The organism is Gottfriedia acidiceleris (assembly GCF_002128425.1).
Lineage (GTDB): Bacteria > Bacillota > Bacilli > Bacillales > Bacillaceae_G > Gottfriedia > Gottfriedia acidiceleris.
The window spans coordinates 115,343-173,013 of record NZ_NESS01000005.1 but is presented as its reverse complement, the minus strand read 5'-3'; the positions used below and the strand labels follow the sequence as shown (position 1 = coordinate 173,013).

Here is a 57,671-nt window from a genome sequence, read left to right as displayed (position 1 = left end):
AATTTTTATTATTGCCTCTGTTACTGATTTTATAGACGGTTATTACGCAAGAAAATATAATTTAGTCACTAACTTTGGTAAGTTTTTAGATCCACTTGCTGATAAATTGCTTGTTTCTTCAGCATTAATTATATTAACTGATTTTCATTATGTTCCTGCGTGGATTACGATTGTCATAATAAGTAGAGAGTTTGCTGTAACCGGTTTACGAATGATTTTAGCTGGCTCAGGAGAAGTACATGCTGCAGCAATGCTAGGTAAAATTAAGACTTGGGCTCAAATAGTTGCGATTTCAGCTTATTTCTTACATGACTTCCCATTAAATTTCTTACCTTTTTCGATTGCTGATGTAGCACTTTGGGTCGCATTATTCTTTACAGTATATTCTGGTTGGGATTATTTTTATAAAAATAGAGATGTTCTTCTTAAATCAATGTAATTAATAATATAGGGGGAAATGATATGAAACGAGCTGAAATTATCGCAGTAGGAACTGAGCTACTTTTAGGCCAAATTGCAAATACGAATGCACAATTTTTAGCTAAACATTTATCTGCTTTAGGATATCACCATCATTTCCAAACAGTTGTAGGAGACAATTCCGAACGACTTAAAAGTGCATTAGAAATTGCTTCATCAAGAAGCGATTTAATCATCTTAACTGGTGGACTTGGACCAACAAAGGATGATTTAACGAAAGAAGTTGTCTCTGAATATGTTCAAGAGTCTCTTGTTTACCATGATCAATCACTACAGTATATTGAACAATATTTTATTAAAGTTAATCGACAAATGACTGAGAATAACAAAAAACAAGCATTAGTCATTAATAACTCACATGTTTTATTGAATAAAAACGGTATGGCACCTGGAATGGTTTATGAAGCGAAAGATAAACAATATGTATTATTACCAGGGCCACCTAAAGAAATGATTCCAATGGTTGAGAATGAACTAATTCCTTATTTTTTAAAAGGGAAACAAGCAAGTACTATTATTTCGAAAGAGCTTAAGTTTTTTGGCATCGGTGAATCTATTTTAGAAACTGAAATTCTTGATTTACTTGAAAATCAATCAAATCCAACAATTGCGCCCTTAGCTAGTGAGGGAGAAGTAATGCTTCGAGTTACTGCTAGTGCCAGTAATGAACAAGAGGCAGAAAAACTAATTGGACAAGCTGAAGATAAAATACGTGAGCGTGTTGGACAGTTTATATATGGTACAAATAACGATAACTTGTTTACAGTTTTATCAAGAAAATTAAAAGATTATAAACTGACTATATCTGCTGCTGAAAGTTTAACTGGGGGTCTGTTCAGTAAAAGAGTGACAGATATTCCTGGTAACTCGTCCGTTTTTAAAGGTAGTGTTGTTTGTTATTCTAATGAAATGAAACAAAAACTTTTAAATGTGCCATCAGATATTCTTAATAAAAATGGCGCAGTAAGTTCAGAATGTGCAAAATCACTAGTTGAAAATATTCAAAGAATAACAGAAAGCAATATTTCAATTAGTTTTACTGGTGAAGCAGGACCTTCTACATTAGAAGATGTGCCGGTAGGAAAAGTATTTATCGGTATTAAAATTGGTGATTCTGATTCGATTGTAAAAGAGTTTCAATTCAGTGGCACTAGAGAACAAATAAGGTTATCAAGTGTCAAAAATGGTGCAAACTTATTGATAAAATTAATTAATTCAAGTTTTGAAAGTCAAGACTTATAAAATGAAATAGAATATTTTATAATAAAAAAGCTCGGTTAATTTAGCCGAGTTTTTTAATTTTATAGTTTCGATATTAATAAAAATCTAGTTTTATAGGTCAAAAAATACGAAACAAGCGTTTCTATTCTTTAAAAAATAAGTTTAAATACGAAAAATATCGAATAAATGTTCTATTTTTTTGTTGGCAAACGAACAAAAAACAGTTATTATATAGTTAAGAGAAAATGAATCCTAGAGGAGGAATCTTAATGAGTGATCGTCAAGCTGCATTAGATATGGCTTTAAAACAAATCGAAAAACAATTCGGTAAAGGTTCAATTATGAAACTCGGAGAACAATCAGAACGCCAAATTTCAACTATTTCTAGTGGGTCGTTAGCACTAGATGTAGCATTAGGTGTAGGTGGATATCCAAGAGGACGAATTATTGAAGTATATGGTCCTGAAAGTTCAGGTAAAACAACTGTAGCATTACATGCAATCGCTGAAGTTCAAGCAAATGGAGGACAAGCAGCGTTTATAGATGCTGAGCATGCATTAGATCCGGTTTATGCTCAAAAATTAGGTGTAAACATTGATGAGTTATTATTATCTCAACCAGATACAGGGGAACAAGCACTTGAAATCGCAGAAGCATTAGTACGTAGTGGTGCAATTGATATTATCGTAATTGACTCAGTAGCTGCATTAGTACCAAAAGCTGAAATTGAAGGTGAGATGGGTGATGCTCACGTAGGTCTACAAGCTCGATTAATGTCCCAAGCACTACGTAAACTTTCAGGTGCAATTAACAAGTCAAAAACGATTGCAATCTTCATTAACCAAATTCGTGAAAAAGTTGGGGTTATGTTCGGTAATCCTGAAACGACCCCAGGTGGACGTGCGTTAAAATTCTATTCTACAATTCGTCTAGAAGTACGTCGTGCTGAACAATTAAAACAAGGTAATGATATTGTAGGTAATAAAACGAAGATTAAAGTAGTTAAAAATAAAGTAGCACCACCATTTAGACAAGCAGATGTAGACATTATGTATGGAGAAGGTATTTCTAAAGAAGGAGAAATTCTTGATATTGGATCTGATTTAGATATCGTTCTTAAGAGTGGAGCATGGTATTCTTACAATGAAGAACGTCTTGGTCAAGGCCGTGAGAATGCTAAGCAATTCTTAAAAGAAAATAAAGAAATACGTGATACGATTAAACAATCGATCCGTCTTCACCATGGTTTAGACAACCCTGTTACTGTAACAGAAACAGATGACGAAGAACAATTCTCTTTATTAGAAGAGTAAGCATAACTTAGTTTGAAACAAACAAAAAATGTGGGCGCTTATTAAAAGTGCCTGCATTTTTTTATTTTTATATTTCATTGATTTTTCTAAAAGCAGTATTTATTGATATTCAAATTGTTATTAAATAAATAGAGAATAATTTTACTAACGTGCAAAGGCTGATAAAGCGGAAGGATTGCACGACTCCTTGGGGAAATGATAAACAGGACCCTTTAGGAACCGGACTTTAAGAGGAAAAATCAAGTCACTCATGGTAAGTAGCCAAATCAAAAAACACACGATATCAAATATATTTTTATATTTATAAGTAGTACTTTATAAATGAAAAATTCTATCAATTAACTTACTAATCACATCTTAATAAATAAATTAATGAATAAAATTTAGATTCTCATGTATGAAATCTAGTAAAAATGTAATAAATATTGATAAATCAAGTAAGTAAGCGATTTACAAGGCTTGACATCATTTGGTAAGAGATTTAATATTTAAGTGTATATTCTAAAAAAATATTACTATTTTGTGAAAAATTGAATTGAAGTGTGCTGTATGTTGATGCAATTATTTATACAATATAACAGCCGACAAAAATGAAACTAACTAAATAGCAAGAGGAGGTGAAATCATGGGTGCAAATACTATAATTTTGATCATCTTCGCATTGCTTGCCACATTCGGAGTCGGTTATGCTGTCGGATTTTTTGTCCGTAAGTCCATTGCAGAAGCTAAAATAAATGGCGCAACTAATCATGCAAATCAAATTATTGAAGATGCAAAACGTGATTCAGAAACAATTAAAAAAGAAGCTTTATTGGAAGCAAAGGACGAAATTTTCAAAATTCGTACAGATGCAGAAAACGAAATTCGAGACCGTCGTAGTGAACTACAAAAGTCAGAAAATCGTTTAATGCAAAAAGAAGAGAACTTAGATCGTAAAGATGAAGGACTTTCAAAACGTGAGTCTGTTCTTGAAAGAAAAGAGGAATCTCTTGTTTTAAAACAACAGCAGATAGAAGAAATGGAAAGCAAGATAGAAGCATTAATTGCTGCTCAACAAGAAGAGTTAGAGAGAATTTCTAGCTTAAATCGTGAAGAAGCAAGACAATTAATACTTACTAAAGTCGAAAATGAATTATCCCATGAAACAGCAATACTAGTAAAAGAAACAGAAGCTCGAGCAAAAGAAGAAGCAGATAAGAAAGCAAAAGATATTTTATCATTAGCAATCCAGCGATGTGCTGCAGATCATGTTGCTGAAACAACTGTTTCAGTTGTAAATCTTCCAAATGATGAAATGAAAGGTCGTATTATTGGCCGTGAAGGACGAAATATACGTACTTTAGAAACGTTAACTGGTATAGATTTAATTATTGATGATACGCCTGAAGCTGTAATATTATCAGGTTTTGATCCAATTCGTCGTGAAACTGCACGAATTGCACTAGATAAATTAGTACAAGATGGTCGAATCCATCCTGCACGAATTGAAGAAATGGTTGAAAAATCAAGAAGAGAAGTAGATGAGTACATACGTGAAGTCGGTGAACAAACTACTTTTGAAGTTGGTGTTCATGGAATTCACCCTGACTTAATTAAAATATTAGGTCGTCTGAAATTTAGAACTAGTTATGGTCAAAATGTGTTAAAGCATTCGATGGAAGTAGCGAACCTAGCTGGACTTATGGCTGCTGAACTTGGTGAGGATACGAAACTTGCAAAACGTGCAGGTTTACTTCACGATATTGGTAAAGCAATTGACCATGAGGTAGAAGGAAGTCACGTTGAAATCGGTGTTGAATTAGCAACGAAATATAAAGAACACCCAGTAGTTATCAATAGTATTGCATCTCATCATGGAGATGCTGCGCCAACTTCAATTATTGCTGTTCTTGTAGCTGCTGCAGATGCATTATCTGCTGCTAGACCAGGAGCACGTAGCGAAACATTAGAAAACTATATCCGTCGTTTAGAAAAACTTGAAGAGATTTCTGAATCATACGAAGGTGTAGAAAAATCATTCGCTATTCAAGCAGGTCGTGAAGTACGAATTATGGTAAAACCAGATACAATTGATGATTTACAAGCTCATAGATTAGCGAGAGATATTAGAAAACGTATTGAAGATGAACTGGATTATCCAGGTCATATAAAAGTTACGGTTATTCGTGAAACTCGAGCTGTTGAGTATGCAAAATAAAGTGGTATATGCCACTTTATTTTCTTTTTTGTAACAAAATAAAGTATTTTTTTAAATAGCTCCAACTAATACATATCTGAATTGAATCTTAGTTGAATGGCAATACATGAAAGATTCAGATTGTGCTAGTAATGGGGCTTTTCGTATTTTTGGGTAATCTAAAAGTAAAATCAATGCTGTACATATACAGTGGCAAGTTGGAAGGATGTAACGAAATGAGAATAATGTTTATAGGCGATGTAGTTGGTTCAAATGGTAGGGCAATGGTAAAGGCTAATATTCAAGCTTTAAAAAGGAAATATAATCCTTCAGTAACAATCATTAATGGTGAAAATGCAGCGCACGGTAAAGGAATAACAGAAAAAATTTACCGAGAATTTTTAGAATTAGGTGCTCAAGCAGTAACGCTTGGTAACCATGCTTGGGATAAAAAAGATATTTTTGAATTTATTGATCAAGCAAAGTACTTAGTTAGACCAGCTAATTTCCCTGAAGGTACACCTGGTAATGGATTAGTATTTTTAAATTTTAATGATGTTGAAATAGCCGTTATTAATTTGCAAGGTAGAACATTTTTACCACCACTTGATTGTCCTTTTAAAAAAGCTGATGACCTAATAAAAATCGCTAAAAAAAGAACAAACATCATTTTTGTTGATTTTCATGCTGAAGCAACAAGTGAAAAAATTGCTATGGGCTGGTATTTAGATGGAAAAGTAACAGCGGTTGTTGGTACACATACACATGTCCAAACAGCTGATGAGCGAGTTTTACCTGCTGGTACGGCGTTTATTACGGATGTTGGAATGACTGGTCCATATGATGGGATTCTAGGTGTTACGAAAGAAGCTGTCATTAAAAAATTCTTAACGAACTTACCAGTGAGATTCGAAGTAGATGAAGGTAGAGGTCAGCTAAGTGGTGTAATCATCGAATTAGACAAACAAACTGGGCTAGCAAAATCCATTAAGAGAATACAAATAAATGATGATCATCAAGAGCTTTAATATTAATTAAATGAATTGTGAAAATTTTTAAAAAACTTTTAAATATTTGCAGGAATAACTTCTTGTTATCGAGAATAGTTTTTATTGTACACAATAATAGCTTTGTTAGTACAAGGAGGATCAGGAATGGAAATATTAAAAGTTTCAGCAAAGTCAAACCCTAATTCTGTAGCAGGAGCACTTGCAGGTGTATTGAGAGAGCGTGGTTCAGCAGAAATCCAAGCAATTGGTGCTGGCGCGTTAAACCAAGCTGTAAAAGCAGTTGCAATTGCAAGAGGATTTGTTGCACCAAGTGGTGTAGACCTTATTTGTATCCCTGCATTTACAGATATTCAAATCGATGGGGAAGAGCGTACAGCGATTAAATTAATCGTAGAACCTCGTTAATAATAACAACCTGTAGCCTAAAGCGACAGGTTGTTTTATTTTTACTTTAAGAAACACGATTAAGATTACCTAAGTTTGTCATTAAAAAAGTGGAACTATGACTTTAGCTTCGACTAAAGGCTCGTCGGAAGACGAGTTTTTTTGTGTATATTTATTACGTTTATTCATGGAATTTATTAATATGTTACACTAGTTTCAATAGTCAAAAAAAAGGAAGGGTGTTAATTTATGAAAGTGTTTGATGCTCATTGTGATGTACTGATGAAATTACTAGAAAAGCCTTCGATCAATTTTGAAAATGATGATTCACTACAAGTTTCAGTTAATCGATTAAGACAAGGGAATAGTAAAATACAATGTTATGCCATTTATATTCCCGAAAATGTACATAAACTAATCAAATTTGATGCAGCTCTTCAATGTGTCACTCTTTTTTATGAAAAAATAGTTACAGAAAATAATAATATTAAAGTTATTCGAACAAAAGAAGATGAAGTTGGATTAAAAAGACATGAAATGGGTGCTATTTTGACGCTAGAGGGCTGTGACGCACTTTTAGGTGATATTAATCGCCTAAAGATATTACATCGTCTAGGGGTACGTAGTGTCGGTTTAGTATGGAATTATGCAAATGAAGCTGCAGATGGAATTCTTGAAGAAAGAAATGGGGGATTAACTAATTTTGGAAGAAGTGTAGTTCATTACTTAAATGAGCATAATATGTGGTGTGATCTTTCTCATTGTACTGAAGCCGCGTTTTGGGATGCATTTGAACATGCAAAATATCCAACTGCGACTCATTCAAATGCTAAAGCGATTTGTAAAAATCCAAGAAACTTAAATGATGAACAACTAAAGGCTATGTTTAATAGAGGTGCAATTGTAGGGATTAATTTCTATCCTACATTTTTAGTCGATGAAGGTGTTGCAACGATTTCAGATATTATTAAACATATCGATTATATGTGCTCACTCGGTGGAGAAAAATTTATCGCGATGGGATCAGATTTTGATGGAATAGATACTCATCCAACAAATTTACATCACGTAGGACTTTATCAAAATTTAACAAATGAATTGCTTAAACACTATACAGAACAGCAGGTTAAAGGCTTTATGTATGAGAATTATTCATCATATATCCATTACAAATAACATGTTACTAGTTCAGAATAATAAAAATATAAAAATTAAAGGAATAATTTCTTTCAAAATCATTGATTTTTTTGGTTAATAGGTCTAGAATTGAAAGCGAATTAACTCATATCAAAAGATATGTCTTAAATCGCTTTCATTCTTTTATCATGAAATGAATGATATGCAAAAAAATTATCCATTTATAATTTAATTTATTACGAATGAGGGCATTCAAAGGGGTGTAGGAAATGATTGAACAACTTTCGTGGAAAGTTGGAGGACAACAGGGTGAAGGTATCGAAAGTACAGGTGAGATTTTTGCAATTGCGTTAAACCGTTTAGGTTACTACTTATACGGATATCGTCATTTCTCTTCTCGTATTAAAGGTGGTCACACTAATAACAAAATTCGTGTAAGTACAACTGAAGTTCGTGCTATTTCAGATGACTTAGATATTTTAGTAGCATTTGACCAAGAAACAATCGATGTAAACTTTTATGAATTGCGCAAAGGCGGTATTGTAATCGCTGATGCTAAATTTAATCCGACAATTCCAGATTCAACTGACGTAACACTTTATTCAATTCCATTTACAGAATTAGCTACTGAACTAGGTACTTCATTAATGAAAAACATGGTTGCAGTTGGAGCTTCAAGTGCAATTTTAGGTCTTTCAATTGAAGTGTTCAGAGAAGTTGTAGATGAAATTTTTGGTAAAAAAGGTCAACAAATTGTTGAGAAAAACATAGAAGCAATCGCACGTGGAGCAGAAGAAATGAGAGAGATGCTTGGCGTGAATGTAAATAAAATGCAATTATCAGAAGCTGATGGTAAAAAACGTATGTTCTTAATCGGTAATGATGCAATCGCAATGGGTGCATTAGCTGGTGGTTCTCGTTTTATGGCAGCGTATCCAATTACGCCAGCATCTGAAATTATGGAATACTTAATTAAAAAATTACCTCAGTATGGTGGAGCAGTTATTCAAACTGAAGACGAAATTGCTGCATGTACAATGGCAATCGGTGCTAACTATGCTGGTGTTCGTACATTAACATCTTCTGCAGGTCCTGGTCTTTCATTAATGATGGAAGCAATCGGTCTTTCTGGTATGACTGAAGTTCCTTTAGTAATCGTTGATACTCAACGTGGTGGTCCAAGTACTGGTCTTCCAACTAAACAAGAGCAATCAGACTTAATGGCTATGATCTACGGAACTCACGGTGAGATTCCAAAAGTAGTAATCGCTCCAAGTACAGTAGAAGAAGGATTCTACGATATGGTGGAAGCGTTTAACGTAGCTGAAGAATTCCAAGTACCAGTTATCGTAATTACTGACTTACAACTTTCTTTAGGTAAACAAACTGTTGAACCACTTCAATTTGAAAAAGTACAAATTCGCCGTGGTAAGTTTGATTATAAACAAGAATTACCTGTATCTGAAAACAAAGAATACTTCAAACGTTATCAAGTGACTGAAGATGGAGTTTCTCCTCGTGTAGTACCAGGTATGAAAGGTGGAATTCACCACGTAACTGGTGTTGAGCATGATGAAATGGGTAAACCATCTGAATCACCAATCAACCGTAACCAACAAATGGATAAACGTATGCGTAAGTTAAACAACCTAAAATTCCCTAACCCAGTGTTAGTGAACTCTAAACACGACGATGCTGATGTATTACTAGTTGGTTTCAACTCAACTCGTGGTGCGATTGAAGAAGCAATGGTTCGCTTAGAGCAAGATGGTATCAAAGTTAACCACGCTCATATACGTCTAATTCACCCATTCCCAACAAACGAATTAATGCCTGAGCTTAAAAAAGCTAAACGCGTAATCGTTGTTGAAAATAATGCTACTGGACAATTAGCAAGCATTATTAAAATGAATTGTGGTCATGCAGAAAAGATTTCAAGCTTACTAAAATATGATGGAAATCCTTTCTTACCAAAAGAAATTTACAATACTTGCAAGGAAGGAGTTGTTCTAAATGGCAACATTTAAAGAATTTCGTAATAATATCAAACCAAACTGGTGCCCAGGATGTGGAGACTTCTCTGTACAAGCATCTATTCAACGTGCAGCGGCAAATGTTGGTTTAGAACCTGATAACCTTGCAGTAATTTCTGGTATTGGATGTTCTGGTCGTATTTCTGGATATATTAACTCTTACGGTTTACATGGTATCCATGGTCGTTCACTTCCAATTGCACAAGGTGTAAAAATGGCTAACCGTGATCTAACTGTTATCGCTTCAGGTGGTGACGGAGATGGATTCGCAATCGGTTTAGGTCACACAATCCATGCAATTCGTCGTAACATCGACATTACGTATATCGTAATGGATAACCAAATCTATGGTCTTACAAAAGGTCAAACATCACCTCGTAGTGATGTAGGTTTCAAAACTAAGAGTACGCCACAAGGTTCTGTTGAATCTGCACTTTCAGTAATGGAAATGGCATTAACAGCTGGTGGAACATTCGTAGCTCAAAGTTTCTCAAGTGATTTAAAAGAGTTAACTTCATTAATTGAGCAAGGTATTAACCATAAAGGTTTCTCTTTAATTAACGTATTCAGCCCATGTGTAACTTACAATAAAGTAAACACATATGACTGGTTTAAAGAAAATCTTGTTAAACTTTCTGATGTTGAGGGATATGATCCATCAAACAAAGAAATGGCTATGCAAACATTAATGCAAAATAAAGGTTTAGTAACTGGTCTTATTTACCAAAATAAAGAGCAAAAATCTTACCAACAATTAATTTCTGGTTACAGTGAACAACCATTAGTAGAATCAGAACTTCAATTAGAAAAAGCACAATTCGAAAAATTAGTTGCTGAATTCATGTAATAAAAAGAAAAACTCCTCATTTTTTGAGGAGTTTTTTTATTTTGCATGACAATTTATTGTGAAGGATACTTCAATTTAATGTTGAAGTAGTTTGTAGTTAGGAGTGTTTTGATGATGAATATTAAAATAAGAAGACCAAGAATAGAGGACATGAAAGAGTTAAATCAATTTTTTAAAATAGTAATTACAGACACTTTTGCAAAAGAAGGTATTAGCAATCAGGTGGAAAGTATGAATGAAGAAATCGAAACAAAAGGAATTTATTTAGAAAATTATTTTGAAAGTAATGGTGAAAAACGATTTTTTTTGATTGCTCTAGAAAACGAAAAAATTATTGGGTCGATTGAATATGGTCCAACTAGTGATCTTATTTTAAATTGTACAAACCATGCATTAAAAGGCATACCTGAGGTCGGTACTGTATTTGTACATCCGCACTATCAAAAAAATGGAATAGGAAATTTATTATTAAAGAATATGTACGTTACGCTACAGAATAAAGGGATAGAAGAATTTTGTTTAGATAGTGGCTATTGTAATGCCCAAAAAATCTGGAAAAAGAAATTTGGGGAACCTGATTATTTATTAAAGGACTATTGGGGAAAGGGGTATGATCATATGATTTGGAAAATTAAAGTCAGCGATATATTAATATAGCAAAGCCTAGTCTTTTGTTTATCACTAACCTTCTTTGATCTAAGTTTATCCTACATATTCACAAAATTAAATGGAGGGTTCTAATTTTGGACAGACATCCTCCATTCTTTAATTACAAAATAACACTTAAATAAATTCTTAAATTAAAAAATAGGCAAATAAAGGATATAGCTTCATATTATCGAATTTCTTAATTAAAAATAATTGAAAGGAGAAAAGTCTTGATATTCTCACTCGTACCTGCTTTAATAACTTTTGTTTTGGTAAGTATTCTTTCACCCTTTTTAATTGCTACATTAAGAAGATTGAAGTTGACTCAACCTATAAGAGTGGAATTACCAGCTGAACACCAAAATAAAAAGGGAACGCCTTTAATGCTTGGAAGTATATTTTTGGTTGGTATTTTAGTAGCGTTCGTTAATTATTCAAGTCCACTTATGCTTTTTTTAGTTGGAACTTTTATTTTATTCAGTGTTGTTGGTTTTTTTGATGACTTTTGGAAAGCATCAAAACAGGATCCAGGAGGAATATCGGCTAAGACAAAACTAGTTTTTCAATTTTCTTTTACTATTTTTTTACTTATCGTATTAATTAATTTTTTTGATATAGACACAACCTTTCGTATTACGGATTCTATAAGTATATTTTTACCATTATGGATTTATTTGGCCCTAATCACTTTGTTTATTGTAGGATCAGCTAATGCAATTAATTTTACTGACGGAATGGACGGACTGCTTGGTATGGTATCAATCCCTACCTTCTTTTTCTTTTTTCTGATTTCTGATCATATTGAAGTGAAAATTTTTAGTCTAATCATGATCGCTAGTTTAGCTGGTTTTTTAATATATAACTTATATCCAGCTAAGGCATTTATGGGCGATACAGGATCAATGGCAATTGGTGGTTCTTTATCTTTTTTAGCGATAATTGAAAAAGTCGAAATCTTGATTCCATTGTTGTTTTTCATTTATTTAGCTGAACAGTTTTCCGTTATTTTTCAAGTTTTCTACTTTAAAAAACGAAAAAACGACTATTTCTTATGGCCCCTATACATTTTCACTATGGAATTAAATATGGTTGGTCAGAAAATATCATTGTCATGAATTTTACGATTGTTTCTTGGACAGGTTGTTTCTTAAGCTATTTATATTTTTATTTTTTTATGTAATTTAAGTACCAACAGTTATCATAATGAATATTTTTGTGAGGATCCTATGATGGATTCTCTTTTTATGTTGCAATTATATGTCTAAGTTTAGACTTGTTCTATTAAAGTGATTTGCCATTTAGACATTTCATTATTAAAGACAGTTGGATGGAATAAAAGGTGCTTTTAACACTCTTAGCGAACCTCAGGTCACATTTCACGAGTGAGTAACCTATTTTGGAAATCAACATTCTTCTATTATTAATTAAAGCGCTTTATTATTTAAAGAATTGTTTTTTCAATAATGAATAAAATTATTCAAATATACTACTATTATCGGCTTTCTTTTTTGCGTAACGCACATTGTATATTGTAGAATAACGTTATATACTTAAGTAATGTGTGGACGCTCGAGATGAAAGGAGATTGTTTCATGAATGAACAACAACGCCTTCAAGGCACTAATATAAATAATTCAAAAGATAAAAACGATAAAGATTATAGTAAATACTTTGAAAAAGTTTACCAAGCTCCGTCTTTAGCTGATGCAAAGCGTCGAGGTAAAGAAGAAGTTACGTATGATCGTGGTTTCGAAATTCCTGAAGAAATGAGAAATTCAGGTGTAGGTAAGAAATTCTTAATCCGTACTTATGGCTGCCAAATGAATGAGCATGACACAGAAGTAATGGCAGGTATTTTAACGACGATGGGTTATGAAGTAGCTACATCTGCTGAAGATGCTGATATTATTCTATTAAATACATGTGCAATTCGAGAAAATGCTGAAAATAAAGTGTTTGGTGAAATTGGTCACTTAAAACCGTTAAAACTTCAAAGACCGGATCTATTAATTGGAATTTGCGGTTGTATGTCTCAAGAAGAAGCAGTCGTTAATCGAATCTTACAAAAACATTCATTTATAGATATGGTATTTGGTACACATAATATTCATAGATTACCATTTATTATACAAGAAGCGATGTTTAGTAAAGAAATGGTTATTGAAGTATGGTCAAAAGAAGGGGATGTAATCGAGAACCTTCCAAAAGTGCGTCGTGGAGAAATTAAAGCTTGGGTTAATATTATGTATGGCTGTGATAAATTCTGTACGTACTGTATTGTTCCTTACACACGTGGTAAAGAACGTAGTCGTCAACCTGAAGATATCATCAATGAAGTACGTGAATTAGCTAGACTGGGCTATAAAGAAGTTACTTTATTAGGTCAAAATGTAAATGCTTATGGTAAAGACTTAGATGATGGTAAATATGGATTAGGTCATTTAATGGATGAAATCCGTAAAATTGGTATCCCACGTGTTCGCTTTACTACAAGCCATCCACGTGATTTTGATGATCATTTAATAGAAGTTTTAGCAAAAGGTGGCAACTTAATGCCACATATTCATTTACCAGTTCAATCTGGTAGCTCTGAAGTTCTAAAACTAATGTCACGTAAATATGATCGTGAACAATACCTAGAACTTGTAAGAAAATTAAAAACAGCAATGCCACATATTTCATTTACAACAGATATCATTGTTGGATTCCCAAATGAAACTGATGAGCAATTCGAAGAAACGATGACATTATATGAAGAAGTTGGTTTTGATTTAGCATTTACATTCATTTATTCACCACGTGAAGGTACACCGGCTGCAAAAATGGTAGATAATGTACCAGAGAGTGTGAAAAAGGAAAGATTACAACGTCTTAACAATCTTGTAAATGAAAAATCTAATGAATTTAATAAACGTTTTGAAGGTCAAATACTTGATGTATTGGTAGAAGGAGAAAGTAAGAAAAACCCTGATGTACTTGCTGGGTATACTCCTTATAATAAACTTGTTAACTTTAGAGGTCCTAAATCAATCGTTGGTCAAATTGTAAAAGTAAAAGTTACAAAAGCAAAAACTTGGTCATTAGATGGAGAATTAGTAGAAGAAACAGTAGAGGTGCTATAATGGGAAAATATACAAAAACTGATATCGTTGAACGTGCAAAAGAATTAGCAGTAATGATTTCTGAAACAGAAGAAGTAGACTTTTTTAAACGTGCTGAAGCACAAATTAACGAGAGTGAAACTGTAAGAGCTTATATTGAAGAAATTAAGTCATTACAAAAACAAGCAGTTAATTTAGAGCACTGGGGTAAAAAAGAAGCACTTAAAAAGGTTGAACAAGAGCTTGATGAATTAAATGAAAAATTAGAAACAATTCCAGTTGTACAAGAATTTCAATCTTCTCAAGTAGAAGTTAACGATTTACTTCAATTAATCGCTCACACGATCTCTAATGGTGTGACAGACGAAATCATTAAATCAACAGGTGGCAACTTATTAAGTGGTGAGACAGGTTCAAAAGTAGCACATGGCCCTGATGCTTGCAAAACAGATAGCTGCAGCCATTAATTATTTAAGACTCAGACATGCAATTAATTTTGCTGCCTGAGTCTTTTTTTTATGTAAAGCTAATAAAGTAATTACTAAATAGCCTAAATATCATAATTTTTATGTTTATTTTTTAAATTCTTCAATTTAGAGTCAACTTTATTAGGCTGTCGTCATACAATTTATCATCACATGTTTTTTTAACTTGTATAAAAGAATTTTCATGTCATTAACACATTCCGCATATGTCACGCATAGAATGAAATGAAAATGGAACGAGGAGGGTCACACCTATGTCTGAACGCGAACATAGAGAGATTATAACGAAGGCAGTCGTAGGAAGAGGCAAGAAATATAACAAAGTCACACATACAATCACACCAAATCATACTCCATCAAGTATTTTAGGCTGCTGGGTTATAAACCATGTATATGATGCAAAAAAATGTAAAGATGGAGTAGAAGTATCTGGTAAATATGATATTAATATTTGGTACTCCTATGGTGATAATACGAAAACAGAAGTAGTTCCAGAGGCTGTTAAGTATCATGAAGTAGTAAAATTAAGACACAGAGATGAAAATTTTACTGGCGAAGATTGTGAAGTTATTGCTAGATCATTAAAACATCCAAATTGTTTAGATGCAATTATTTCTCCAAATGGTAATCGATTTATTGTAACAGTAGAGAAAGAAGTATTAGTTGAAGTTGTAGGTGAAACGAAAGTAGTCGTACTTGTTGCACCACATGGTGTACACGACGATGACGATTTCTTTGATGTAGATGATGAGTTTGAAGATTTAGATCCAGATTTTGTTTTAGAGGGCGAAGAAGAGTAAGTTAGGCTAGGGAGGTGATACTTCCTAGCTTTTTTATTTTGCCATTCATCAATCAATCGAAAGTTTTCTTTGTCTTAACTTTCGAACTTTCTAGAGGCTTCGTCAAAATGTGATATAATATGCGAAGAATGTTTTTTGATGGAGAGGATACAAATGGCAACTTATACGCCAATGATTGAGCAATATTTAAATATAAAGAAAAATTACCAAGATGCATTTTTGTTTTTTAGACTTGGTGATTTTTATGAAATGTTTTTTGAAGATGCAATAAAGGCATCTCAAGTTTTAGAAATTACTTTAACCGGACGAGCAGGAGGAACTGATGAACGAATTCCTATGTGTGGTGTACCATTCCATTCTGCTGCTGGATATATAGAACAATTGGTTGAAAAAGGATATAAAGTAGCGATTTGTGAACAGGTCGAGGATCCAACGGTCGCAAAAGGAGTAGTAAAAAGAGAGGTTGTTCAGTTGATTACTCCAGGGACGCAAATGGAAGGTAGATCGATTGATGAAAAGCAAAATCATTATATCTCAACATTATCAGAAGTAACGCCAAGTTCATATGCTTTAGCTTGGATTGATTTGACGACTGGTGAAGGCAATGCTTTATTACTTAGTGGATCAATTGAAGAAGCAGTTTTAAAAATTGCAGCTACAGGTACAAAAGAAGTTGTTGTAAATGAAGATTTTTCATCTAAAGCGATTCAAACACTTGAAAAAAGCTTTTCAATTACTGTTTCATTCGAGGAGAATGATCGTTTAACAGAGGAATTTACAAATGTTGTAAGATCAATTGAACAAACTAGTTTAAAAACAACTGCAGCAAGATTATTAAACTATTTATCGAGAACGCAAAAACGAACACTATCTCATCTTCAAGAAATCGTTGTTATTAATCAGCATGATTTTTTAAATATGGACATGTATTCGATGAGAAACCTAGAGTTAGTTGAAACTCAACGTTCAAAAAATAAGCAAGGATCGTTGAATTGGTTATTAGATGAAACGAAAACAGCGATGGGTGGAAGATTACTAAAAAAATGGATTCAACGTCCACTAGTAAGTACTAAACAAATCGAGCACCGTTTGACCATTGTGGAATTGCTTATGGAAAACTATTTTATACGTGAAGATCTGAAGGAATTATTAAAAGATGTATATGATTTAGAGCGCTTAGCTGGTAAAGTCTCATTTGGTAATGTAAATGCAAGAGATTTATTACAATTAAAACGTTCACTTCAAACAGTACCTTCAATTGTTCATGCTTTAAAATCAATTAATCATGAAAATATTGATGAACTAATTAATCAAATAGATCCATGCGAAGAGCTTCAAATGCTTTTAGAAAATGCAATTATTGAAGATGCTCCTTTATCAATTAAAGAAGGAAACATTATTAAAGATGGCTTTCATAAAACATTAGATGAATATCGATTCGTTAGTAAGAACGGTAAAAATTGGCTAATGGAATTAGAGCAAAGAGAAAGAGAAATTACGGGGATTAAGTCCTTAAAAATTGGATATAATCGAATTTTCGGCTACTTTATCGAGGTAACTAGATCAAATATTAATCAAATACCAGAAGGACGTTACGAGCGTAAACAAACGTTAGCGAATGCAGAACGCTTTATTACGGAAGAGCTAAAAGAAAAAGAAACGATGATTCTAGAAGCCGAAGAAAAAATGATTGGGTTGGAATATGAGTTATTTATTTCAATACGAGAACAAGTAAAACAATATTTATCTAGACTTCAAACATTAGGACAAGTAATTAGCCAAATTGACGTATTACAAAGTTTTTCTGTAGTAAGTGAAAAAAATGGATATGTAAGACCAACATTTACCGCAGATAGAGAATATATCGTGAAGAATGGAAGACATCCAGTAGTCGAAAAGGTATTACTAGGTTCAGAATATATTCCGAACGATACAAATTTCGATGTTGATACCCATCAATTTTTAATTACTGGACCTAATATGGCTGGTAAAAGTACGTATATGAAACAAGTTGCATTAATAAGTATATTGGCTCAAATTGGATGCTATGTACCTGCTGAATATGCAAAACTACCTATTTTTGATCAAATATTTACTCGTATTGGAGCTGCAGATGATTTAATCTCTGGACAGAGTACATTCATGGTCGAAATGCTAGAAGCTAATTATGCAATCACGAATGCTACAGAAAAAAGTTTAATCTTATTTGATGAAATTGGTAGGGGAACATCAACGTATGATGGAATGGCTTTAGCACAAGCAATGATTGAATATATACATGATCATATCGGAGCAAAAACACTTTTTTCTACCCATTACCATGAATTAACGGTATTAGCAAATCAACTTAAGTTTTTAAAGAACATTCATGTAGCGGCAAAAGAGCAAGAAGGAAAAGTATTATTTCTTCATAAAATCTTTGAAGGTGCAGCGGATCAAAGTTACGGAATCCATGTTGCTGAATTAGCAAATCTTCCGAAAGATGTCATCATTCGAGCAAAAGAACTATTAAGTGATCTAGAATCAAATAATCATTCTTATGTTAAAGAGGAAATTGAAAATAAAGAAAAAGAGATTGTAAATAATCAAGAACTGATAAAAGAAATTGATCAAACAACCGATAAAGAAGATGCTGGATCCCAGTTAAGCTTATTTGACGATCCTCAACCGATGGTTAAAGAAGTTGTTAAAAACCATCCTGTAATCGATCAATTAAAGGGAATTAATATATTAGAATTAAATCCAATGGAAGCATTTAATTTATTATATGAACTTCAAAAGCAAGTTAAAAAATGAAAAGAGGGCCAATTGGCCTTTCTTTTTATTAATAGTTAAAATTATGTTAATAGCGTAATGAACTATACCTTATTAATTGTATAGTTCATTTATTTGAGAGAGGAGGTTCACTTATGTCAAAGATACAGAAGTTAGATGAAATTTTAGCCAATCAAATAGCAGCTGGTGAAGTTGTAGAACGTCCTGCATCAGTTGTTAAGGAATTACTTGAGAATGCAATTGATGCGATTAGTACACGTATTACAGTTGAAATTAATGACGGTGGACTCTCACGAATTTTTGTAAGTGATAATGGCGAAGGGATGACAAAGCAAGATAGTATACTTGCATTTGAGCGTCATGCAACTAGTAAAATAAAAGATGAAAATGACTTATTTCGAATACGGACATTAGGCTTCCGCGGTGAAGCATTGCCGAGTATTGCATCTGTAAGTTATGTAACGGTAAAAACTTCAACAGAAGTTGGCCCGGGAATTGAAACAATTTTAAAAGGTGGAGTTTTGCAATCTCAAAAAGAAATTGCTAAATCCAAAGGGACAAGTATTGAAGTTTCAAATTTATTTTTTAATACACCAGCTAGATTAAAATATATGAGAACAGTCCAAACAGAATTAAGTAATGTGACAGACGTTGTCTATCGTCTAGCCTTAGCAAATCCACAAATCGCTTTTGATTTAAAACATAATGATAAATTAATGTTCCGAAGTAATGGAAATGGAGACGCAAGACAAATTCTTGCTTCATTATACGGCCTACAAATTGCTAAAAATATGGTTCATTTTAAAGGCGAGTCATTAGACTTTCAAATTGAAGGCTATTTATCAATGCCTGAATATACAAGAGCAACTAGAAACTATATTTCACTATATGTAAATGGAAGATATGTAAAACACTATGGCGTAAATAAATCGATTAGCGAAGGCTATCATACTTTGCTACCAATTGGCCGTTTTCCAATCGTTTCGTTATTTATTAAAATGGACCCTCAATTAGTCGATGTAAATGTTCATCCAACAAAACAAGAAGTTCGTTTTAGTAAAGAGGATCAATTATTTACATTAATTACTGAAAGTATAAAAAAAGTTTTTAGGGGTCGTTCTCTTATTCCTGAAATTACCCGAACAGCTCCAAAGGAAAAAGTATTTAGTGAACAATCTACATTTTCGTTTGAACATTCTTCTATAAAAGAAGACGTAGAAAAGAAATTACCTTTTTCGCTTCAAGAACGTTATAATACTAATTCGAATTATTCGGATGAAACTAATGAAACAGTAAGTAAAGAAAATTCAATTGAATTCAATGAATCTATTCAAAATGACTTTTCAATTCCAACCGATTATGAGAGTCTTTATTTTGAAACACATGGATCTAATAAAGACGTAGGTTATTCAAATTTTGTAAATGAGGACGACCAATCAAATATAGAAGAAACGGTCATTGTTAACGAAGAAGTATATGATGAGCAAAATATAGACCAACTACCTCCTTTATATCCAATCGGTCAAATGCACGGAACATATATTATTGCTCAAAATGAAAAAGGATTATATTTAATTGATCAACATGCTGCCCAGGAACGTGTTTACTATGAATATTTTAAGGAAAAGATAGGGGAAATTGCATCAGAACTACAAACTTTATTAATTCCAATTACATTTGATGTTTCACCAGAGCAAGCTATTTTATTAGACCAATATCATGATGAACTTCAAGAAGTTGGACTATTTATCGAGAAGTTCGGATCAAATAGTTATGTCATTCGTGAACATCCAAATTGGTTTCCAGAAGGGCAAGAAGATACATTAATCGATGAAATGATTCAAGAACTATTAAAACGCGGTACAATAAATATAAAAAAACTGCGTGAAGAAAAAGCCATCATGATGAGCTGTAAAGCATCAATAAAAGCAAATCAATATATAACAAACGATGAAATTTTTAATCTATTAGAATCGTTGAGAAAATCAAGCAATCCATTTACTTGTCCTCATGGCCGACCAATCGTAATCCATTTTAGTTCGTACGAGCTTGAAAAAATGTTTAAGCGTGTAATGTAATAAAATAATTTTAAATTTTTAAGGAGCTTTCTCATAGATCAGGTTAACTGATATATGGTTGCTCCTTTTTTTATCCACTTTTGTTAAAACGAGTGTTCCAGTAAAAAGTTAGACTTTTAGGGCACCCTCGTTTTAATGTTATTTAACAACTCCAATCACAAAACCATCATATCCTTTTAATCCAACAGTCTGAATTGCGGTAGTGTCAATACGAGAATCTGTAGCTATTAGATCCATTAATTGACGGACACCTTTGACACTTTCATCGTGACTCGTTTCATAAATTACTTCTCCGTTTCGAACAACATTATCCACAATAATTAATGCGCCAGAGTTTGCTAATTGTAATGCCCATTTTAAATAGTGAGGATTATTTGGTTTATCGGCATCAATAAATATGAAATCAAATAAAGGCTTTGAGTCTTTTAAAGTTGGCAATGTATCTAACGCTTTTCCTATAATAATTTCCACTTTATCTTGCAATTTTGCTTCCTTAATATTTTGTTCAGCAACTTTTGCATGGTCTTGGCTAATTTCTAAAGTTGTTAATTTCCCATCTTCGGGAAGAGCACGAGCTAACCAAATACTACTATATCCACCTAAAGTACCGATTTCTAATATATTTTTAGCGCCTTTAATTTTTGCTAAAAGATAAAGTAATTTACCTTGAGTAGGAGATACATCTATACTAGGTAGACCAGCATGATGATTTGCAAGTAATACATTTTCTAAGATTGGATCATTCGGAATTAGCTTTTCTATGAAATATGCATCAACATCGTTCCAAATTACGTTATTAGGCAAGAATTCTTCCCCCTTACTTTTTAATGTTTCAAAAAAGTATATGGTAATGTTTTATAAAAATGCTTCTACATGAAAAAAGTCATACGTATGAAGTTAAAATTAAGTAGTACTTAATCAGTTTGTTTTATGGAATTGTGTTTGCTAAAATAAATTGGTAGTAAAATTAACCAGTAGAGGAGATCTTTCTATGATTAATAAAATCGGTAAAGTTACTGTTTATGTACAAGATCAAGAGCAGGCAAAAGATTTTTGGATTAATAAAATGGGGTTTGTTCTTAAATTAGAAATGCCAATGGGACCTGATGCAAAATGGATTGAAGTAGCTCCAAGCGAAAGTGAATTTACTACTTTAGTTCTTTACTCTAAATCTTCAATGGAACAACATAAACCAGAAAAAATAGCTCATCCATCTGTACTTTTTAGTACAACAGATATTGAAGCTGCTTATGAAAAAATGAAACAAAACGGTGTAAAAGTTGATGACTTGATGAAAATGCCATACGGTTCAATGTTTAATTTCTACGACCAAGATGGTAATGACTATTTATTAAGAGAAGACAAATAATACATAAAAAAAAAAGAGTTGTTTCCATTTAGGAAATAACTCTTTTTAATTAAATAAGATGTTCGAATTTTACTCGTTTATTTAAATAGTACATAATTGGTATACCAATAACCATCACTACAAATTCACCAATGGCTGTTGTTAAATAAGTCATTGGGAAAGGTAAATGAAATGCTAGTTTTAATTCGATTGCGATTAAGAACATAGTAATCGTAAAAACAATCGTGTTAACAATCATTCTCGGTATAATCCCTTTTATGAATTTTGACGTTGCAATTGTAATGAATAAAGAAATAATTGATTGCCCAACACCAAAGACTAAATCATATGCCATAATTGGAGAAAAGAAAAAATTAGCTAATATAACTCCTAAAACTACTCCATATATGTACTTTTTATTAAAAACGACTAAATGGTTAAATATTTCGGATACACGAAATTGTACATTCGTAAATCCGAATGGCTGAATAAAGTACGTTACTGCAATATATAGTGCAGCAAATACTCCATTAACAGTAATTGTCTTTAACTTCATTTTGTTTCTCCTTAGTTTTTTTTCGTGGGAGGTTCTCGAACCACGTAAAATATATTTTTTAAACGTAAGATTAAATATTATACTTAAAAATATTTTTAGTCAATAATAATAAAGAAATTAATTGTGAAAATAAGTTCAAAAAAATACTTTATAAAAATTATACTATACTGATATAATTAACTAAACAGAACAAAAGATTTTTCTTTCAGTTTAAAATGAAAGGACTGACAAAATGACAATTCCTTCTAATCCATATATTTTAGTATTTGGTGTTTCTATATGTGATATTATCGGTTTTACGAAAAAAAATTATCGTCCATATGATTCAAATCCAGGCAGTGTAAAAGTATCATTTGGTGGTGTTTGCCGGAATATTGCAGAAAATATGGCAAAGGTAAACTTAAATACAAAGTTTATTTCTGTCATAGGTGACGATATCAATGGAATCAACATGTTAAATCATGCAAAAAATATAAACATCGATATGGAAGATACATTAATTATTAAAGGTGAATCTACTCCAACATACGTAGCCATTTTAAATGAAAGTGGAGAAATGGTCTCAGCAGTAGTGGATTTAAATATTACAAACAATTTTACAAAAGAGTTTATAGACTCTAAAGCAGATGTTATTCGATATGCTGAATATATGGTAGTTGACGCGGATAATCCTAGTATTTTAGCTTATTTATTAACAAATTTCCATAAAGACACTAAATTTATTTTAGATCCTGTATCTGCATCAAAAGCTTCAAAAATTAGAGATTATATTAAATATTTTCATACGATTAAACCAAATCGACATGAAGCCGAAGTATTATGCGGATTTAATATTACTTCAGTTGAAGATGTACGAAAAGCAGGAAGATATTTTAGAGAATTAGGCGTAACGAATGTTTTCATTAGTTTAGACGCTGAAGGAATTTATTATAATGATGGAATAGAAGAGGGAATTATCCAAGCAGATGGTGTTTCTGTTGTTAATGTAACGGGAGCGGGAGATGCTTTAGTTGCCGGTATCGGATATGGCTATATGAATAATATGAGCATTGTTGATACAGTTAAATTTTCCGTGTCAATGTCTTCTATTACAATTTCACATGTCGATACGATAAACCCGAATATGTGTTGTAACGTTGTTGATCACCATATTAATGAACTTAATTGGGTAGAAATGCAATTTTAGCCTGAGAACCTTTTAAAGGGTTCTTTTTTTTGTAAGGTAATTAATAATATTGAGAAAGTAAAAACTGCTTCTACAAAAAAGAACCTCACTTATGGCAAGGTTCTTTTGATCATTAAAGAGAGAAAACTAAAATATCTCTCACACTTTCCTTATCTAAAATTTTGTAACCACCAACTATTGGTTTTACGAAGGATTTTCCAACTAATTCGTCTAAACGAGAGTCATCAATTTGATAATCTGCTAAACGGTTTGGTGCACCGATTGAATTCCAAAAACTTCTTAGTGCTTGGATTCCTTCTTCTGCAACTTGTTTTGTTGTTTTACCTTCTTCAGAAATTCCAAAAACATTCGTTGCAAGCATTTTAATTCTGTTAGGATCATATTCTAAGCAGTGACTTAACCAGTTAGGGAAGATGATTGCTAATCCACCGCCGTGTGGAATATCGTAAATGGCAGATACTGCATGTTCAATTTGATGTGATGCCCAGTCGCCGCCATCCGTACCATTTAATAACGTATCATTAAAGGCTGTCGTTCCAGCGTACATAATTGTTTCACGTAAATCATAGTTTTCTAAGTCTTTAACAAGCTTTCCACCAGCTTCGATTACTGTAATTAATAAACTTTCGATAAAGCGATCAATCATAGGTGTGTTGCTAACACGGTGGAAATATTGCTCTAATGCATGTGACATAATGTCAACAATACCATAGATTGTTTGATCTAAAGGTACCGAGAATGTATAAGAAGGGTCTAATATTGAAAATTTAGGAAAAACGAGCGGATTACTCCATCCTCTTTTTTCATTCACATCCATATTTGATATGACTGATGTGCAGTTCATTTCTGAACCAGTTGCAGCTAAAGTTAAAACAGTACCAAAAGGAGTTGCACTAGTAGGTTGGGATTTTCTAGTAATAAGATCCCACACATCTCCTTCGAATGGAACGCCAATTGCTATAGCTTTAACACAATCGATTACACTTCCGCCACCTACAGCTAAAATAAAATCTATTTTTTCATCTCTACAAATATGAATACCTTTTTGAACCGTTGTAAGTCTCGGGTTTGGTTCAACACCAGAAAGTTCAAAAATCGTTTTACTACTGAGTTGGTTCATTACATCATCATATACGCCATTTTTTTTAATACTGCCACCACCAAAAACGACAAGTATACGATTATAATTTTGTACTTCATTTGCTAATTGTTCAATTTGATTTTTCCCAAACCATAATTTAGTTGGGTTATGTTGTAAAAATGGAATCAAGGTCTTGCTCCTTCTAGTTGTACTTACTTATTTTTTAATGTTGTATTTAACAGTTCGGCTTGTTGAATTGCTAATTGATCTTCCAAAATTGCTCCAGGTGTACTTCCTTGGCCAATAATATATCCTTCAAATGTTGCTCCAACAAATTCAAATATATGTTTAAATTGTAAAATTAATGGTAGTGCTTTAATTTTTGGCTGATCGCCACCAACAATTACGACATACATTTTTTTGTTTTTTATTTTTTCAGTGAATTGAAGATCTTTATCACGAAGACTTTGAGACCAACGATCAATAAAGTTTTTCATATATCCACTCATACCATACCAATATAAAGGCGTTGAAAAAATAATCGTCTCATGTTCTAGCATTTCTTTAATAATTTCCCCGTAATCATCATCAATTGGTTGGAAGCCCGTTGGCTCGTGTCTTTGGTCGTTAATCGCCTTAATATTTTTATGTCGTAATTGTACTTCCGTCTTTGCAACATCTTTTGTAATGAGATTTGTTAGTTGCTCTGTATTCCCGTTTTCCCTTGAACTACCATGAATGATAAACATACTGTTCCCACTCCTTTTTAAATAAATTATGATTGTAATTATGAATGATAACGATCTTAAAATAAAGTACGTACTAAAAAGTGCCTATAAAACGTATTGTTAATCGGGTAAATAGAACTAAGTTTGAATTTTTTATAACTGTTATTTATTTGAACTATAAAATATTTGTATGCTATATTTTATGAACCATTTACTATAATCTGTAAAATCATTGATAGGACAATGGATAGAATATCTAAAAATTGGGTAGTTTTGAAGTTTTCATTTGAACTAAAAAAGTTGAGTAAATTAACCGTTAATTTAATTAAATAGTTAAGAAGCAATGTTGGAGGATATATGAAAGAATATAATATGCCAATCGAAGCAGCGATTGAGGTAATTGGTGGTAAGTGGAAATGTATCATACTATGCCATTTAGAAACTGGTAAAAAGAGAACGAATGAGCTTAGAAAATTGATGCCTAAAATAACTCAAAAAATGTTAACACAACAATTAAGAGAGTTAGAAGCGGATGGACTTATTAATCGTATTGCTTATGATCAAATCCCACCAAAAGTGGAATACGAATTAAATGAATACGGTAAATCAATGAAACCAATTTTGGATCTCTTATGTGCATGGGGCGGAAATCATCTCAAGAAAAGCAAGACGAATTAAAAAATTTAGAAACGACAAAAAATTTATTTAATTTAAAATTTTATGAAGGAATTTAAAAAGAAGTGTAGAAATATTTATTTTAGAGACTACTATATAAATGTAAAATCGATTCATAAAACGATGATTACATTTATATAGTAGTAAAGGTTGTGTATTCGTTTTGGGAAATTACCATATATTTCCAAATGGTATTCTTGGCGAATTGTCACCTTGTTAAGAATTTTTTTTATGCGGTTTATTTGTTTTGTAAGCGTTTACTTAACGCTCTTACATAGTTTTTTCTTTTCTTTACAAAATTCGTATTTTATAGGGGGAAATTAAAATGAAACAAGATGAATTAAAACAAACAAATACTAGCTATGATGTTTTTCCAGTACAAGATGTACATCATTTAGAATTATATGTAGGTAACGCGAAACAAACAGCTTATTTCTTTGCAAACACTTTTGGATTTACACCAGTAGCATACTCTGGTTTAGAAACAAAAGTACGTGATAAAGTTTCTTACGTATTAAAAAATGGTACGATTCGTCTAGTTATTACTGGAACTTTAAAAGAAGATTCTAAAATTGCTGACTTTATTAAAAAACATGGCGATGGTGTTAAAGATATCGCTTTATTAGTAGATGATATTGAAACAGCTTATCAAGGTGCAGTAAGCCGTGGAGCTATTAAAATTTTACCTCCAACTGAAGTTAGTGATGAATATGGTACAGTTAAAAAAGCTGTAATCGGAACTTATGGTGATACAATTCACACATTAATCGAAAAAGGCGACTACAACGGTCCTTTCTTACCAGGATATAAAGATCGTGCGTTCACAATTCCAGTAAATGAAACAGGATTAATCGCATTAGACCATGTAGTTGGTAACGTTGAAAGAATGGAAGAATGGGTTTCTTACTATGAAAATGTAATGGGATTCCAATCAATGATCCATTTCGACGATGACGATATTAGTACTGAGTATTCTGCATTAATGTCAAAAGTTATGACAAATGGAAGCAGAATTAAATTCCCAATTAATGAGCCAGCTGAAGGTAAAAAGAAATCACAAATTCAAGAGTACCTAGACTATAACAATGGACCAGGCGTACAACATATTGCTTTATTAACTGAGGATATTGTTGATACAGTTACTAAACTTAGAGCTCTAGGTGTGGAATTCTTAAAAACACCAGATACGTATTATGATATGTTAACAGAACGCGTTGGAAAAATTGATGAAGATATTGAGAAATTAAGAGAATTAAAGATTTTAGTTGACCGTGATGATGAAGGGTATTTATTACAAATCTTCACTCGTCCAATCGTTGACCGTCCAACTTTATTTATTGAAATTATTCAACGTAAAGGTGCTAGAGGATTCGGTGATGGTAACTTCAAAGCATTATTCGAATCAATCGAGCGTGAGCAAGAACTTCGAGGAAATCTATAAGGAGTTGTAACAATGGAAATTAGACCGGATACTTTACCATGGCAAGATGCTTATAAGCTGTTAATTGGTTCAGTGTTGCCTCGTCCGATTGCATTTGTTTCAACTGTAAACTCAGAAGGTGTAGCGAATGTTGCACCTTTTAGTTTCTTTACAGCGATTTGTGCTGACCCGATGCTAGTGTGCTTTGCACCAATGATTAGAGGTACAGACGGCGAGAAAAAGGACACATTAAAAAATATTGAACTGACAAAACGATTTATTATTAATATTGTAAGTGAAGAAATTTGCGAACAAGTTAATAATGCTGCCACAGATTTTCCATATGGAGTAGATGAATTTGAACAAGTGGGTCTTACAAAAATCGATGGGACAATGGTAAAAGTTCCTCGAGTTAAAGAAAGTCTAGTAGGACTAGAATGTGAGCTTCATGACCTACTACATTTTGGCGAGAACAAAGGTGCTGGAAGTTTAGTAATTGGTAAAGTTGTTAATGTTCATATAAATGATGAATTATATGCAGATGGCAAAATCAATACTGAAAAACTAAAACCAGTTGGCCGCCTTGCTGGACATTCATACACACGTGCTATTTCTGATACTTTTGCAATTGAAAGAAAAAGGTGAAGGCATGAAATTTATAACTTTTCAATATGATGGTAATGAGCGAGCAGGTTTATTAGTTGAAGATCAAGTAATTGATCTAAATAAAGCTAGTAATGGCAAAATCCCAGCAGATTTAATAACGATTCTAGAAAACTATGATAAATATAAAAATGAAATAGCAGAATTAACAGGAGAAGGTATTCCGCTTTCTTCCGTTCAATTGCGAGCACCATTACCTAAACCACAAAGTATCCGTGATTTTTATGCCTTTGAGGAGCATGTGAAAACTGCTCGTGGCAGAAGAGGTCTAGAGATGATACCTGAGTGGTATGACGTACCGGTTTTCTATTTTACGAATCATCGAGCGGTTGTTGGACCTGAAGATCACGTAAGCATTCCAGCTAATTGCAAAAAGATGGATTTTGAATTAGAAATCGCTTGTATTATCGGTAAAGAAGGAAAAGATATCTCAGTTGAAGAAGCTGATGATTATATTCTTGGCTATACAATATTGAATGACTGGAGTGCTAGAGATATTCAAGCACATGAAGTAAAGGTTGGTTTAGGTCCTTCTAAAGGTAAGGATTTTGCTACTTCTTTAGGACCTTGCATTGTAACAAAAGATGAAATTGAACAATTTAGAACGAATAAAAGCTATGATTTGAAGATGACAGCTGCAGTTAATGGAAAAGTCATTTCTACTGGCAATTTTTCTTCAATTTATTATTCCGTTCCAGAATTAATTTCTCATGCTTCAAAAAATGTAACACTATATCCAGGTGATGTAATTGGCTCCGGAACTGTTGGAACAGGTTGTATCTTAGAACTTGGCGAAGAAAAACATCGCTGGTTAGAAGATGGAGACGTCGTAGAGTTAAGCATTACAGGTTTAGGTACATTACGAAATACTGTTAGAAAGTGAGGGGAAGCGTATGTATTATCGTAGTCTTGGTAAAATTCCAAAGAAAAGACATATTCAATTTCGTAAAGAAGATGGGACATTATATAGAGAGCAGGTAATGGGTACAAAAGGATTTTCAGGTACTCAATCCATTTTATATCATAACAATATGCCTACATCAGTTAGTGAAACATCATTTTATAAATCACTTCAAATCGAATTTGAAGAACAAACATCCCTGCAACACCGACATATTCGTACAAACAATTTAGAGCGTACAGGTGATGCTTTAGAAGGAAGGGTATATGTTTTAGGTAACTCTGATCTTTTAATTGCAGTTGCAAACGTGACAGAAGAAAGCAAGCATTTTTATCGAAATGGTGAAGGAGATGAAATGTTCTTCGTCCATTACGGTTCAGGTGAAGTCCAAACAATGTTTGGAACAATTACTTACCATAAAGGGGATTATATTATGATCCCGATTGGAACAATTTACAAAGTAGTTCCGAATGCTGATACGAAGTTTTTAATTGTTGAGTCTAATAGCCAATTAACAACGCCAAGACGTTATCGAAATGAATATGGCCAAATGCTTGAGCATAGTCCATTTTGCGAACGTGATTTTAGAGGACCAGAAACACTAGAGACATACGATGAAAAAGGTGAATTTACTGTTTTAACTAGAGCAAGAGGAAACCTTTATAAACATATCTTAACACATCATCCTTTTGATGTAGTAGGATGGGATGGGTATTTATATCCATGGGCATTTAATATTGAAGATTTCGAACCAATTACAGGAAGAATTCATCAGCCACCTCCAGTACATCAAACATTCGAAGGTCATAATTTTGTAGTGTGCTCATTTGTTCCAAGGATGTATGATTACCATCCAGAAGCAATTCCGGCACCTTATGTACACAGTAATGTAAACAGTGATGAGGTACTTTACTATGTAGAAGGAAACTTTATGAGTAGAAAAGGAATTGAACAAGAATCGATTACATTACATCCATCAGGTATTCCACATGGACCACATCCAGGTAAAACTGAAGGTAGTATTGGAAAGAAAGAAACATTAGAACTAGCAGTTATGATTGATACATTTAGACCACTATATGTAGTAAAAGAAGCACATCAATATGAAGATCCGGCTTATATGGGTAGTTGGATTGAAAAGTAGAGTCTTTTGATTCTACTTTTTATTTGAATTTGAAATAAGCTATTTTCAACATACCTCAGGCAATATGGAACTAGATAATTTGCAATATTCTTGAAAATAGTACTAGATTAACAGCTTAATAATATGATAAACTGACAACATTATACAAAACTTTGAATAAAAGGAGAAATAAGTATGTACGTGAAACCACAAATTTTGACTCTTCAAGCATATACACCAGGTAAACCAAGTGAAGTAGTCATGCGTGAATATGGTCTAGACAAAGTAGTAAAACTTGCATCAAATGAAAATCCATTCGGATGTTCTCCTAAAGTTTTTGAAGAACTACGTAATGTAGTAAGTAAGTTTGCGATTTATCCAGATGGAGCAACAGAAGAAATTAGTAAGAAACTAGCAAATTTCTTAAATATACAGCCAGATCAATTAATATTCGGAAGTGGTGCTGACGAAGTTATTCAAATGATTAGTCGAGCGCTTCTAACGAAAGAACATAATGTTGTACAAGCATCTCAAACTTTTTCACAATATTCCCATCACGCGGTAATTGAAGGAGCTGAAGTTAGAGCTGTTCCTTTAGTTAAAGGTGTACATGATTTAGATGCTATGCTAGAACAAGTAGATGCGAATACTAAAATTGTTTGGATTTGTAATCCAAATAACCCAACAGGTACATATATTGGTAGCCGCAAATTAGTTGAGTTTTTAGAAAAAGTACCAAGTTCTACTTTTGTAGTTGTTGACGAAGCTTACGTTGAATATGTATCAGCATCAGATTTCCCTGATACAATCTCTTTACTAAATAAATTTGAAAATCTAATTGTTTTAAGAACATTTTCAAAAGCTTACGGCCTAGCATCATTTAGAATCGGTTATGGTATCGCAAATAGCAAATTAATTCAAGAATTAAATATTGCTAGACTTCCATTCAACACTTCAATGCTATCTCAAGTAGCAGCAATTGCAGCACTTGAAGACCAAGTCTTTATAAAAAACTGTGTGGAAGAAAATAAAAAAGGCATGGAACAATATGAAGAGTTTTTCGATAGTTATGGAATCGAATACTATCCATCACAAGCTAACTTTATATTTATCCCACTTGAAAATAGCCAAGAAATCTTTAAGGATCTAGAATCAAAAGGATACATTATCCGTGCGTTCCCTAATGGAATTCGAATTACAATTGGAACTGCTGCAGAAAATGAAGGTCTAATCTTACATTTGAAGCCAGCATTAACGAAAAATACTTCTACTATTTGATTAATTAGAAAATCGTCATTTTTAAAAATGACGGTTTTTGTTTTGTCTTAATATATTTTTTAAATTAAATGGTACATTAGTTAGATAAAAATTGACTGAATTTATATGAAAAACTTTGAAATTCCCCAAAATTATAAAAGTCGTTAAGTTGATATAATTAACTTATGAATATTTGAAGGGGGAATAATAATACAAAGCCTCGAAAAATCGAGGCTTTGACAACAAATTGAAAAAATCCTTTTTTACATGATTTTTTATTATTATTTTTTAACCACAGGTACCCAAAATTCCCCATAGAAAGTGCCGTCCACGTTAGCTTTGCGATAAGTCGCATTTGGACCGCCAACGTAAGCGTAGTCAGTGATTTGGGCCAAGACTTCGCCAAAAGCACGGTATGTTAGCTGATCAAACAAAGTTTCCTTGTCGCCATTTCCTGCGACCACGATGTACTCGCTTTCTGGAAACTCGATGATGCGAGTTGCGTCAGACACGGATTTGCCAGCTTCAACCGCAAAATAATTCCACGGTTTGCCTTGATATACTTCGTTGACTGACCATTCGCGATCGTCTTTTGCTGCGTCTTTGAGCTTATCAAAACGCCCGTCAGCCTTGAGTAAAGCCCAAAACTCAGCTTTTTCCTTTTGTAAAGCTTGCATGTCTTGGAAATTCGACTGGATTGAAAAACCATAAGCGGTCAATGTGAATGTTTTTTTATGTTCAAGTGTGTAATTTGCCATGTAAGTACTCCTTTTTTTTCAGATTTTTTTCTGAGAGGTCGGTTTCCGCTTCAAAATAACAACGAATTCCAAATTGGTCAAGTAAGAGCCCTCATTACCACCAAAAGCTTCCAGTGTATTCTGCCAAAATGTTCTCAGAATTAGAGACTTTTGCCCAAAGGGCGCTCTGTTCATGATGAATTTAGTGAGTTTTTCTTCTTAAAGTAGAGTCTGTCAAATTTGACAGACCTCGTTTTTTGATTTTGACAAATTTGACAGAGTTTAGCCTTCGACCTTTTTTACACGAAGCCACATTTCGCAGTAGAATTCACCGTTTTCATCTGCTTTGACAAATGTTGAGTTACCAGGACCAACGTATTTATAGTCTGTGATTTCTTGCAACATGCCGCTGAAAACCTTGCCTGTGATTTCATCAGCAAGGCGATCTTTGTTAGTGCCTGTGCCGTGCACGACCAGGTAGTCGCCAGCGAGGAAATCAAGGACGACCGCGCCTACAACGTCGAACTCACCCATCACGCCAAAGCCTCGCCAAGCCTTGTGGTCGATGCTGTAGTTGATTTGATATTCTTGCCCGTCAGCTATCGCGAGAAGTTCAGCTAGCTTACCATTTTCAGTGATTTCAGCTTTTTTCGCTGCAGTTTTTGCTGCATTACCTGCCCAGTCGTTGTAGTCTTCAAGTGAAACACCGAAGGCAGTCATTTTGTAGTTTTCTGAGATTGTTTTAATTGAGTATTTAGACATTTTGCTCTCTCCTTAGTGGATTTATTCTTTACAAGATGATTCTATTAGCCAAATGTATCAAAAAATGATACTCTTTATCGAAAATCAAAAAAATAAAGTTTTAATAAACTTTTCCCCTTACATACTTTAAAAGACCTGGTCAGCACAAGCTGCTTTGCACTATATAGCATTTTTTATTTTGAGTAATTAAATGTAACTCTGTCATTAATGTTATTTAATTTGCTACATTTTTGATACAATAAAAATATGAAGAAAATAGAACGAGTGAACCTGATCATGCGCTACATAAATAATCGCGCACATTTTACGATTGCCGAGATTCAGCGTGAGTTCAAGATATCCCGCGCGACGGCAATCCGCGACATTAACGAGATTCAGGCTATGGGATTTCCGCTGACGTCCGAGCTTGGTCGTGGTGGTGGCTACTATGTCCTGCAAAATCAGTATCTGCCCGCCACCCGCTTCACGGCAGAAGAGCTGAAGGCGATGTTTATCAGCTTTATCGCCTCGAAAAATTCGCAGCTGCCTTATCTGCAAAATCGTCGCTCAATCACTGAAAAACTCATCGGCATCGCGTCGCAAACCCAGCAAGACGAGTTGATCGAGTTGAATAATATCTTGCTTTTTGAAAATACAAATCCTGCCAATCCGAATCTTTTGGAACTCGATGACGCTGCGCCTACGGAGCTGAATAAACTGATTACTCTTGCTGTACGGGATAAGCATTTGCGCGTGACTTATGAGCTGACTCCTGGCTTGCCAGAGTTGATGGACGTTTTTTTATTGCATATTTTTAACTCGAACGCTCAGTGGCTGGTTGAGGTTTATGATTTCGATTCGGATGAGTTTCGTTATTTACCTGTTGAGATGCTGCGGGATTCTGCAATTTCTGAGCAGGAGATGAAATGGTCTGAGCAAGAGATTTTAAACAAAAAACTGATTTATGCACGTGAGTCCAATCTAGTTGTGAAGCTTGATTCAACTGGGATTCAGCGCTTTAAGCGTATGCACCCGCCGGGTATTGTTTTGTCATTTACTGGGATGTTTCAGTCGAGTGGGATTTTCAATGTTCAGCTGGATGTAACCGATGTTGAGGCGATAGAGTATTATGCGGATTGGCTTTTGTTTTTGGGAAAAGGGGTCGAATTTGAGAGGATTCCTAATGAGCTGCGCGTGATTTTGGAAGAGCGATTAGCCAATTTAAAATTTCCTTGAGTATTATTTGAGATTTTTTAAGATTATCTGACTCTATTTTCAAAGGCTCTGTTAAAGAAGATTGTTGATTTTCTTATTCAACTATCCTGAAAATATAAATCAATAATTACACTTTTTTGGCAATACGAAACTAGACCCTGTCTATTTTATTTTTAGGCTGTTTTCGTATAGATTGTTGTTTTTTCCACATACTAATTGAACGTTGATATAATCAGTTCTATAGGAGGCGTTTATTGATGTGGGAAAATGTATACGAGGGTTTCAACGAACTAACTAAGTCACAGCAAATGGCATTATTTAAGGCCATAAAACAAGATTTGTTTCCAGAAAGTCCTGATAGATTTGATAAATTACTCAGATCTATACGTGAAGCTCGATTTTCTTCAGGTATAGGTTGCGTTCATTGTGGAAGTACGTCTGTAAAACGCAATGGGAAATATCGTTCAAGGCAACGTTATTTATGTAAGGATTGCAATAAAACTTTCAATGATATGACTAATACTCCTTTTTCAGGCTCTAAATATCCAGAAAAATGGGTGAAATATTTTGAGCTTATGATTGAGGGTGTTACTTTACCCAAGATCGCTAAACGCTTAAAAATACATATCTCCACTGCATTTTATTGGAGACATAAAATCTTGAACGCACTAGGGAGCCTCGGCTTCAAACAGTTAGAAGGTATTGTCGAGAGTGATGAAACATTCTTTCGTGAGTCATTAAAAGGCCGCCGCGTAATCAATCATAGAAAAGCAAAAAAAAGAGGAGAAAAGGATAAAAAAAGAGGAATTTCCAATCTTAAGGTTGCTGTCGTAGTGGCTCAAGACCGTAATGGAAATATGATTGCACGCAAAGCAGGGACAGGGCGGGTTAAAGCTGAAGAAATTGATGCAGTGATAGGTGATTTTATTCACCCATCTGCTTTGTTATGCACTGATACTGCAACAAACTATAAAAAATTCGCTAAGATAAAAGGCTTGCTGCACGAGACGATTAATGAACGTCAGCAGCAACGTGTAAAAAAAGGTATATATCATATACAGCACGTTAATAACTTCCACAACAGACTAAAGGGTTGGTTGGAGCGTTTTCAAGGAGTCGGAACATATTATCTGGATAATTACCTTAACTGGTTTCGCTGGCTAGAAATAGGAAAGAATTTGGCATTTGATAAACGAGTTGAACAAATGATTATCTCAGCTTGCCAAAGATCAAATTATTATACTGTTGAAATGATCAGAAGTTAACCGCCTTTGGTAATTTGTTGTACAAAAAACTCTCAGAGCATTTTTACTCTAAGCGTTATAATACAAGTGATCCGGCTACTCCATTAAAGCCCCCCCTATTTAAATTAGGATCCTTACATATAATTTTCTGAAATTTACTAGAATATCAAACTTTGCTAACCTGTTTGCGAGCTAACAAACTTGGGATCCTTTCTTACTTTCTCTATATTGCACTACTTTAAATGATAAAATTGCTTTAATTTTTCATCAAACTCTTTCCAAGTAAATAAAGTGTATGGTGCTTCCATATTTAATATTGTTTTTACATCTTCATCTACTACTTCAATCCGTTTTGTTGGGTCATCTTTTTTTCCTGCTGGGAAAATTGCCAATTTGTTTATTTCTTTACTTCCATTTTCCCAAGTCCACTCTTTAAGTGGTAATTGCCTGATTTTTTCTTTAGAAGGTAATACCTTACCTTCCCAATCACAAACTTCAAAGAGGGGGTATCTATCTCCATTCCATTGTTCAATAATGCCAATTACCTTCAGAATAATATAATTTCCTGATAGTAATTGATAACTAATGGCATCACCAGCTTTTAAATATGTATCAGTTATAAACCTCTTTGGTACTTTTTTAGCTTGTGGTTGAGGTAAATTTAATTGTTCTTTTAGTTTAAGTAGAACTGCTTGACGTTTCTTTTTTAGTTTAGGGTCTTCTTCCCAACGTACAAGATCATTACCACTATCGATAATTTGAAGTGCTTTATATTTTACTTCGTCTTGGAGTCTTCCTAATTTCCATTGTATTAAAGCAAACGATAACCAAAAAGCTGTGATCTCTTCTTCATCTAGCTCATTTTGAAATTCATCAATTACTAATCTACTTGCTTCTTCACTTGAGTAATTATCGCCTAATAAGTCTTTATATCTTAAGCTAACATCTTCGGCTATATCGTCGGATAAAATTGCTACTCCCCAAGCACCCAATCTGCATCGCTCCCTATTTATTTATAAATATATATCTAGGTAGTTGGTACATATAACGTATTTAATAATTTATATACATTGACTTAATATCCACGTTCGTTGAAGATGAAATAACTTCAATTCTTCCACAATCCTGCCCGTTTGTATAATTCGAACCACTTATATTTTATCATAAAATACAAGTGGTTTGTTTTTAATCCAGAGAGCAACAATCTTTCAGAAAACAGCCTATTTTTAAAAACGGGTCTTTTTTTAATAAATTTATTTAGATCAAATTAAGCTATTGCTTCAATTGAAACTTTACATCCAAGAGTCTCTAATCGTTTAATAGATTGCTTGATAACAATTTCTTTCTTCCGTTTATCAAAGTAATCTGCGCCCAATTCAATATAGGGGACTCTTCTGTTTAAAATGTGATAAGCAATAGTTAATATAGTGTGTCCAACCGCGACTGCTGCTCGTTTTTTTCCAATTCGTGCAGCTAAACGCTGGTACTGAGCAGAAAGATAGGTGTTTTTAGTCTTTGCTGCTGAATGAGCTGCTTCGACAAGTGCTGAGCGTAATTTTTTATTACCTTTTCTTGTTTTTCCAGACTTTTTTTTTCCAGCACTTTCATTGTTTCCAGGGACCATCCCAGCCCACGAACATATATGCGGAGCTGAAGGGAATTGATTTGCAATTTCCATACCGATTCCGATTTCAGCCAAAAGTTGTTCGGCATGACCTCTACCTATTCCAGGAATCGTATCAAGTAATTCAATATCTTCTTCATAAGGCTGCATACGTTGTTGGACTTCTACACTTAAGAGTTCAATCTGTTGATCAATAAATTCAATGTGTGAGAGTTGTGTTTTTAACATCATTTTTTGATGAGGTCCGACGGAACCTACTAATGCACGTTCCAATTGATCCTTTTTCTTCTTCAAACTTCTTTTAGCTAAACTGGATAAAATTTCAGGATCATTTACACCGTTAATAATTGCTTCAATCATCGCACGACCTGAGACACCCATTATGTCAGATGCAACCGAGGACAGTTTAATATTTGCACCTTCAAGAACTTTTTGAATTCTACTAATCTCCCTAGCTCTTTCCTCAACGAGACTGCGACGGTAACGAACTAACTCACGTAGTTCTCTTTGTTCCCGATTAGGGACATAACTGTGTTGAAGAAGACCATGACGAAGTAACTTCGCAATCCATTCTGCATCTTTTACGTCGGTTTTTCGTCCTGGTACAGCCTTGATATGAGCTGCGTTTACAACCATCGGTTGTATTTCCTCAAGTTCAAGTAGATTGTAAATTGGCTTCCAATATACACCTGTACTTTCCATGGCAACTTGAGTACAACCTTTAGTTTTAATCCAATCCACCATTTGAAATAGGTCATGTGTCATTGTACCGAAGGTTTTTATTTCTTTACCTTTTGGTGTAATTGCACAAGCAGTAATGCTCTTTTTGTGAACATCAAGTCCACAGCAGTGATTATTAACAACGTCCATTCATATTATCCTTCCTAGGCTGATTAAAAATTAAGGCTGGTGCAACAACCATATTAGATTAATCTATCCTGCGTGCTTCTCTATTGAGAGCAACAATTTGTGGTGCACCTGGTCGTAGTGAATCAGTCTACCATGCGGGCTTAAAGCACCATAGTTGATCGACCTTCCTTCGCCAGCCGTATTAACAGGATTGACAGGGTGGTCGGGAGATAGACTAGTATAAAAAACATTTTCATTCATTTGATGGTGCCGCAGACGCGGCATGGATGTCTATCATGAAAATTAGTTTCTTCATCAACAGATAAATGACAATACTAAAGAAAACTCTGCTCAATCTTAAAAAAAAGAGTAGAGTTAACTAAAAAGCCTAGTGATTACAGTTGACTGGATAAAAGTCAGTATCAGTATAGACACTTCCCATACATTTTCATTCGCTGTGGTGCAGCGCTTGCGCTGCATGGGTGGCTAAATGGCAGTTTAGTTGCATAAGAATTATCTTAAATTCTATCTAAAAAAGGTAAAAATTCCCCAAATTACAAATACATCTCAAATGATATAATTAAATAAAAAAATTTGGAGATACAAATGAAAATAAAGAAATATTTTATTCCTGTACTACTACTAATAATGTTAGTTGCCATTTATTTAAGGATAACGCATAAAATTAGTCCTAGTACTTTTGGATTAATTGGTCTACTTTTTGCTACCATAGGATTCATACGTAATCAATTTTTTAAAACTATAAAAACAGAAGAAAAGCCAATTACAGACTTAAAAAATCATTTTAACCCGATTAAAAAAAGGTATGACTATACTGTTGGATTGGTAATGTTTTTGGGGATTTTTTACTTATTTATACTGATTTTCAGTTTTTTAGTTCCCTTGTTCAACTAATGTTGTGTAAAAGTTAAAGAACTTAATTGAGTCGATCAAGGCTCTTTTTTCATTACATTACGTTTATAAAAAACAACGGAATTTTGGAGGGGAATTGCTTGAATGCTACGCCAGCTATAATAATTGGATTTCTATTGGTAGCTTATTCACTATATACACGAAAAAAGAAGTGATATGTTCTTGTATAAATAAAAGCAAAATATCTTATGCAACTAACGCTTGCGTTAGTTCAATATTATTTGATAATGGGTGTTATTATTTAAGTGGTTCATCTGGAGGTAAAAATGAATAAAAATATAGACTTAGAAAAAAGAAAAATAAGCGATTTTTCTTTTTTTGATGTTAAATTAATTACTGATTTTCATTTAAAAATGTTTAAAGAGGCATTTGAAAAGAAAGCTGTTCTTGATATTGAATTTGTAATTGAAAGAACTGGAACTTGGTATAAAACAATTATTAGGTTTTATGATCCTCAAAAAATCAAATTTGAAGCTGGTGGAAACTTTCTCCAAATATCGTTAGATATAATAGACATTAGCGAACGGAGATGGGAGAATTTAAGTCTTGAAGTGACGGATTTTGAAGACGATAGATTACATTTTTATTGTTCAAAAGCTGAAGTTTTAGATATAAGAAAAACATCATATAGTATTTAACTTATTCAACTAACGCAGTGCTTTAGTTGAACAACATGATCGACTGTATGGTCGATTTTTTTATTGAGCTAAATGGAAGATTAGTTGAACAAGAAATTTTACTTTCAGAAATTAAAAGATCATAAGTGGGTTATTAAATTAATCTTAATCTATAACTAAAGGGAGCATTTCTTTAAAAAAAGGATGCCCATATGTTTTATCAATATGCAGTAACAATTCGAAGCCCAGGTCATACCCTATGATAAAGGATTTTCAATGATAAATTCCATAGAAGGGGAGTATTATGATGGAAAACCGAACCATTAATCAAGTGGGCGGAAATGTGCCACAGCCTATCCGAAGTGATGGAGCTGGAGGAATCGACTCAGGCCCGCGGAATGTTTTGAGAGATATTCAAAATCCGAATATGCTCGTCCCCCCTATTACAGATGCAGGTTTAGTTCCTAATTTGAAATTCTCATTTTCAGACACTTCTATGACATTAAATCACGGGGGATGGTCACGAGAGATCACCGCTCGGGAACTTCCGATAGCGACTACTCTTGCTGGAGTAAATATGAGCTTAACGGCAGGCGGAGTTCGTGAACTCCATTGGCATAAACAGGCAGAATGGTCTTATATGCTATTGGGACGGGCGCGTATAACCTCGGTTGACCAACAAGGACGAAATTTTATTGCCGACGTGGGCCCAGGCGATCTATGGTACTTCCCCCCAGGTATCCCACATTCGATTCAAGGGCTGGAACATTGCGAATTTCTACTCGTCTTCGATGACGGAAACTTTTCCGATCTTTCCACCTTATCTATCTCCGACTGGTTTGCACATACTCCAAAAGATGTTCTGTCGGCCAATTTCGGAGTACCAGAGAGTGCTTTTAACTCCATTCCTTCTAAACAGGTATATATCTATCAGGGGGAGGTACCAGGTTCAATGAAAAGTCAAGAAGTCCAGTCACCCTACGGAGAAGTCCCGTTAACCTTCAAGCACGAACTGTTGAAACAAACACCCATCAAAACGCCTGGTGGTAGTGTACGAATTGTAGATTCTTCTAACTTTCCAATTTCTAAAACAATTGCAGCAGCACTTGTTGAGATTGAACCGGGTGCAATGAGAGAACTTCATTGGCATCCCACTAACGACGAGTGGCAGTATTACCTTACCGGACAAGGGCGAATGACTGTATTTACTGGAAACGGATCAGCTCGCACATTTGACTATCGGGCTGGTGATGTCGGATACGTACCCTTTGCTACTGGACACTATATTCAAAACACTGGTACCGAAACATTATGGTTTTTAGAGATGTTCAAAAGCAACCGTTTTGAAGACTTGTCACTGAATCAATGGATGACACTAACTCCAAATGAATTAGTACAAAGTAACTTAAATGTAGGACCAGAATTAATAAGTGCTTTACGCAAAGAGAAATGGCCTGTAGTGAAATATCCTGGTTTTTCCTATATACCTAAATGATTGAAAAAGCATTACAAATTATATGACCTATTGGCAGGTTGGCGGTTGACATGGGAAGCGTATTTATATCAATATTTGGTTCTGTGATCGTAGCTGTCGGAACGATTTCAGCTGCACTCGGTTCTACGCCATTGTACTTTATAAAAAGTAATTTGCGAAATGACTTAAATTTATTGGGAAATGTTTTACAGGCAGGTGGAAATGCTTTACAAGCTGATGTACAAGGGAATGTCCTAAGAACAGTTGGGAAGGAATTTCAGTCAATTGGAAATTCTATTGTAGTTACGGGATTGGTTATTGACTTTAAAAAAGAAATAGACCAAAAACTATTCATCACTGGTAACTGGATACAAGCTTTAGGTGGAGCAATTAATTTTGGCCATGGACTTGAGCTCGCCCCCTTTCCTGGGCATTCAGAAAACCTTATAGGAAACTTTTTGCAAGCCACAGGAAACTCATTGCAGGCTATAGGTGGAACATATGAATTAAATAAAAGCGGAAACAACGATGATGACAATGAAAATGGAAATTCATTTAGTCCTGATGGAGTAGTAAATAAAAAGAAAAAGAATGGTTTTGGTTATGAGCCTTATTTAAAAAATAAAAATGAGAATTCAGAAACATTAGTAGTGACAGGTAGTTGGATCCAAGCAATAGGATCAGTCATTTCGGTGATTGGGACAATAAAAGAAGCTACTCAAGATATGCAATTGAATAGTCCGTAAGATTTCTAGTCTTCTTTAAGACAAAATTATAAACGCACCTTTAAAAAATAAACGTTACTATCTTATTGAACTAACGCATGCTTTAGTTGAATAAGCATTAAAAAGACTGTTTGGTGAAAACAGTTTTTTTTAGTACGCAAAAAATCAACATTTTAGTTTAACAGAGCCTTTTCAAAAGGAAGGGTTCTAAAAATATAAATTTTAATGAATATTTTTGTTTCAACTAACGCATGCGTTAGTCAATTGTTAAAGGCTGCTTCGGCAGTCTATTTTTAATTTATCAATCTTTTCATTTCTTTTTTGGTCCAATGTTATTTTTGCATTCATGAATTTAATTACTTTAATCACAAATTAAATACCGATACCAGATAGAACTAACTTAAAAATCAATATCACAAATAGTTGTTTGATCTTTTGTAAAAACATATAAAATACTTCCATCATATAAATCAACTGCAACGTAATCTTTAAGCGTTAGTTAAATAAGAATATATAAAATAGTTAGCTTTTAAAGATAAATAGATCTGTTTAATCATCCTTCACTCAGGGGCAATGCCTTATAACATATAATAATTTTGTGATTTACAAGCAATTGTTGGTTAACATATTTTATAAACTGCATATATTAATGTTAGTCAGTACTGACTTTATTATAGTGAGGTGTGAACTAATAGCCATGTCTTCAAATCGAAAACAAGATACAACAGAAAAAATCATAACTGCAGCGATAGAGCTTTTTTCTAAAAACGGATATAACGGGGTTACAACTGAGGCAATTGCAAAAGAAGCTGGGTTTAGTGAGAAGACCCTATTTAGACATTTTAAAAGTAAGCAAAACTTATTGGAGCAAGCAATTGATCGATATCATTATGCTGAGGAAATGCGAGCCATTTTTGAAAGTAAGCTCAACTGGAACCTCAATGATGATTTACTGTTAATTAGCCAAAATTATCATAAAATTATGTATCGTAATCGAAAATTGCTCCGAATCATTATGAAAGTAGGAGAGAATGTTCCTGGCTTGCGCGAGTATTCTCACAGACATCCACAGACATTAAAAGAATTTTTAATTAACTATTTTGCAGAAATGGCAAATAGAAAAAATATTATTTCCGTTGATTCAGAAAAAGTTGCGATAACCTTTCTTTATATGAATTATGGATTGGCTCATGGAAGAATGAGCGAAGATCCTGCATTTACTAGCGAAAGGTTCACTAAATTAATTGAAGAAAGTGTAGCATTATTTACTAGGGGATTAACTCCCTAGTATGTTTTCCACCCCAAAATGTCAGTCAGTACAGACTTTCTTTTACTTCACAAGGGAGGAAACATAAATGGAAAATACAATACAAAAACAAGCAAGTGAAAAGTTACTAATTACTGCCATGCTCACGGTGACTCTTTCATCTATGAGTATATTACTCTTCAATTTTGTACTTCCCCTCATTAGCAAAGAATTTCAGCTCACAAATTCTCAAGTAAGCTGGGTTACATCAGCTTATACACTTATTTATGGAATTGGAACAGCAATTTATGGGAAATTAGCAGATCGGTACAAACTAAAAAATTTATTAACCTTTGGATTAATTCTTTTTAGTTTTGCGTCATTATTAGGTTTCTTTTCTACTTCCTATTGGCTTTTGCTCGTTGCGAGATGTTTACAAGCAGTTGGCGCAGCGACAATTCCGGCAACAGCTACGCTTATACCAATTCGATACTTTCCTATCGAACGAAGAGGTACAGCCATGGGAACGGTGTTTGTAGGAACAGCATTAGGTGGTGCACTTGGACCTGTTATTTCTTCATTAGTTGTCAGTGTTTTGGATTGGCGTTGGCTTTTCTGTATCCCTTTATTACTTCTTTTGACGTTGCCGTTTTATATAAAATATTTAGGAAATGAGCAAGAACTAAAAGTTGATACGGCTCTCGATTGGTTAGGCGGAGCACTACTGGGATTAACAATTACTCAGGTTTTATTAGGTGTAACGAATGGAACAGCATGGTTTATTGGAGGGATTATTACGTTGATTCTATTCATAATACGAATTCACTCTGCGAGGGATCCTTTTGTTCAACCCAAGTTATTTAAGAACAAAAAATATTCATCTTATTTAGTGTTAGCATTCTTTATAACTGGAATTGGTTATTCAATATTTTTTTTAACTCCTTTATTTTTAGCAGATATTCAAAAACTCCCTCCTAGCTTGATTGGTTTAGCGATGGTACCCGCTGCAACTGCATCGGCTATTTTGAATAGAATAGGTGGTAAGCTTGCGGATTCAAAGAGTACACCCTATTTATTCTTTTTAGCATCAAGTTTATTAATAGTATGCTTTTTCCTACTTTCAACTTTAATTGATTCAAATACTTTGCTACTAGCGCTATTTTTAATCTTCGGCAATGTCGGCCAATCGTTTATGATGATTGCCATGTCAAAAACGATCTCAACAACCTTGCCAAAAGAGCATGCAGGTGTTGGAATGGGCCTACTAATGATGCAAAATTTCATTTCAGGTTCCATTGCAATCGGGATATATGGGAAAGCCATTGATATTAAAGCAAGTACTACATGGAATCCATTGCTTCAGTCATTGAATGGCATTATCTACAGTAACATTTTCATTGTATTGACTATCCTGCATGTTATTATTCTGATTGTATATAAGTTTAAGATGAATAAAAAATAAAAAACTCTTAATCATTTAATTCCGCAAATAATATTGGCACGTTTATGATGTGAAAAGGAATGGAGGCAAATGCGGCATGGATGTCTACTATATAAGTACGATATAAACTTCCATTCACTGTGCTGAATCTGAGGATTCATGGTTGGCTAACGCATGTGTTAGTGCACAACACGAGCTGCAAATATGCGGCTTTTTTTATTTTGTAAAAGCCAGGGATTTCAATAAAGATTTTGAATATAAAAGGATATTTACTAATTATAGAGAAATCTTTATTTTATGGGAGAATTATCCAAAAAAAATTAAAAGCCATGAGTATATATAAGTGACTGAAGGGTTCAAATTTGGTTCGAGCTACATTTAAGCCAAGTGAGCGAACACATACTTACACGTAGATAATTTAGAAAAGAAAGATCTTGTAAAAAGACAACCAAACTCAAATGATAGAAGGGTTTTTAATGTCGTACTGATAGAAGAATGAAGAGCATTATTTGACAAGATTTTTCCCAAACACGTTCCGACCATTTCTCAAAACTTATTATTTATCTCGAATCATGAAAAGATTAGCTAATTGATTAATTTAAGGGAATTGGAATTGGTGCACAAAATTTGGAAAAATAAATTTTTGAGCTAAATAGGAGGAAAAAACAATGACAAATGAAAAATTAAATGTAGGTATTATTTTAGGGAGTACAAGAAAGGGACGAGTTAGCCCACAAGTGGGAGAATGGGTTAAAGGAATTGCTGACAAACGTGGAGATGGTGCAAACTATGAAATTGTAGATATTGCTGATTATCAATTACCTTTTTTTGGAACAACTGATGGAACTGAACCAGGTATTGCAGCTTGGAACGAAAAACTTAACAGCTTGGATGGATTCGTATTTATCGTTCAGGAATATAATCACAGTATAACAGGAGCCTTAAAAAATGCACTTGATTTAGCTCGTGAAGCGTGGAATAACAAAGCAGCAGGTATCGTTAGTTATGGTTCAACGGGCGGTGCTCGTGCAGCTGAACATTTACGAGGAATCATGGGTGAGCTAATGATTGCAGATGTTCGTGTTCACCCTACATTGTCCCTATTTACCGATTTTGAAAACTATTCTACTTTCAAGCCAGCTGAATTACACCTTAATAATGTAAATGCAATGCTTGACCAAGTTGTTGCTTGGAGTGGTGCATTAAAAACCTTGAGAAAATAGTTTTATTAAGTGAACTATGTTACGAATATCAGACGGTAAAAAAAGTGTCTGATATTCTTTTTTATATCTAGTAAATATATTCATTTTCGAGAATGATTTCGGACATCTCTATCTTTATGCATGAGTTAGTTCAATAAAATTTACTTAAGGCTGTCTAAATGGACAGTTTTTTTATGTCAAAATAACATTTTATATAAAAGTATTTATTAAAAAACAGATAATACCAATATATGGTAATATTAAAATATCCAATTTGTATTAGGAGGAATTAAATATGAACCATATAAATTTAAATTTCGAATACAAACAAAAAGAAAAGAAAAATGGTAACCGATTTGTCTCTGTAAGAGATAAAGGGGAGAATGCTTTACTTGAAGTTGAGAAAAAAGGGAATCTAGTAGAAATTATCACTTATTGGAAGAATGAAAAAACAACTAAGTTTACGATTCCATTAGAACTTTTTGAAAAAATATTTAACGATATTCATTAATGCTAGCTAATATAAATAGATAGATTGGTAGGAGATTAGGATGGAATATACGTTTCTTGTATTATTGTTAGTCATTGTTTTTGTATTTATTAAAACTGTTATTGATAAACTTAACAAACTAGAGAATCGAATGAAAAATATTAAGGTTACGTTAGATCAGATTGCTAACGTAGTAGAAGTACCCGAACATCCGATTAATAATGAATTGCGTAAACTATTAAAAGAAGGAAAAGAAATTCAAGCAATTAAAGAGGTTAGAGCTATTTTAGGCCTTTCTTTATTAGAAGCTAAACAATATGTTGATGCTTTAAAAATGTGAGTTCCTTTTCCTAGGCATGTACGACTAATTATCTTATGTAAACTAACTCAATGCGGAAGTTAAAAAAAGGAGTTGAATTTTATAAAAACAATGAAGTCAGATTCCTTACAAACTGGAATCTGACATTTATATTTTAAGCATTATTGAAACTGGCTAAATCATATTTAAATTTCCGAACGAAAAGTTTTGCCTAAATTATTTCCGAGACCGAAATAATGACGGAAATTGTATATTAGTGGACTCCATTTATTTGGATCAATATGATTTTCATCAATTATGATTTCATTATGAGCATGGACATGTATAACATGTGTCTCAACAATTGCAAAATCAGGTGAATGTTCAGGTATTCGAATGTTTTTTACGATTGCCTCAATTTGAATTGGGCATTCTGTAATTCTTGTAGGTTTTACGGTTTGTGACTCTGTAGCAGTTAATTTACTGATATTGTATTTTTCTTTTTCATATGTAAATCCTATATTTTTCTTAGAATCTGGAACGGGATCTTTTCCCGTGTAAGGGGCTAACAATTCTACATTCTCCCATAATAAAGGGCTAGGTACATTGATGACACATTCAGGATGACGCTGTAAATTTTCAATGGCTTTCCCGCCAAGTCCAATTCCTAATATTATGCAATCTCCTAAAGCCCATGATGATGACATAGGGCTAATATTAACTGTTCCGTCTTCATTCAACGTATTTAGTAAAATCACAGGTGTTCCATAGTATAGAATTTTAGGTTTAATCAACTTTGTATTTGTAAAATGACTCATTTTTTTCCTCCTAATTATTTTTCAATTCTAAATTTATTGTAGAATATAAATAATTCAATTATCATCGAAATATGGATTACATAATGAGAGGAGAATGAAAATGAATGCAAATCCTAATATAGCCATAGTTGCTACGCTTGTAAGTGAAACTTCACGTGCAGCAATATTAACTGTCCTTTTAGATGGTAGATTCCATCCTGCTAGCGAACTAGCATATATGGCTGGAATAAAGCCACAAACGGCTAGTTTCCATTTAGCAAAAATGGTCGATGCGAAATTAGTTAGTGTAGAAAAACAAGGGAGACATCGTTACTACGGTATTCAAAATCAGGAAGTCGCTCAAATATTGGAGACATTATTATCAATAGCTCCTCCAATCGAAATTAAGTCATTAAAACAAGCTTCAGAAAATACAGCAATACGACATGCTAGAACATGTTATGATCATCCTGCTGGTAAGTTTGGGGTACTATTAACTGATTCTTTAATGAACTTGGGAGTTATAAACGAAGAAAAGCAAGGATTTATTGTTACGGAAAAAGGTGAGAGATTCTTTACTGATTTTCAAATTGATCTTGAAAAGATTAAGAAGAAGCGTCGATCATTTTCACATAAATGTTTAGATTGGAGTGAAAGACGTTACCACCTTGGAGGGGCATTGGGAAATGCTCTTCTAGAAAGATTTTTAGATTTAAATTGGATTCAACGTTTGCCAAAAACAAGAGCAATAAAAATTACTTTTGAGGGGAAAAAAGGATTTAAAGAAACATTTTCTTTTGATATCTAAATTTCACAGATAGCAATTTAATGTAATTGAAATCTGGTGTATAAAATAAAAAGAGAGTTGAAGCTATGGAATTCAATTTAAAAAAATTATCAATTAATGATGGTCAAGAAATTTACGCAATGCTTCAAGAAATTCCTTATGATGAAAATGGCTTTTTGAATGATATGAAGGGAGCAACTTTAGAGGAATTTAAGGCGTGGTTGATTAAACGGGATAACGAATCGAAGGGGATTGGAATTGGGGAAGGAAGAATTCCTCAAAATATCTATTGGCTTTATGCAGGTGAAGTACCAATCGGTTACGGTAAAATCCGTCACAGATTAACTGAAAAGTTGTTAGATGATGGAGGACATATTGGATATTCAATTCGCTCTTCTGAAAGAGGAAAGGATATGGTAAACTTCAATTAAAATTGTTGCTTGAAAGAGCTAAAGAAATCGGAATTGATAAAGTTTTACTAACTATCCATAAAAACAATATAAACTCATTGAAAGTTGCGATGAAAAACGGAGGAGTTATTGAAAAACAAGACGAAAACAAATGTTGGGTTTGGATAGAGTGTTAGAAATAATTACTTTTCAATTTAAGAAGTCTTTTTTTATAGTAAATATCAACACCGTACTATAATAGAGTCTTAGAATAAAAAACGCTTTTCAGTTTAAAAGATTAAAAAAATTAAAAAACCCTAATGAGAACCCTTTCAAAATTTTTATTTTTCAAAAGGGATTGACAACTTATAACAAATTCATTAAGATGAATAAAAATAAAACGAAAAAGGAGACATGAACATGATTTTCGCACGCACGAATAATGGGCTACAACATCATCATCCACCCAGGGTTTGAATCTATGGACAAAAATTGACCGTAGATGCAAGCCCTATTCGTGTATCGAAAAGGTGCTTGTGTCGTGCCAGAAGGCCATACAGGCATTTAACCTGTATGGTCTTTTTGTTTTTCTAGAAGGGGGAATGTTCAATTGGATGGGAAATTAAAGCAGTCATTAGTCAATTATCGATATAAAAGAAAAATGGAAGATTATGCACTAGAGCGAGGTTATATCCCATTTCATCCTCAGCTATTTGAAGAGTATGATTCATTTTCTAGTCGAAACCCGAGGTTAGCAAGAGAAGACTTAGTTGTTGTTTTAACACGTTTACAGCAAATTTTATTGTTAAGACCTGATTTAACAAGTGCATTGATGAAAGAGATTTATCCAATCGCGCTTAAGGAAGAGAAATGTAAAGTATTTTATCAATCAACAATCTATCGAAATAACGGGGGAGAACTTGATGAAATTAACCAATTTGGGATTGAAAATTTAGGGAAAATTACTGAAGCGTCTGAAATAGAAGTAGTTATTATGGCAATTGATTTGCTATGCAATGTTCCATTTATTTTAGAAATCGGGCATACGGGGTTTATAGAAGGTTTATTTAAGGAATGTAACTTAACCGGGTCACAAAAAACAAATTTGAAAAAACTAATTTATTTAAAAAATATAGATGAATTAGAACGATTTATTCAGTCGATTAATTTACCGTTTCAAGCCAGAAATGTTTTTGAACAGTTATTTAGTTTACAAGGTAAAGGAGAAAAGCTTCATTCATTACTAAGAAGCTTAGTATTAAATAATGAAATGGCAAATGCTGTTGAAAAAATAATCAAATTTCAAGAAATTAGTCCAAATATTCTTATCGATTTATCAATCGTAAATGAATTTGATTATTATGACGGAATCGTTTTTAAAGGGTACTATGATCAGCTAAATAAAGAGGTTTTAAGTGGAGGGCGCTATCTTCTGGTTTCTGAAGATTCGGAAAACAGTATTGATGCGATCGGATTTTCGATTGATACAAATGCTTGGATAACATGTCAAATGAGGGATGTAAAGTGAATTGGCTAACAGTTGCAGTTGCAAAAGGAAGACTTGAAGATGAGGTTATTAAAATATTAAGTCAGGCTGGTTACCGAAAAGTAATTGATTCTAAAACTAGAAAATTAATTTTTAAAGATGATTTGCATAAAATTAAATATTTAGTAGTGAAACCTGTAGATGTCGCTACATATGTTGAACGAGGAGTTTGCGATCTTGGTTTTGTAGGAAAAGACATTTTGCTAGAACAAGAGAAAGATGTATATGAGTTGATGGATTTAGAACTTGGAAAATGCATTTTTGCAGCAGCGGGTTTTCCAGGAACGGTAATTGATCGAGGTGATGAAACGTTAAGGGTTGCGACAAAATATCCAAATATTACTTCTAAGTATTTTCAATTTAGGCAAAATATCGAACTAATTTATTTAAACGGTTCTGTTGAATTGGCACCAATTGTAGGAATGTCAGATATTATTGTTGACTTAGTAGAAACGGGAAGTACTTTAAAGGCTAATGGTTTAGTCATCCTAGAAGAAATGATTCCAATCAGTGCTAGAGTCATTTCAAATCGTGTTAGTTATCGATTTAACTATTACCGTATAACTGAATTTATAGAAAAAATTAAGAAGGGTAGGAACATATATGCTGGAAATATTATCGATTAATAATAAAAGCGAAAAACTTGAAGATATTATAAACCGAACGAATTTACCTACCGTTGAGATCACAAAAAGCGTTGAAAAAATTCTATTAAATGTAAAAGAAAACGGAGATGAAGCAGTACGCAGGTATTCTTTAATTTATGATGAAGTCAAACTAAAAAGCTTTGAAGTAAGTGAAGATGAGTTTAATGAGGCACTTGAACAAACTGATGAAAATTTAGTAAATGCATTAATTGAAGCTAAAAAAAATATAGAGAAATATCATGAAAAGCAACTGCAGGATGGCTATAAAATAAATGATAAAAATTCATCTGTTCAACAATTAATCAAGCCGATTGAAAGAGTTGGTGTGTATATCCCAGGTGGAAAAGCAGCGTACCCATCAACTGTTTTAATGAATGTGATTCCTGCAAAAATAGCAGGAGTGAACGAAATTGTCATTGTAACACCACCAAATAAAGAAGGTAAAATTAAGTCTTCGATTCTAGTAGCTGCGAAATTAGCTGGCGTTACAAAAGTATTAAAAATTGGTGGAGCGCAAGCAATCGGAGCACTGGCTTATGGAACTGAAACAATTGAAAAAGTAGATAAAATAGTTGGTCCTGGCAATATTTATGTAGCGCTTGCTAAAAAAAGTGTTTCAGGGATAGTTGGAATTGATATGGTTGCGGGTCCAACTGAGGTTGTCATTTTAGCAGATGAAACAGCTAATCCAAGATTTATTGCTGCTGATTTAATGGCCCAAGCAGAGCATGATGAAATGGCATCTAGTATTGTCATTACGAATTCAGAAGAGTTGGCACTAAAAATACAACAAGAAATACCAAACTTATTAGAGGAACAACCAAGAAAAGAAATTATTAAAAGCTCATTCGAAAATTATGGAGCAATTATCGTTGTTAAAACAATCGAAGAAGGAATTGAGCTTGTTAATAAGCTAGCACCTGAACATCTTGAAGTAATGATAAAAAATCCAGAGTCGATCGTTCATGAAGTTAAAAATGCTGGTGCTATCTTTTTAGGAGACTATACTCCAGAGCCTGTTGGCGATTACTTTGCTGGAACGAATCATACATTACCGACTAGTGGGACTGCAAGATTTACATCACCACTAAACGTTAATGATTTTCAAAAGAAAACATCGGTTGTTTATTATAATAAGGTTGCCTTAAGTGAAGCAAGAAAACATATTGAAGTGATTGCACAAGAAGAAGGACTATTTGGTCATGGTAAAGCAATTAGTATTCGATTTGAGGAGGATTCAGAGTGAGAACTGCAGTGATAACAAGACAAACAAATGAAACAAATATTCGTCTGAAATTAAATTTAGATGGTGATGGAGAAAGTTCAATTCAAACTGGTATTGGCTTTTTAGACCATATGTTAACTTTATTTTCATTCCATAGCGGCATAAACTTGGAAGTATTTTGTGAAGGTGATCTTGAAGTCGATGATCATCACACAACAGAAGATGTTGGTATCGCATTAGGTAAAGCATTATTAATTGCATTAGACGAAAAAATTGGCATTAATCGTTACGGATCTTGCTATATTCCAATGGATGAAACGTTAGCTAGAGTTGTCGTCGATTTTAGTGGTAGACCGTATCTCGTTTATAATGATCGAACGGTAAGAGAACGAATTGGAATGATTGATACACAAAATTTTAAAGAATTTTTTAAAGCACTAAGTTCTGAAGCTAGAATGAATTGTCATATGGAAGTTTTATATGGAGAAAATGATCACCACAAAATTGAAGCTTTATTTAAAGCATTTGGCAGAGCGGTTAAACAAGCAGTTGAAGTAACTTCGACTAAGTTACCTTCCACGAAAGGAATGTTATAAGTGAATATTATTATTGATTATGGTGTAGGTAATTTAGACTCATTAAAAAGAGCATGTGAGGAAATTGATTTTCCAGTAGTGATAACGAATGAAATTGAAGTGATCGAGCAAGCTTCTTCTATTATTCTACCAGGTGTTGGGGCATATGAAGCAGCGATGAACGAATTAAATCGACTTAGTTTAGTAGATTGTATTAAGTCTAAGGCAAAAAGCGGTACTCCGACTTTAGGAATTTGCCTAGGAATGCAATTACTATATGAATTTAGTGAAGAAAACTTCGGGTCGAATGGGCTTGGCTTAATTAAAGGTCAAGTAAAGCGTATTCCCGACATTGTAAAAGTTCCACATATGGGCTGGAACAAGCTAATTTTTAATAAAAATGAATCATTATTAAAGTATATAAATGAAGGTGAGTATGTATATTTTGTACATTCATTTTATATTAGTTCAACAAATGATGAGCTTTTAGCTTATTCAGAATATGGAGTAAAGATTCCAGCAATTATTAAATCCGATAATATTTACGGTATGCAATTTCACCCTGAAAAAAGTGCGGAAACTGGACTAAATTTATTAAAAGCATTTAAGGAGATGTGTTTATATGATTCTATATCCAGCAATTGATTTAAAGGACGGTAATTGCGTTCGCCTTGAGCAAGGAGATTTTAATAAGAAAGTAATTTATAAGAGTTCACCACTTGAAGTTGCGTTAGATTTTGAAAAAGCTGGAGCAACAGTATTACATATTGTTGATTTGGACGGAGCAAGAACTGGGGAACGGAAAAATGCTTCAATTATAAAAGAAATTGTTCAAAATACGAATTTAAAAATTCAGTTAGGTGGAGGAATAAGGTCGCTTGATTCGATTTCGTTTTGGTTAGAATTAGGCGTTGAAAAAGTAATTTTAGGTACAGCTGCAATTAATAATAGACAACTTTTAGAACAAGCTGTTTTAAAATATGGTGATCGAATCATTGTAGGAGTAGATGCAAAAAACAGTTATGTAGCTATTAATGGGTGGGAAGAGTCGACAAATCAAGATAGCTTTGAATTTTGTAAACAGCTAGAGCTACTCGGTGTGAAAATAGTCGTATACACGGATATTTCAAAGGACGGTATGTTAAGTGGACCTAATATTGAAGCATATAAAAGGTTAGCTGAAGAAACAAATTTAAACATTATCGCTTCAGGTGGAGTGAGCTCAATCGATGACCTGTTTGCACTACAACAATTAAATATTTATGGTGCGATTTCTGGTAAAGCATTATATGAAGGAAAATTTACAGTTGAGGAGGCACTTAAATGCTTGCAAGAAGAATTATACCGTGCTTAGACGTTCGTAATGGACGAGTTGTAAAAGGAAAACAGTTTTCAAGTATTCAAGATGTTGACTCACCTACGAAACTAGGAAAATATTATAGTGATAATGGTGCTGACGAGCTAGTATTTTATGATATTACAGCCTCAAATGAAGAAAGAGATATTTCAATGAAATTTGTATCAGAAGTAGCAAAGGAATTGCGGATTCCTTTTAGTGTTGGTGGTGGGGTACGTTCGATTGATGATTTTACAAAACTGTTAAGAAATGGAGCCGATAAAGTATCAATCAATTCTGCCGCAATTTTAAATCCTAATTTAATTAAAGAAGCATCAGATCGTTTTGGATCGCAATGTGTTGTCCTTTCCATTGATGCAAAGTTAAATAAAGATGGTCAATATAAAGTGTTCATAAATGGTGGTCGAAAAGAGACTGAATGGGACGCGGTTGATTGGGCTAAGAAAGGTGTGGAACTTGGAGCGGGTGAAATTGTCTTAAATAGTATTGATGAGGATGGCATGAAAAGAGGATTTGATATCAGATTGCTGCAAAAAATTACAAATGCAGTTAATGTTCCTGTTATCGCATCTGGTGGAGCTGGTAAAGTAGAACACTTTTATGATGCGATTGAATATGCAAATGTCGATGGCGTTTTAGCTGCCTCAGTATTCCATTTTGGAGAGATTAAAATTAGTGAATTAAAAGACTATTTAAACGAAAAAAATATTCCAGTTCGACTATAGGAGGAGAAAATATGTTTTTTGATATCGAAAAAATTCGCTTTAATGAACAAGGGTTAGTACCAGCAATTGTGCAAGATATTGATTCGAAAGAAGTATTAATGCTGGCTTATATGAATAATGAATCAATTAAACTCACAATCGATACTGGATTTGCAACGTTTTATAGTAGAAGTCGCAAATCAATTTGGAAAAAAGGTGAAACATCTGGAAATCTTCAATATGTAAAATCGATTTCTTATGATTGTGACCAAGATTCAATTTTACTACAGGTTGAACAAGTAGGAGTAGCTTGCCACACAGGAAGCTATAGTTGTTTTTCCGAAAAATTAACTTTAATGCAAGAAACAAATGCTGTTCAAAATGAATCACTAAGTTATCTGCCAAATCTATATGAAACGATACTAGATCGAAAAAAGAATCCGATTGAAGGATCCTATACTACCTATCTATTTAATCAGGGTATAGATAAGATATTGAAAAAAGTAGGTGAAGAGACAAGCGAAGTAATAATCGGAGCTAAAAATGATGGAACTGAAGAATTAATTTATGAGATTAGTGATCTTGTTTATCACACGATTGTCCTAATGGTCGAAAAAGGAATAAAACTTGAAGAGATAAACAATTGCTTAATAAATAGGAAGGAGAAAGTAAAATCTTGAAAATAGATGGACACACTCATACACAATATTGTCCGCACGGAAGTGGTGATGACGTACAATTAATGGTCGAAAAAGCGATTGAACTTGGGTTCGATGAGTACCATATCACTGAGCATACACCAGTTCCAACATCATTTCAAAACTGCTTAAAGCCTAATGAAGCAGTAGCTTCGCTTGCGATGTCTGAAAATGAAGTAGACGAATATATTAAGGAAATGTATAAAGTAAGAGAGCAATATAAGGATCGAATTCGTATAAAAATTGGATTTGAATTTGATTATTTACCAAATGAATCAAAATGGTTTAAAGATTTTTTAAAAGAATACGGTAAATATTGTGACACTGGACTATTATCAGTACATTATTTAGAAGGATTAAATGGATGGCATTGTATAGATTATAAAGCTGAAGATACTCTTACTGGTTTAGTAAATTACTATGGTAGTGCAGAAGCGTTTCAACTTGCTTATTACGATGTGGTAAAACAGTCAATCATTGATGACTTAAGTCCGTATAAACCAAAACGAATAGGACATATGACTTTATGCAATAAATTTAAACAATTTTTAAAATGTGAAGATACGGAAAAGATACTAAATAAACAAGTTGAAATATTAAAGCTAGTAAAAGAAAAAAATTATATTTTAGACTATAATACAGCAGGATTTTTTAAAGAGTATTGTGGTGAAACTTATCCACCAAAACATGTCATTGAAATTGCGAATTCATTAAATATAGAGTTTATGTATGGTTCTGATTCTCATAGTGTAAAAGATGTTGGAAGAGGATATGAGTTTTATCTTGCAAATAGTAAAAAATCATGCTGACGATCAATTTGTATTACAGTTATTAAAAAGGGGAAACTGATCTGTCATGCCTTATATGAGTAAGTTAATTACATCAACTTTTTTTTAACTTACTCTTGAACCTTTTATGGGTAAGTTAATTACATCAACTTGCTTATTTACTTACTCATGAACGCCTTATGAGTAACTAATTTACATGTTTTTGCTTTTATACTTACTCATGAACGCCTTATGAGTAATCAATTTACATGTTTTTACATTTTTACATACTCATGAACACTTCATGAGTATGATTTTTTTATATCTCCAAAATTTTACTAACCCATGAACCTTTTCACGAATATCCGCAAAAAAGCTTCCATTTCCACTATTGTCTTTATTTTATTTCAACACGCTAACCCTCAGATAAAATTATCGTTTTTTTTGTTGTGAATTATAGCGAAATTTCCCCGAATTACAAATATCAAACGTTAATGTATAATTAAGGGAAAATTAGGAAATTTTCCAATTAAAAGGGGATTTGAATGTCAAATATTAATTGGGTCGTATTAGGGGTTTTATTAATGAGTATGATTGATTATTTGATGGTTTATTTTGGACTTGTTAATAACGAGAATCAAAGATGGGACTGGTTTGAAAAACGAACAAAGATTCAAAAAATTAGTGTACTTTCTGGCGTATTTTTAGTTATATTTGTTCTTCACTTTGTAACTAATAGTTAAAACAAATATTCCAAATGTTATAAGATACTAAAAAAAAGAAAAGGTAAAAATGTCCATGTGTTGAATAAATAAACAGTGGTGACCTCAATATGAAACAATTGTTTTTATTTTAGTTCAAATATAGTCCTACTTTTTTAATGTAAGTTTAATAGGTATGAGGAGACTTTATAGAAGTAATTTCTAAAATTATTAGAGTTTAAAGGGGGAGTATGTTTTGAATCGAAAAGAATTGTTTTTAAACGTATTAGACAAAACATATGATAAGGAAAGTTGGTTTGCTCCACTAAAAGATGCAATTGAAGGAATTTCAGCCCAGCAAGCTGGCTTTAGACCAGCAGGAGAAGCAACGAAATCGATTTGGGAAAACGTTAATCATCTTCTTTATTACAAAGAGAGGCTTGTAGCAAATCTAGAAGGTAAAGAGTGGACGCAAAATCTAGATGGTGACCAAACCTTCTTTCTTACTGAACAATCGAATGAAGGAAACGAGTGGAAGAAAGTAGTTGAACGCTTGGAAAATACTTGTTCTAGTTTAAGACAGCTAGTGAGTAATATGACTGATGAGGAACTTATGAGAAATTCTTTTGAAGTTAAACTAATGGATCTATTACTACATGACGCTTATCATACAGGACAAATTATTCAAATTAGAAAAATGCAAGGATCGTGGCCATCACATCGTTGACATAAGAAACCAGAGGCAGCTTAATGCTGTCTTTTTATATAATGCTTTCTATGCTATTTAAAAAAGGAGAATAATTGATGTTTAGTTATAAAATTGAAGAAAACCTACAATTAAAATTATTAACTCTTCATGATGCAGAAGAGTTATACAAATTAACGATTAATTCAATGGAGCAATTAAAAGAATGGTTACCATTAATAGCATACAATAAAAAACTTGAGGATACAGAGAATTTTATAAAATCAACAATGAAACAATTTTCTGAAAATAATGGATTTCAAGCTGGTATTTGGTCAAATGCGAAACTTGTAGGCGTAATCGGATTCCATAAAATTGATTGGACTAACAAGTCGACTAGTATTGGTTATTGGCTAGGAAAGGGGTTTGAAGGATCCGGCATAATGACAAAAGCTTGTCATGCATTTGTTAACCATGCATTATCCGATTTAAAGCTAAATCGAGTCGAGATTCGTGCTGCTGTTGAAAATA

Annotated in this window: 59 protein-coding genes, 1 pseudogene and 1 riboswitch (2 of these 61 running past the window's edge); of the genes and pseudogenes, 51 read left to right on the top strand and 9 right to left on the bottom strand. The window is 33.3% G+C overall.

All coding sequences use genetic code 11. The features are described from left to right. From pgsA to mutL, 16 genes are all read left to right on the top strand, one after another. Positions 1-439, top strand: partial view of a CDP-diacylglycerol--glycerol-3-phosphate 3-phosphatidyltransferase gene (gene pgsA / locus B6K90_RS11455; protein ID WP_088012888.1) — the 3' portion only. It extends 140 nt beyond the left edge of the window; the window shows 439 of its 579 coding nt (coding positions 141-579); its start codon lies beyond the left edge, outside the window; the stop codon is at positions 437-439. Between the two features lie 23 nt (positions 440-462). Next, positions 463-1,722 (top strand): competence/damage-inducible protein A, encoded by a 1,260-nt coding sequence (locus B6K90_RS11450; RefSeq protein WP_088012886.1) that lies wholly within the window; start codon positions 463-465, stop codon positions 1,720-1,722. A gap of 248 nt (positions 1,723-1,970) precedes the next feature. After that, positions 1,971-3,014: a recombinase RecA gene (gene recA / locus B6K90_RS11445; protein WP_088012884.1), complete on the top strand. Its 1,044-nt coding sequence runs from the start codon at positions 1,971-1,973 to the stop codon at positions 3,012-3,014. 625 nt (positions 3,015-3,639) lie between these two features. Next, entirely contained in the window at positions 3,640-5,211 is a 1,572-nt protein-coding gene (gene rny / locus B6K90_RS11440; RefSeq protein WP_088012883.1) for a ribonuclease Y, read from the top strand. 215 nt (positions 5,212-5,426) lie between these two features. Next, positions 5,427-6,218 (top strand): TIGR00282 family metallophosphoesterase, encoded by a 792-nt coding sequence (locus tag B6K90_RS11435; protein ID WP_088012882.1) that lies wholly within the window; start codon positions 5,427-5,429, stop codon positions 6,216-6,218. A gap of 126 nt (positions 6,219-6,344) precedes the next feature. Then, positions 6,345-6,605: a stage V sporulation protein SpoVS gene (spoVS, locus tag B6K90_RS11430; protein ID WP_044893696.1), complete on the top strand. Its 261-nt coding sequence runs from the start codon at positions 6,345-6,347 to the stop codon at positions 6,603-6,605. Positions 6,606-6,833: 228 nt separating this feature from the next. Beyond that, a complete protein-coding gene (locus B6K90_RS11425) occupies positions 6,834-7,760 on the top strand; it encodes a dipeptidase (RefSeq protein WP_088012880.1) in 927 nt (308 codons plus the stop codon). A gap of 230 nt (positions 7,761-7,990) precedes the next feature. Beyond that, positions 7,991-9,748, top strand: a complete 1,758-nt coding sequence (locus B6K90_RS11420; RefSeq protein WP_088012879.1) for a 2-oxoacid:acceptor oxidoreductase subunit alpha — start codon at positions 7,991-7,993, stop codon at positions 9,746-9,748. Further along, a complete protein-coding gene (locus B6K90_RS11415; RefSeq protein WP_088012878.1) occupies positions 9,735-10,601 on the top strand; it encodes a 2-oxoacid:ferredoxin oxidoreductase subunit beta in 867 nt (288 codons plus the stop codon). Before B6K90_RS11420 ends, B6K90_RS11415 begins: the two co-directional genes overlap by 14 nt. Positions 10,602-10,712: 111 nt before the next feature. After that, positions 10,713-11,258 (top strand): GNAT family N-acetyltransferase, encoded by a 546-nt coding sequence (locus B6K90_RS11410; RefSeq protein WP_088012876.1) that lies wholly within the window; start codon positions 10,713-10,715, stop codon positions 11,256-11,258. 221 nt (positions 11,259-11,479) lie between these two features. Continuing rightward, on the top strand, positions 11,480-12,364 hold the full coding sequence (locus B6K90_RS11405) for an MraY family glycosyltransferase (protein ID WP_328588114.1): 885 nt from the start codon (positions 11,480-11,482) through the stop codon (positions 12,362-12,364). Positions 12,365-12,841: 477 nt separating this feature from the next. Continuing rightward, complete coding sequence (gene miaB / locus B6K90_RS11400; RefSeq protein ID WP_088012875.1) at positions 12,842-14,371, top strand: tRNA (N6-isopentenyl adenosine(37)-C2)-methylthiotransferase MiaB; 1,530 nt, start codon at positions 12,842-12,844, stop codon at positions 14,369-14,371. Further along, positions 14,371-14,817, top strand: coding sequence for a RicAFT regulatory complex protein RicA family protein (locus tag B6K90_RS11395; protein ID WP_088012874.1), 447 nt, complete (start codon positions 14,371-14,373; stop codon positions 14,815-14,817). Before miaB ends, B6K90_RS11395 begins: the two co-directional genes overlap by 1 nt. 272 nt (positions 14,818-15,089) lie before the next feature. Beyond that, the gene (gene cotE, locus B6K90_RS11390; protein WP_088012873.1) at positions 15,090-15,635 is read left to right on the top strand and encodes an outer spore coat protein CotE; all 546 of its coding nucleotides are present in this window, start codon (positions 15,090-15,092) and stop codon (positions 15,633-15,635) included. 153 nt (positions 15,636-15,788) lie between these two features. Next, positions 15,789-18,431, top strand: a complete 2,643-nt coding sequence (gene mutS, locus B6K90_RS11385; RefSeq protein WP_088012872.1) for a DNA mismatch repair protein MutS — start codon at positions 15,789-15,791, stop codon at positions 18,429-18,431. 113 nt (positions 18,432-18,544) lie between these two features. Further along, a complete protein-coding gene (gene mutL / locus B6K90_RS11380) occupies positions 18,545-20,488 on the top strand; it encodes a DNA mismatch repair endonuclease MutL (RefSeq protein WP_088012870.1) in 1,944 nt (647 codons plus the stop codon). A gap of 138 nt (positions 20,489-20,626) precedes the next feature. Here mutL and B6K90_RS11375 read toward each other — a convergent pair whose 3' ends face one another. Further along, positions 20,627-21,292: an O-methyltransferase gene (locus B6K90_RS11375; protein WP_088012869.1), complete on the bottom strand. Its 666-nt coding sequence runs from the start codon at positions 21,290-21,292 to the stop codon at positions 20,627-20,629. Positions 21,293-21,479: 187 nt separating this feature from the next. On the opposite strand from B6K90_RS11375, the gene B6K90_RS11370 reads away from it, so the two are divergent. Next, positions 21,480-21,857 carry a VOC family protein gene (locus B6K90_RS11370; protein WP_088012868.1) on the top strand — a complete coding sequence of 126 codons (378 nt, stop codon included), beginning with the start codon at positions 21,480-21,482 and terminating at the stop codon, positions 21,855-21,857. A gap of 49 nt (positions 21,858-21,906) precedes the next feature. Here the strand turns inward: B6K90_RS11370 and B6K90_RS11365 are convergent, their stop codons facing one another. After that, positions 21,907-22,392 carry a QueT transporter family protein gene (locus B6K90_RS11365; RefSeq protein ID WP_088012866.1) on the bottom strand — a complete coding sequence of 162 codons (486 nt, stop codon included), beginning with the start codon at positions 22,390-22,392 and terminating at the stop codon, positions 21,907-21,909. A 5-nt stretch (positions 22,393-22,397) separates the two neighbouring features. After that, a riboswitch (PreQ1 riboswitch) is annotated at positions 22,398-22,442 on the bottom strand. Between the two features lie 182 nt (positions 22,443-22,624). On the opposite strand from B6K90_RS11365, the gene B6K90_RS11360 reads away from it, so the two are divergent. Next, complete coding sequence (locus B6K90_RS11360; RefSeq protein WP_088012865.1) at positions 22,625-23,578, top strand: carbohydrate kinase family protein; 954 nt, start codon at positions 22,625-22,627, stop codon at positions 23,576-23,578. A 112-nt stretch (positions 23,579-23,690) separates the two neighbouring features. Here B6K90_RS11360 and B6K90_RS11355 read toward each other — a convergent pair whose 3' ends face one another. Together B6K90_RS11355 and B6K90_RS11350 are read right to left on the bottom strand one after the other, a co-directional pair. Then, entirely contained in the window at positions 23,691-24,848 is a 1,158-nt protein-coding gene (locus tag B6K90_RS11355; RefSeq protein ID WP_088012864.1) for an iron-containing alcohol dehydrogenase, read from the bottom strand. Between the two features lie 23 nt (positions 24,849-24,871). Beyond that, positions 24,872-25,408, bottom strand: coding sequence for a flavodoxin family protein (locus B6K90_RS11350; RefSeq protein WP_088012863.1), 537 nt, complete (start codon positions 25,406-25,408; stop codon positions 24,872-24,874). 336 nt (positions 25,409-25,744) lie between these two features. On the opposite strand from B6K90_RS11350, the gene B6K90_RS11345 reads away from it, so the two are divergent. The 6 genes from B6K90_RS11345 to hisC all read left to right on the top strand — a co-directional run bounded on the left by B6K90_RS11345 (position 25,745) and on the right by hisC (position 31,447). Beyond that, positions 25,745-26,065 carry a winged helix-turn-helix transcriptional regulator gene (locus B6K90_RS11345; RefSeq protein WP_088012861.1) on the top strand — a complete coding sequence of 107 codons (321 nt, stop codon included), beginning with the start codon at positions 25,745-25,747 and terminating at the stop codon, positions 26,063-26,065. Positions 26,066-26,387: 322 nt separating this feature from the next. After that, a complete protein-coding gene (hppD, locus tag B6K90_RS11340) occupies positions 26,388-27,503 on the top strand; it encodes a 4-hydroxyphenylpyruvate dioxygenase (RefSeq protein ID WP_088012860.1) in 1,116 nt (371 codons plus the stop codon). Between the two features lie 12 nt (positions 27,504-27,515). Beyond that, complete coding sequence (locus tag B6K90_RS11335) at positions 27,516-28,127, top strand: flavin reductase family protein (RefSeq protein WP_088012859.1); 612 nt, start codon at positions 27,516-27,518, stop codon at positions 28,125-28,127. A gap of 4 nt (positions 28,128-28,131) precedes the next feature. Continuing rightward, positions 28,132-29,028: a fumarylacetoacetate hydrolase family protein gene (locus B6K90_RS11330; protein WP_088012857.1), complete on the top strand. Its 897-nt coding sequence runs from the start codon at positions 28,132-28,134 to the stop codon at positions 29,026-29,028. Between the two features lie 10 nt (positions 29,029-29,038). Further along, a complete protein-coding gene (locus B6K90_RS11325; protein WP_088012856.1) occupies positions 29,039-30,190 on the top strand; it encodes a homogentisate 1,2-dioxygenase in 1,152 nt (383 codons plus the stop codon). A 174-nt stretch (positions 30,191-30,364) separates the two neighbouring features. Then, positions 30,365-31,447, top strand: coding sequence for a histidinol-phosphate transaminase (gene hisC, locus B6K90_RS11320; protein ID WP_088012855.1), 1,083 nt, complete (start codon positions 30,365-30,367; stop codon positions 31,445-31,447). A gap of 260 nt (positions 31,448-31,707) precedes the next feature. Here hisC and B6K90_RS11315 read toward each other — a convergent pair whose 3' ends face one another. Next, entirely contained in the window at positions 31,708-32,184 is a 477-nt protein-coding gene (locus tag B6K90_RS11315; RefSeq protein ID WP_088012854.1) for a GyrI-like domain-containing protein, read from the bottom strand. 261 nt (positions 32,185-32,445) lie between these two features. Continuing rightward, positions 32,446-32,925 (bottom strand): hypothetical protein, encoded by a 480-nt coding sequence (locus tag B6K90_RS11310; RefSeq protein ID WP_088012853.1) that lies wholly within the window; start codon positions 32,923-32,925, stop codon positions 32,446-32,448. A gap of 246 nt (positions 32,926-33,171) precedes the next feature. Here B6K90_RS11310 and B6K90_RS11305 point away from each other — a divergent pair, with 246 nt between their 5' ends. Together B6K90_RS11305 and B6K90_RS11300 are read left to right on the top strand one after the other, a co-directional pair. After that, positions 33,172-34,140: a helix-turn-helix transcriptional regulator gene (locus B6K90_RS11305; RefSeq protein WP_235821788.1), complete on the top strand. Its 969-nt coding sequence runs from the start codon at positions 33,172-33,174 to the stop codon at positions 34,138-34,140. Between the two features lie 236 nt (positions 34,141-34,376). Then, on the top strand, positions 34,377-35,384 hold the full coding sequence (locus B6K90_RS11300) for an IS1595 family transposase (RefSeq protein ID WP_088012850.1): 1,008 nt from the start codon (positions 34,377-34,379) through the stop codon (positions 35,382-35,384). A 212-nt stretch (positions 35,385-35,596) separates the two neighbouring features. Here the strand turns inward: B6K90_RS11300 and B6K90_RS11295 are convergent, their stop codons facing one another. Both B6K90_RS11295 and B6K90_RS11290 read right to left on the bottom strand, forming a co-directional pair. Then, positions 35,597-36,355 (bottom strand): hypothetical protein, encoded by a 759-nt coding sequence (locus tag B6K90_RS11295; protein ID WP_088012849.1) that lies wholly within the window; start codon positions 36,353-36,355, stop codon positions 35,597-35,599. 275 nt (positions 36,356-36,630) lie between these two features. Further along, positions 36,631-37,857 carry an IS110 family RNA-guided transposase gene (locus tag B6K90_RS11290; RefSeq protein ID WP_088012848.1) on the bottom strand — a complete coding sequence of 409 codons (1,227 nt, stop codon included), beginning with the start codon at positions 37,855-37,857 and terminating at the stop codon, positions 36,631-36,633. Between the two features lie 585 nt (positions 37,858-38,442). Here B6K90_RS11290 and B6K90_RS11285 point away from each other — a divergent pair. The 10 genes and pseudogenes from B6K90_RS11285 (at position 38,443) to B6K90_RS11245 (ending at position 46,304) form a co-directional block, all read left to right on the top strand. Then, the gene (locus B6K90_RS11285; protein WP_088012847.1) at positions 38,443-38,751 is read left to right on the top strand and encodes a hypothetical protein; all 309 of its coding nucleotides are present in this window, start codon (positions 38,443-38,445) and stop codon (positions 38,749-38,751) included. 284 nt (positions 38,752-39,035) lie between these two features. Next, the gene (locus B6K90_RS11280; RefSeq protein WP_088012846.1) at positions 39,036-39,407 is read left to right on the top strand and encodes a hypothetical protein; all 372 of its coding nucleotides are present in this window, start codon (positions 39,036-39,038) and stop codon (positions 39,405-39,407) included. A 286-nt stretch (positions 39,408-39,693) separates the two neighbouring features. Continuing rightward, entirely contained in the window at positions 39,694-40,881 is a 1,188-nt protein-coding gene (locus B6K90_RS11275) for an oxalate decarboxylase family bicupin (protein WP_088012845.1), read from the top strand. A 50-nt stretch (positions 40,882-40,931) separates the two neighbouring features. Beyond that, positions 40,932-41,606: a DUF6944 family repetitive protein gene (locus B6K90_RS11270; protein ID WP_088012844.1), complete on the top strand. Its 675-nt coding sequence runs from the start codon at positions 40,932-40,934 to the stop codon at positions 41,604-41,606. Positions 41,607-42,282: 676 nt separating this feature from the next. Further along, complete coding sequence (locus B6K90_RS11265) at positions 42,283-42,873, top strand: TetR/AcrR family transcriptional regulator (RefSeq protein ID WP_088012842.1); 591 nt, start codon at positions 42,283-42,285, stop codon at positions 42,871-42,873. 67 nt (positions 42,874-42,940) lie between these two features. Beyond that, on the top strand, positions 42,941-44,293 hold the full coding sequence (locus B6K90_RS11260; protein WP_088012840.1) for an MFS transporter: 1,353 nt from the start codon (positions 42,941-42,943) through the stop codon (positions 44,291-44,293). Positions 44,294-44,684: 391 nt separating this feature from the next. Continuing rightward, positions 44,685-44,771, top strand: a pseudogene (locus B6K90_RS24570) (hypothetical protein); the annotation flags it as partial. A 169-nt stretch (positions 44,772-44,940) separates the two neighbouring features. Then, the gene (locus B6K90_RS11255; RefSeq protein ID WP_088012838.1) at positions 44,941-45,495 is read left to right on the top strand and encodes an NADPH-dependent FMN reductase; all 555 of its coding nucleotides are present in this window, start codon (positions 44,941-44,943) and stop codon (positions 45,493-45,495) included. Between the two features lie 274 nt (positions 45,496-45,769). Further along, positions 45,770-45,985 carry a hypothetical protein gene (locus tag B6K90_RS11250; RefSeq protein ID WP_088012836.1) on the top strand — a complete coding sequence of 72 codons (216 nt, stop codon included), beginning with the start codon at positions 45,770-45,772 and terminating at the stop codon, positions 45,983-45,985. Between the two features lie 40 nt (positions 45,986-46,025). Continuing rightward, positions 46,026-46,304, top strand: coding sequence for a ribosomal protein L7/L12 (locus B6K90_RS11245; protein ID WP_088012834.1), 279 nt, complete (start codon positions 46,026-46,028; stop codon positions 46,302-46,304). A 164-nt stretch (positions 46,305-46,468) separates the two neighbouring features. Here B6K90_RS11245 and B6K90_RS11240 read toward each other — a convergent pair whose 3' ends face one another. Continuing rightward, the gene (locus tag B6K90_RS11240; protein ID WP_088012832.1) at positions 46,469-47,080 is read right to left on the bottom strand and encodes a flavin reductase family protein; all 612 of its coding nucleotides are present in this window, start codon (positions 47,078-47,080) and stop codon (positions 46,469-46,471) included. A 100-nt stretch (positions 47,081-47,180) separates the two neighbouring features. On the opposite strand from B6K90_RS11240, the gene B6K90_RS11235 reads away from it, so the two are divergent. From B6K90_RS11235 to B6K90_RS11170, 15 genes are all read left to right on the top strand, one after another. Next, positions 47,181-47,867 carry an ArsR/SmtB family transcription factor gene (locus tag B6K90_RS11235; protein ID WP_088012830.1) on the top strand — a complete coding sequence of 229 codons (687 nt, stop codon included), beginning with the start codon at positions 47,181-47,183 and terminating at the stop codon, positions 47,865-47,867. A 65-nt stretch (positions 47,868-47,932) separates the two neighbouring features. After that, positions 47,933-48,277 (top strand): GNAT family N-acetyltransferase, encoded by a 345-nt coding sequence (locus B6K90_RS11230; protein ID WP_212667550.1) that lies wholly within the window; start codon positions 47,933-47,935, stop codon positions 48,275-48,277. Between the two features lie 2 nt (positions 48,278-48,279). Beyond that, a complete protein-coding gene (locus B6K90_RS24565; protein WP_407920511.1) occupies positions 48,280-48,432 on the top strand; it encodes a hypothetical protein in 153 nt (50 codons plus the stop codon). Between the two features lie 413 nt (positions 48,433-48,845). Further along, on the top strand, positions 48,846-49,763 hold the full coding sequence (locus B6K90_RS11225) for an ATP phosphoribosyltransferase regulatory subunit (RefSeq protein ID WP_088012829.1): 918 nt from the start codon (positions 48,846-48,848) through the stop codon (positions 49,761-49,763). Further along, positions 49,760-50,407, top strand: coding sequence for an ATP phosphoribosyltransferase (gene hisG / locus B6K90_RS11220; RefSeq protein ID WP_139840718.1), 648 nt, complete (start codon positions 49,760-49,762; stop codon positions 50,405-50,407). The genes B6K90_RS11225 and hisG overlap by 4 nt, the downstream gene beginning before the upstream one ends. Continuing rightward, positions 50,388-51,674 (top strand): histidinol dehydrogenase, encoded by a 1,287-nt coding sequence (gene hisD, locus B6K90_RS11215; protein WP_407920516.1) that lies wholly within the window; start codon positions 50,388-50,390, stop codon positions 51,672-51,674. The genes hisG and hisD overlap by 20 nt, the downstream gene beginning before the upstream one ends. Further along, positions 51,671-52,249, top strand: a complete 579-nt coding sequence (gene hisB, locus B6K90_RS11210; RefSeq protein WP_088012824.1) for an imidazoleglycerol-phosphate dehydratase HisB — start codon at positions 51,671-51,673, stop codon at positions 52,247-52,249. Before hisD ends, hisB begins: the two co-directional genes overlap by 4 nt. Beyond that, positions 52,250-52,873, top strand: coding sequence for an imidazole glycerol phosphate synthase subunit HisH (gene hisH, locus B6K90_RS11205; RefSeq protein WP_088012822.1), 624 nt, complete (start codon positions 52,250-52,252; stop codon positions 52,871-52,873). It abuts the gene before it with no gap. Next, a complete protein-coding gene (gene hisA / locus B6K90_RS11200) occupies positions 52,851-53,582 on the top strand; it encodes a 1-(5-phosphoribosyl)-5-[(5-phosphoribosylamino)methylideneamino]imidazole-4-carboxamide isomerase (RefSeq protein ID WP_088012821.1) in 732 nt (243 codons plus the stop codon). The genes hisH and hisA overlap by 23 nt, the downstream gene beginning before the upstream one ends. Beyond that, positions 53,552-54,310, top strand: coding sequence for an imidazole glycerol phosphate synthase subunit HisF (gene hisF, locus B6K90_RS11195; protein WP_088012819.1), 759 nt, complete (start codon positions 53,552-53,554; stop codon positions 54,308-54,310). The genes hisA and hisF overlap by 31 nt, the downstream gene beginning before the upstream one ends. Before the next feature lie 11 nt (positions 54,311-54,321). Further along, positions 54,322-54,969 carry a bifunctional phosphoribosyl-AMP cyclohydrolase/phosphoribosyl-ATP diphosphatase HisIE gene (gene hisIE / locus B6K90_RS11190; protein WP_088012817.1) on the top strand — a complete coding sequence of 216 codons (648 nt, stop codon included), beginning with the start codon at positions 54,322-54,324 and terminating at the stop codon, positions 54,967-54,969. Next, entirely contained in the window at positions 54,966-55,796 is an 831-nt protein-coding gene (hisJ, locus tag B6K90_RS11185; RefSeq protein ID WP_088012816.1) for a histidinol-phosphatase HisJ, read from the top strand. The genes hisIE and hisJ overlap by 4 nt, the downstream gene beginning before the upstream one ends. A 503-nt stretch (positions 55,797-56,299) precedes the next feature. After that, positions 56,300-56,497 carry a hypothetical protein gene (locus tag B6K90_RS11180; RefSeq protein WP_088012815.1) on the top strand — a complete coding sequence of 66 codons (198 nt, stop codon included), beginning with the start codon at positions 56,300-56,302 and terminating at the stop codon, positions 56,495-56,497. Between the two features lie 214 nt (positions 56,498-56,711). Continuing rightward, positions 56,712-57,182, top strand: a complete 471-nt coding sequence (locus B6K90_RS11175; RefSeq protein ID WP_088012814.1) for a DinB family protein — start codon at positions 56,712-56,714, stop codon at positions 57,180-57,182. A gap of 77 nt (positions 57,183-57,259) precedes the next feature. Next, positions 57,260-57,671, top strand: partial view of a GNAT family N-acetyltransferase gene (locus B6K90_RS11170; RefSeq protein ID WP_088012813.1) — the 5' portion only. It continues 140 nt past the right edge of the window; the window shows 412 of its 552 coding nt (coding positions 1-412); the start codon lies at positions 57,260-57,262; the stop codon falls past the right edge of the window.

What these genes read in the sequence shown, in the direction of transcription:
- B6K90_RS11450 (WP_088012886.1), top strand. Translation starts at nt 463, where the DNA reads ATGAAACGAGCTGAAATTATCGCAGTAGGAACTGAGCTACTTTTAGGC.
- recA (WP_088012884.1), top strand. Translation starts at nt 1,971, where the DNA reads ATGAGTGATCGTCAAGCTGCATTAGATATGGCTTTAAAACAAATCGAA.
- rny (WP_088012883.1), top strand. Translation starts at nt 3,640, where the DNA reads ATGGGTGCAAATACTATAATTTTGATCATCTTCGCATTGCTTGCCACA.
- B6K90_RS11435 (WP_088012882.1), top strand. Translation starts at nt 5,427, where the DNA reads ATGAGAATAATGTTTATAGGCGATGTAGTTGGTTCAAATGGTAGGGCA.
- spoVS (WP_044893696.1), top strand. Translation starts at nt 6,345, where the DNA reads ATGGAAATATTAAAAGTTTCAGCAAAGTCAAACCCTAATTCTGTAGCA.
- B6K90_RS11425 (WP_088012880.1), top strand. Translation starts at nt 6,834, where the DNA reads ATGAAAGTGTTTGATGCTCATTGTGATGTACTGATGAAATTACTAGAA.
- B6K90_RS11420 (WP_088012879.1), top strand. Translation starts at nt 7,991, where the DNA reads ATGATTGAACAACTTTCGTGGAAAGTTGGAGGACAACAGGGTGAAGGT.
- B6K90_RS11415 (WP_088012878.1), top strand. Translation starts at nt 9,735, where the DNA reads ATGGCAACATTTAAAGAATTTCGTAATAATATCAAACCAAACTGGTGC.
- B6K90_RS11410 (WP_088012876.1), top strand. Translation starts at nt 10,713, where the DNA reads ATGATGAATATTAAAATAAGAAGACCAAGAATAGAGGACATGAAAGAG.
- miaB (WP_088012875.1), top strand. Translation starts at nt 12,842, where the DNA reads ATGAATGAACAACAACGCCTTCAAGGCACTAATATAAATAATTCAAAA.
- B6K90_RS11395 (WP_088012874.1), top strand. Translation starts at nt 14,371, where the DNA reads ATGGGAAAATATACAAAAACTGATATCGTTGAACGTGCAAAAGAATTA.
- cotE (WP_088012873.1), top strand. Translation starts at nt 15,090, where the DNA reads ATGTCTGAACGCGAACATAGAGAGATTATAACGAAGGCAGTCGTAGGA.
- mutS (WP_088012872.1), top strand. Translation starts at nt 15,789, where the DNA reads ATGGCAACTTATACGCCAATGATTGAGCAATATTTAAATATAAAGAAA.
- mutL (WP_088012870.1), top strand. Translation starts at nt 18,545, where the DNA reads ATGTCAAAGATACAGAAGTTAGATGAAATTTTAGCCAATCAAATAGCA.
- B6K90_RS11370 (WP_088012868.1), top strand. Translation starts at nt 21,480, where the DNA reads ATGATTAATAAAATCGGTAAAGTTACTGTTTATGTACAAGATCAAGAG.
- B6K90_RS11365 (WP_088012866.1), bottom strand. Translation starts at nt 22,392, where the DNA reads ATGAAGTTAAAGACAATTACTGTTAATGGAGTATTTGCTGCACTATAT.
- B6K90_RS11360 (WP_088012865.1), top strand. Translation starts at nt 22,625, where the DNA reads ATGACAATTCCTTCTAATCCATATATTTTAGTATTTGGTGTTTCTATA.
- B6K90_RS11350 (WP_088012863.1), bottom strand. Translation starts at nt 25,408, where the DNA reads ATGTTTATCATTCATGGTAGTTCAAGGGAAAACGGGAATACAGAGCAA.
- B6K90_RS11345 (WP_088012861.1), top strand. Translation starts at nt 25,745, where the DNA reads ATGAAAGAATATAATATGCCAATCGAAGCAGCGATTGAGGTAATTGGT.
- hppD (WP_088012860.1), top strand. Translation starts at nt 26,388, where the DNA reads ATGAAACAAGATGAATTAAAACAAACAAATACTAGCTATGATGTTTTT.
- B6K90_RS11335 (WP_088012859.1), top strand. Translation starts at nt 27,516, where the DNA reads ATGGAAATTAGACCGGATACTTTACCATGGCAAGATGCTTATAAGCTG.
- B6K90_RS11330 (WP_088012857.1), top strand. Translation starts at nt 28,132, where the DNA reads ATGAAATTTATAACTTTTCAATATGATGGTAATGAGCGAGCAGGTTTA.
- B6K90_RS11325 (WP_088012856.1), top strand. Translation starts at nt 29,039, where the DNA reads ATGTATTATCGTAGTCTTGGTAAAATTCCAAAGAAAAGACATATTCAA.
- hisC (WP_088012855.1), top strand. Translation starts at nt 30,365, where the DNA reads ATGTACGTGAAACCACAAATTTTGACTCTTCAAGCATATACACCAGGT.
- B6K90_RS11315 (WP_088012854.1), bottom strand. Translation starts at nt 32,184, where the DNA reads ATGGCAAATTACACACTTGAACATAAAAAAACATTCACATTGACCGCT.
- B6K90_RS11310 (WP_088012853.1), bottom strand. Translation starts at nt 32,925, where the DNA reads ATGTCTAAATACTCAATTAAAACAATCTCAGAAAACTACAAAATGACT.
- B6K90_RS11305 (WP_235821788.1), top strand. Translation starts at nt 33,172, where the DNA reads ATGAAGAAAATAGAACGAGTGAACCTGATCATGCGCTACATAAATAAT.
- B6K90_RS11300 (WP_088012850.1), top strand. Translation starts at nt 34,377, where the DNA reads ATGTGGGAAAATGTATACGAGGGTTTCAACGAACTAACTAAGTCACAG.
- B6K90_RS11290 (WP_088012848.1), bottom strand. Translation starts at nt 37,857, where the DNA reads ATGGACGTTGTTAATAATCACTGCTGTGGACTTGATGTTCACAAAAAG.
- B6K90_RS11285 (WP_088012847.1), top strand. Translation starts at nt 38,443, where the DNA reads ATGAAAATAAAGAAATATTTTATTCCTGTACTACTACTAATAATGTTA.
- B6K90_RS11280 (WP_088012846.1), top strand. Translation starts at nt 39,036, where the DNA reads ATGAATAAAAATATAGACTTAGAAAAAAGAAAAATAAGCGATTTTTCT.
- B6K90_RS11275 (WP_088012845.1), top strand. Translation starts at nt 39,694, where the DNA reads ATGGAAAACCGAACCATTAATCAAGTGGGCGGAAATGTGCCACAGCCT.
- B6K90_RS11270 (WP_088012844.1), top strand. Translation starts at nt 40,932, where the DNA reads ATGGGAAGCGTATTTATATCAATATTTGGTTCTGTGATCGTAGCTGTC.
- B6K90_RS11265 (WP_088012842.1), top strand. Translation starts at nt 42,283, where the DNA reads ATGTCTTCAAATCGAAAACAAGATACAACAGAAAAAATCATAACTGCA.
- B6K90_RS11260 (WP_088012840.1), top strand. Translation starts at nt 42,941, where the DNA reads ATGGAAAATACAATACAAAAACAAGCAAGTGAAAAGTTACTAATTACT.
- B6K90_RS11255 (WP_088012838.1), top strand. Translation starts at nt 44,941, where the DNA reads ATGACAAATGAAAAATTAAATGTAGGTATTATTTTAGGGAGTACAAGA.
- B6K90_RS11250 (WP_088012836.1), top strand. Translation starts at nt 45,770, where the DNA reads ATGAACCATATAAATTTAAATTTCGAATACAAACAAAAAGAAAAGAAA.
- B6K90_RS11245 (WP_088012834.1), top strand. Translation starts at nt 46,026, where the DNA reads ATGGAATATACGTTTCTTGTATTATTGTTAGTCATTGTTTTTGTATTT.
- B6K90_RS11240 (WP_088012832.1), bottom strand. Translation starts at nt 47,080, where the DNA reads ATGAGTCATTTTACAAATACAAAGTTGATTAAACCTAAAATTCTATAC.
- B6K90_RS11235 (WP_088012830.1), top strand. Translation starts at nt 47,181, where the DNA reads ATGAATGCAAATCCTAATATAGCCATAGTTGCTACGCTTGTAAGTGAA.
- B6K90_RS11230 (WP_212667550.1), top strand. Translation starts at nt 47,933, where the DNA reads ATGGAATTCAATTTAAAAAAATTATCAATTAATGATGGTCAAGAAATT.
- hisA (WP_088012821.1), top strand. Translation starts at nt 52,851, where the DNA reads ATGATTCTATATCCAGCAATTGATTTAAAGGACGGTAATTGCGTTCGC.
- hisF (WP_088012819.1), top strand. Translation starts at nt 53,552, where the DNA reads ATGCTTGCAAGAAGAATTATACCGTGCTTAGACGTTCGTAATGGACGA.
- hisIE (WP_088012817.1), top strand. Translation starts at nt 54,322, where the DNA reads ATGTTTTTTGATATCGAAAAAATTCGCTTTAATGAACAAGGGTTAGTA.
- B6K90_RS11180 (WP_088012815.1), top strand. Translation starts at nt 56,300, where the DNA reads ATGTCAAATATTAATTGGGTCGTATTAGGGGTTTTATTAATGAGTATG.